This is a genomic window from Eubacterium sp. Marseille-QA0814, assembly GCF_965119675.1.
Lineage (GTDB): Bacteria > Bacillota > Clostridia > Lachnospirales > Lachnospiraceae > Eubacterium_G.
Genome location: NZ_CBCPMG010000001.1, coordinates 273,185 through 330,855, shown reverse-complemented (window position 1 = coordinate 330,855; position 57,671 = coordinate 273,185). Strand labels below are relative to the sequence as shown.

The following is a 57,671-nucleotide window of genomic DNA, read 5'->3' as shown; positions in this document are numbered from 1 at the left end:
CTCTTCAAATCCTATAATATTATCTGTTACAGGGCAAAAGTACTTATATCAGGGAGATCTTCTATGAAAATTAACGACGTGATCAAAAAATGTATCAAAATACCAGGTATATCCATAAAACAGGCTGAATATAGTATGGAGCTTATATTAAATACGAAGGAAGGTAAAGGTTCGATGACCTTTTTTTCACTTTTTCCCGGTCTGTCTCTGGCATATATTTTTATAAATTCTCCAACCTGGACGGCTCCCGACCTTCGATCAGACAGCTCCATTACAAAAGGTCCATTGCTTCTTAACTATTGTGTGACAGGTCGTTGTGAAATGATCCTGAACAACCAAAATTTTGTCTACATCAAAGACAGAGAACTTTCTCTCACAGAATGCTTCGCCCAAAAAGAATATGTTTATCCAAAGCGCATCTATGAGGGGCTTGAATTCTTTATTGATATAGATACATTTACTTTAGAAAATACATGGGTACAAAATGAATTTAGCATTGATTTCAGAAAAATCTCAGAGATGTTTTGTCCTCATGGAAGCACTTATATATCGACAGCGACCCACGAAACTGAGGAAATTCTCAAAAAACTATGGGAATTATATGATTTTCCGGCCTCTTTTGCAGTCATTCAAATGAAAATATATACGCTCGCTTTATTCTCAGTACTACAAAATTTGGAGGCTATCCCTAATTCTCAGGCCTGCACTTTCTTTACTGAATCTCAGGTTAATATTGCTAAAAAGGTCGAAAATATCATCACCTCAGACCTAAGGCAGCATCATCCTGCGTGGGAATTGGCTGAATATTTTTCTATCAGCGAAACCAGTCTAAAAAATTATTTTCGCGGTGTTTACGGACAGAATATTTCTGTCTATCTGCGTGAAATGCGTATGAATAAAGCAGGCGAACTGCTTGCCTCAACACGACTGTCTGTAGCTGAGATTGCAGCACAGGTCGGATATCTGAATCAGAGCAAATTCGCCTCTGTGTTTAAAAAGCATTTTGGTGTATCACCTTTGGAATATCGCCGCACCAGACATTTAGACTCCTAAACTCTCCATTTTGTTGCCTCTCTTCTTTCAACAATAAAATGACGATAAATCCCATCCTGTCTCACAAGTTCTTCATGTATTCCCTGCTGTACGGTTTTCCATTCTCCAGAGCGAAAATCCGTTCAGCTTTCTGTACTGTTTTTAGGCGGTGTGCAATCATAATAACAGCTTTATCATTTGTCAGGTACCACCCACTGGTCATTAAAATAACAAATTACATATAATCAAACTTCTTCCGAAGATATATTCTGAGTAGCATGATACCCATATTAATGAGTATAAATAGCAAAATCAAATTCACCGGCAGATATTTTCTAGTTACATCCCCAAGCACTGCTATCCCTGAAAGGCTTCCAATCAAAAACATTTGTGAAATTTCGTTCCACATTTTTTTGTATTGTTTTATTGTTTCCATAATTATCACCATTATGATTCCCATTATGAAAAGCACAGCTACGATTGCCAGAATCCTGATAACCCATACTTCCCCACCTGTATATGCTATTTTCTGGTTAAATCCATTATCATAAGTTGGATATACCAGCCATTTACAAAATCGAACATACCACATGAATGGAGCCATAAAAAAATCTATGAAATCATGTTGAAAAGCACCATTCTGTAGAATTGCAAACAGGACTACCGTAATGTATCCCATTCCCCAGAAATATTCTATAGACTTCATGCTTTCCGTTCTGTCCTTTACTTCTTTTTTCGCTTTACGAATTTCCAGCTCAGCACGTTTCTTTTCGTTACGGGCTTTGGATTCTGCCTGCTCTATCTTTTTCTCTGCTTCTTTTTGTTTCTTCTGTGCTTCATCTACTGCTTCAACAGATGATTTATTAACCTGTATCTGCAATTTAGAGTTCTGGTCCCGAACGTCTTTTATTTCTTCTTCGAGCTGCTCTTGCTCGCTCCTGCTCTTCAAGCCGTTTCTGTTCCTCAAATCGTCGTTGTTCTTCTGAAGCGATTGATTCAGCTTCTGCGTTTCGGACAGTTCGGTTGTCAAACGATGAATTTCGTCGTTTAATTTCCGAATTTCGTCTTGCATTTCGTGATTCTCGAAGAATAGCTTCTGTTTTTCCATTTTCAGCTTGTGTGTCCTTTCCTGAAATTTCTGGATAAACTCGTTCATCTTCTGATTTCTCACCTGTAACTCGTCTCTCTCTTCCGTCACTAGCTCCAGTGACGCCGCCTGCTCCTTCGCAAGCTGCTTCCACTTGTCGGTAGTATCCGGCAAGTTCTTCATCTGATCTGCTGTCTCTGTTGGCTGAATCTCTGGCTTTTTTCCTATTTCCATTAAATTCATTCTCTAGTCCCTCCTTGCTGATATCCAAATGAAATGTTTTGAACAGATTACTGTCACGTACTTTCTTTCCCTCTTGGTTCTGAAAAGTAATGTGCTTCCGTTTCTCTGTCCAGTTTACGTTCCATCCGAACTGCTTCATTTTTTCTATAAACTTTTCTTTGCTGATACAATTTTCCAGTGCTTTTAACACTGCCATTGCACAGTCCGCTACAAAGCTATCCTTTACCTGCTGACGGAACAGATTATATTTGTCTTTGCTCCATGCAATGACTTCCCCTTTTTCAATCTGACTTCCATCAAAATGCTTTCCTTTTTCGGCAACGGTCAGTCCTCGTTCCCGGCACATCTGATTGGTAAGCTGTTTCATACGTTCCAGATCTTTTCTGGTGTTATGCAGCTTTCTCCCATCTTCATAACTCACTGAATTAGTAACCAAATGGCAGTGGATATGGTCTTTATCCTTATGCACAGCCACTAAGGTCTGGAATCCACTGAACCAATTTTCTGCAAACTCTTTTCCAAATTCAAATGCCTGCTCCGGGGTGATCTGCTCATCCTTATGCCAGGAAATAATGTTGTGGGCATACATTCTCCCTGTATCTTTATTCCACATCTTCTTTTCTTCCAAAAAGGTTCTGTACACCAGATCATAATTAATTTCATTGTGACAGTACGGGCCTGTTATATAAGTAAGCAGCTCACTTGTCTTGTCCTGTCGTAAAACATATTCAATACAATTTCTCATTGCTCCATGTGTATTTGTCCGCTTATTAATCGTCTTATTAACTGCCATATCCTTTCACTCTCCTTCCGATACTTGAGAATATTTTTATTGAGGAAATACAACATACTGTCGTTTGGGATTTCTCCATCTGTATGCAGTTTTCTTGCAATCTGGTTGATATTTGTCGTAGCTCCCCGGAGCTGACAAAGGATATCCGCAAACATCTGGTTCAGTCTTTTCAGTTCTTCTATTTCCTCTGCCGTTGCTATCTTCAAGTCTGCGATTGCTTTTATCACAACTTCCTGCTGTGTTCTTCCGGATTCTTTAACCTTGCTCTGAAACAAATCGTATTCCTCTTTATTCATCCGTATGGTTACTGTATGATTTCGTTTTCTCATAGGCTTTTGTCTCCTTTCATTGCTTGATTTTCATTCTTTGTTAACAGCCACAGCGTTCTGGCGGCATATTGGTAGGAGATTTATAAGAGAGTGCAACGCTCTCTTATACAGGTGCAGGACAGCGTCCTAGTCAATCAGTAAGTGTTCCGTAGGAATGTCCGGTGGACATTTCGCAGGAATACTTACGCCATTGACGTGCCGGGGTTCCAAGGGGCGGAGCCCTCTGGCAAGTTTAGGAACAGCCCAAAGGCTGGCTCCGGTGCATAGTGGCTTGCCACTTTGCGAAACTTGCCTGTCATCTCCCCACCACTGAATCGACACCCGCCAGGCAATATTTTCCACCCTACATTATCAAATCCAAATGGAGATGACGGTGGGTTTGTGGTGCAGGAGCCGACTGCGGAAGAAAAAGAAAAGCTCCACCTTTCATAGATTTTCCCTTTCTGAAACAGGCTGGTCATGCACCACTCCGATGCGAAGTATCGGACAATCATGTGCCGTATCCGGCACCCTATATCTTTTCTTTGCCTGTTTGTACACCCCTCTCATCTGCAAACACCTTTCTGCCATATTTCCCTGTTATTTCTGTCTTTCTTTTTCTGAACTGCTTTCTATTTCTGCTGAAAGGCATAAAAATAGCAGTCATGAACATTTCTCCAACTCATAATGTCTGAAATGCTATCACTGCTATTGTCTTTTTCTGCTATTCTGTTTTCGTAAAACTATTCTTTACTGTCAGTCCTTTTTCCTGTTACTGCTATTTTATTTTGTCGCAAATTTCAAGCAGGTCATGTAATAAATTCTCCAGTTTCATAAGTCTGCGATGCTGATACCAGATCAATCCTGGCAATCCCGCTGCAAGAAAGAACGAAGCACACAAAATCTTTATTGCCTGTCCTCTGCTGCTTATCCCTCCATATCCAAATCCACATACCAGATTCACGAATAAAACATAGAAATATCCACAAAATAAGACAAACTCAAAAATCCACACCAGCACCTTTTTCACTTTCTCTTTCACTCTGTACTTCTCCCTCCTACATTTTTAAATTCAGTGTAGCGAATTTCCCGCTATATTTCAATAGTGAATATCTCGCTAAGTTATTATTATGCTAGAGGTGAAACACATGTATCAGAGAATACGGGATCTGCGTGAAGATCGTGACCTTACGCAGAAGAATATGGGTGAAATCCTAAATTGCAGTCAGCGTATTTACAGTAATTATGAATGTGGTGATGTCGATATCCCTACTCACATTCTGATTAAACTGGCTGAATTTCATAATACCAGCGTTGATTATCTGCTAAACCTGACAGATGATAAACGTCCTTACCCAAGAAAAAAGAATAGCTCCACTTAAAGCAGTCTGATTTATTTTATGTAAGCCAGACTGCTTTTCTTTTATAATCAGCTAAAAACTGTCTGCAAAATCCAGTGCTGCATCCATATCAGCTTCTTTCTCCCAGTCCAGATTATCTTCTGCGATCTCTTCATCCGTTTTCTCCATTGTTAGTGTTCTGTCCGGCAAATTAATTTCTCCCACCGATTCTTTTACAAACGGTACAAGCATTTCCATCAGATTCTTCGCTATAGCCATCGGGACAGATTCTTTCACCCCATCCCGGACAGCTGTTTCCACTCTTTCCAGAAATGCATCTTCCTTTTCTCTGGTTTCCAGATACGGATCTGCTTCATTCCTGTACTCTCTGGAAAAATAATCGTTTAAAGCAACTACAACTGCTCTGGTGTACGATTTATATTTTTTCCTGTCCATCGTCTGCAAATATTCCCATGCCTGCCTGTCCTGTTCATCACAAAGGTTCAAACGGATATTTGTATTGATGATTTTCCGTTCTTTTCTCATACAAGCATCCCTCCGTTTCTCTGGATTTTCCTTACGGTCATTGCTTCATAACCTTTCGCTGTGGCACAGATGTCCCGTACAATTGTCACCCGGCTCTTGTCATATTCTCCAAAATTCTGGATCATACAACCGCCACCGCCGACCACATACAGACGCATCAGTTCTGGATTATATTCCCGTTCTCTCAGCTTATGAAAGATTTCTTTCGTATAATCTCCGGCAGCTTTACGAATGACTGTCAGATATTTCCCACCAATATCTGCTGTCCCGGTACGGATCACCTGCTCAATCACCAGATCATCCACCACTGTTCCCAGTTCTTTCAACAAAGATTCCCTGACTGCAAGCACACACTGGTGCGTTCCATATTTCTCTGTAAAGCATTTCTTCTCTAATGGACGGGAATTATTGATATACATGATGTTCATAGTCCCGTTTCCAATATCCACAAGCATGTTGATTCCTTTGAAATCCTGTAAGCGGTAAAAAGCTGCTGCAAATCCCTGTGGGTAAATATCAGCTCCTGCAAACTCCACATGATATTCTTTATTACGGAATGTAAAATCCACACATTCATTCTGGAGAAGATATTTCTGGAAATCTTCTTTCTGTGTAGCTACCCAGGTAAGTGGAAGTCCGGCTGCAATGTGTACCTTTGCCCGGTTCATACCTTTCCCATCCAGTTCCCTTGCGATAGCCGCCAGTGTCAGCACATAATAGTCCTCGTCCTGCGTTTTCTCTGCACAGAACTCCTTGTGTTCCTCTCCGATCTGGTAATACATGCCATTGTAAACAAGAAGATTATTCTGGAAGATTGGCTCCTTGTCATATCTGGCTACACCGGATGGAAAGCATCTGGTGGCTGTTTTCATGTTTCCATACCCATGATCAATCCCGATCACCATAACTGTCTCATTATTGTTGTTTTTCATCATTCTCATAATCATACCTCATACTTTCTTAATATTTATTTTTGACTTTCTCCCAAATTCGGGAAAAACCTATATTTGTATCAGCTAAAATGTTGATACATAAAAAGGGCAGTCAGTGTAAAAAAAGCAAAATTTTATGTACTTTGGCAGCTATCTTTGTTATTTCTCCTGCTCCGGTAACATTTCTTTTTGCTTATTTTGCCCTAAATGCCCTTAATTCCCTGATTCATATTTAACTGTAACTGTTTATAATCTGTATCTGTTTCTTCAAAAGGTATTCTTTCTTCTGGATCTACAGGACAAAAATCTTCTTCCTTAACTGCAATATCCTGATAATAAAACTCACCATTGTACTGCTTCAGAAGGAAACCTTTATCTGTCATATTCCTAAAAAAGTTGGATTTACCATGCCCCTGTCTGCCATTCTCTTTGCAGTATTCCTCATACATATGGAACACTTCACTTCGTTTCAGACGTTTTCCTTTGGCACGCACCAATGACTCATCAATAAAAGCACAGATACTATCTGACGTCCGTTGCACTTCTCTTACACATTCTTTGCTGTGTTCGCTCTCCGTGAACTTTCCTTGTTCGTACAGATTTTTCAATGCAATCATCGCCATATGAATTGCATAATCGGATTCTGCCTGTACCTTTTCCTTTAAGTGCAGATCTTTTTCACCACTTTTTACTACCCGGTTCATATCGAGAATCAGTAGTCTACGGTAAAAAGCATCTGACTTATCCTCAAGATTCTGCGGCATTTCATTGGTAGAAAAAAGCAGCTTCGCATAAGAGTGGAAATGAATTGCATCCTGTCCTTTTTTCTCATAAATCAGTGTGTCCTCACCGACTGCTTTCTTTAATACATCTGTATTCTCCATTGCCTTGCATGGAATATCCGCACAGGCATTTAACAGCTTTCCATACATTCCAGTCGCATAGAATCGTTTGTTCAAATCCTGTAAAGAAATGCTGGACATATTGGTGATTCCAACTACATGCTGGATCAGTGATACTGCCACAGACTTTCCGGTTCCACCATTTCCTTTCAATGTAAGGAATTTCTGAAACTGCGTATCCTGTGTCATGCAGTATCCAAAATACTCCCAGAATGTCTGCTGTTCTTCTTTATTTGGAAGAGACGATGCCAGATACTTTTTGATATTTTCTCCACCTTGTAACACCTGCTCACAATCCTCTGGATAATAGGGAAATGGAATCTGATTGATTGTCAGATAATCCGGATTGTGTTCCAGCATTTCACCCGTAACCGGATCATAATATCCATTTTTGAAGTTGATCCACCTCACAGGTTGTTTATTTAGTTCATATGCCTCTCGGTGAACTTTTGGCTGTGCGATCAGCAGATTATAGATTCTTTTGATCACTCCACTCTGTACCTGGTCACGATAGATCAGCTTCTGGATACGGTATTTCATTCTTACCCCATCATGGTCTTCCAGGAAAACACCATGCTCATAATAATACGGTGTGATTCCTACCACAAAAAACTGAACATTCTCCACCAGATAATCTACCATCTCCATATCCCGGACGCCTTTCACATTTCCTTTTGCATCAAATAAGTGAAAACGACTCAGTTCCGGTTCTTCTCTCGGATCTCGTTCAAAACGCAGAATATACTGTTCCAGTAATTTCTCAACTTCTTTCTGATTATCCAGTTTGCCAAGATACTCTTTCTCTTTGAACAACTGCCAGCCTGCTTTTCCGTCGAGACCAGCGTCTTTGAAAAATGTCTGTAACTTATCATTCATCCACTTCACTGTACAGGCAGCCACATAATGATAGGCACTCTGACAGCTTCCAGTAAACTGAATAGACCTCATTTCCTCTATAAAAGAATCTGCACTGAAATAATATCCGTCATCTTCCTGCACCAGACAGATTGCCTGATATCCTGACATTACAATATTCAACGCTATATCCTGATTGTCCACCAGAAAGATATAGGTTTGTGCTGTCCCTTCTGGATTGGTTTCCATATAATGCTTCAAAAACTTCTTGTTCAAACTTATCACTTCCTTTCAGGCAAAGAAAAAGACGCAAGCCATATTTTATGACTCACGCCTTACTTCGCTCACAATATTCTATTTTTATCAGTTACCTGCCAGATTGGTTACTGGCAATCCTTATGCATAAATCAATTCTTTCAAGATAATCTCCTCTGCAATCGCTCTGTGCTGATTAGCGGCTCTTACCCATGCCATCTGATCTTTCTCCTTATCTGGCAGTGGTTCTTTTTCTTCCAACTGCTCCAAGATTACTTCTTCCCGTTCTCTTGCTGCCTTGTCCACTTCCAGAAGATGCTCGCCAATCGTATCCTGTAAAAGCATCACCTGATACGTTGAGTTTCGATGGTTCTTCAGATAATCTCTGCGAAGAAATCCATATTTGCCAAGTTGCTCCATCTGCTCACCGGATTTATAGGTGAGATTCGGAATCAGGTATCCATTTACATTTGTATAAGTCAGTTTCATATCCCTATGACCTCTCTTTCGTTTAAACTGTTGTCTGTAACAGAACCAACTGTTCATGTTACGTCATTGCTACAAATCTTTCTTTCCATATCATTTTGAATCCAACCCGGGCAGATTTTCTTCAAAATCATGGTAAAAGTGCTTCGTTTCTGTGTTGGGAAAATGAACGGAAACACTTGATTTTACTGACTTTCTTCAATGTAACCTTATTATAACGTCCTCCCCATAGCCTGCCAGTGGATTTGGTTGTTCCTCTCTACTGCTTAAAGGTCTTGCTCCTCTAATTAAATATGCCTTAACCTTTTCACCATATAAAAATCTGTCATTTCCATTTACAATGCCCCATTCCATTAGCAACGCTGCTGCTCCTGTAACAAAAGGTGCAGCCATTGAAGTTCCACTTTTTACTGTTATTCCTCCATTATTGGATGCTGACACAATATTTACAGCCGGTGCAACAATGTCAGGTTTCACCATATTGTACTCTCTTGTATATCCTCTTCCTGAAAAAGTAGCAATGCTGTCATCTCTTCCGTTATAGCCCCCTACAGATATTACCTTATTAGTTGCAGAAGGAATTGTAAGCGTTGTATATGGATCAGGTCTTAAAAATTTTGTATTCGTATTAATTTTCTCCTGGCCTGGAAGCCACATGTCATATCGTCCAGTTACAATTCTATTAGGAAATAATTTTATTTTCCAAATTCCTGCATCAATGTAATTATTTTGTGGAATTAAACTAATATATATTTCCTGAAAAATACTATAAGGTTTTGACGTTCCATATAAAACGTTTATATTTGTGTTTTCCAAATGTTGCTTATAAATGTATCCTTCCCTGCTAAATATTGATGTACTTTCGCCTGATGGAGATATTAGACTAACCTCGTATTTATCAACATAATTTTTCCAAATTTGTATGCCAAATGCTCTCTCATAATTTGATATTTGAAGTTCCACTTCTACAGGTTCCTGCTCCAAATACCCTCCGCTATGGCCTGAACTTCCCCCTTCGTTACCTGTTCCAACAACAATAACTGCCCTATTACTGTCTACAACATTATCCAAATATGTTGAAAGCAAAGAGGTTCCATCATGTGAACCGTATGTGTTTCCAAAACTAATATTTATTACAACCGGTCTCTCCAGAATGTTCGCTTCTTTTATAATAAAGTCAACGCCTTCCATTAACTGATTAGTTTTTGGAAATGAATTTTCATTATCCACAGACATTTTTACCACTATTAAATCACTTCTTGTTGCAATTCCTAAATTATTGTTTTTGTCTGTGGCAAAATTACCTGTTGCTATACCTGCAACATGTGTTCCATGACCTGATACATCTCTTGAATTAACTATCCCATAAGGATTATTGCTTTCCAAGGCTCTATTAATGTCTTCACTTGTATATACCCTGTTCGTTTGCTGGTCCCACAACCTTAATATTCTTGTATTACCATTTTCATCTATAAAGGCATTGTTTGTAAAATCAATTCCACTGTCAATTATGCCAACAAGAACACCTCTGCCGAATAACGGTGTCTTATTATTAAAAAAGAATTCTTCATCTATTCCTATTTGACGTCTGATATTTGACTGTGTTTCATTATTTGGCTGTACTTCGTTACCTGGCTCTGTTTCATTATCCAGCTGAAAATAATCATTTTGAACTTCATTTATGCAGGATTGTCTTTTTCCGTTTAAAACAGCAAATTCCAGATTCTTTGGTTTTTCCACAAATATTACGTTTGGAAGATTTGCTATTTCATCTACAAAAATTCTGTTTGCATTAGCAGTTGCATAGCCACCTGATAAAGGTTTTATTCTATTAACTAAAGGTTCAATTGTGCCTATGTCTCCGAAATATTTGATAATTAAATCCCAGGAATCATTTTCCACATTATAACCTGCTGATAATTCTCGGGATTTTTCCAATTGCTCCAATGGAGTCTCCAAAGCTATATTAAGTTGGTTATCCTGTTTTTCATTCATTTAAAACTCGAAAATATCTTTTTTTAAATATATTCAAGAATTCCCTTTCCATTACTACTGATTATTTTTGCCTTAGCTCCTTCTATGATTGGGAACTGTGGGCCTTTGTGTCCAATATCACTGTTAAATATAATTGGTACATCTAAGTCACCTAAAACTGACATCACTGCATCTTCATAAGTTCTGTTGCTCCAAGAGTTGTACATTAACGGTCTGCCAAAAATAAATCCATTAGCATATTTAAAATACCCCTTTTCTTTCATTTGCCAAAGGTGAGTAATAATCGTGGTGTCCTCCATATTGAAACTTTCAAGATTCCAGATTATACCATCAGAATTGTACTTATTTATAAATTCTTCCGTACCATCATAGCTTGTTCCTAACAGAAAAACAATTACGTCTAAACAGCCACCTATCAATCTTCCTGTCATACTAATTTCATCTTCCATACGACCGTTTACCCACCTAACTTCTTTGTCTGCACAATAGCCCTCATAGCCACTTACATACTCATGTCTCTCATCTTCAAAATTATCGTAGGAATTAAGCTTCTTTGTTGTCCCTTCAATAACACCTAAAGCATCCTCTACAGGTTTCTGCCATGGTTTCATCCCAAAATCTCCGACATGACATCCATAGACTGCTGCTGTATCATACTTAGTAACTAAAGGATAAACTATGCATGTATTATCAGAAAACCCTTGAAACCATTTTGGATCCTTACTTAAATACTCAAAATCAATGTATTCAAGCATTTCCATACAATAATCTCCACCTGCAGCAGACATAATGCTTCTAACATTAGGATTATGTATTAATTCATTTATTTCTTTTCCTCTTTCAGCTCCTGTACCACTACAGCCTCTTGCATCACTTTTGAAAAGATTATCTGTAGCAATTACATTGTAACCCCTGTCAGATAATTGTCTCATTGCATTCTCTACTCTTTTTTTCTTTAATTCATTTACAATACCGTCAGATGTTGCAGTAACCCCAATGGTATCTCCTTTTTGCAAATATTTTGGTATGTTCATATATTATCGTATAATTCCGGTAATGCTTAGAATTACACCTGCCTCCTTTAAACTTTATATTTTGCTTGTATCTAATTATTTATATTCTTTACCTATTAGTCTACATATTCTTTTATGTAGTCTCTTCTTAGTTTTACAAAATAATTCTTTATATAGCCATTTCTTCTCCCAATTTTACAGAATAAATTATCATTTCAGAAACTTTTTTTCCTGTGATTTTTTCAAGGGCTAATTTGTAACATTCTAACTGTTTCCTATATCTATGCTTTAATTCATCCATTGAGTCAACATTGTCTGTCTTATAATCTAAAATCACATACCTGTCATCCTCTATAAAGCATACGTCAATAATACCCTGAATAATCATTAACTCATCTGAGTTTGAGTGTTCCTTAATTTCCTTTGCCTGTACTCCTAAAAGAAACTGTCGTTCTCTATATAACTGATTACTTTCCTTTGCCTTAGCCATTCTTTCAAAAACCTTTGTTTTTGTGAAATTTAAAATATCATAAGGATTAACAGCCTCTCCCTGAATCTTAGTTAATAATTTGCTGTCAATTTGAGCCTGTATCATATTAGTAATTATATCTTTTGAATATTCTTTGTTTTCTATATCCATTAATTCAAAAACTCTATGATATGCTGTGCCTCGCTCTGCTCCATATATTCTATCCGAAGACTCCTTGTCCTCTTTCATAAACTGTGGAACAATTTCCGTCTCTTTATGAACAGAAGTTTTTTGAAAGATTTTGTCTAAAGAATCTTCTGCTTCTTCATCTGCCATACTTTCTTTTTTTAGTTCAGTTACACTAGCTTTTGAACAAAGGTTAATATCTTCAATATAAGGATATTCAAAATTAAAATCTTTAATAAGTCTGTCGTAAACATCCTTTGGTACTTCCGCATTATTCCATGTTTCAAGTAACATCTTTTTTAATTCAGATTTTACCATTTGATCTACTTCATTTTCCGATATTTCATCTTCAGTTACAAAACTGTTATTAACTAAAACCTGATTCTTTAAATATACAAATCGCATCCATTTAAAGAAAGAGCTGTTGTTCATTATCTGATTATAAGTTAGTGGAGCATCTTCTGAATTAATGATTTCCTCACATTCCTTTTCATACTTGCTTCCAACACGTCCTGTTATAATCAGCTTTTCCTTGGCTCTTGTTAATGCAACATACAAAAGACGTAAATACTCCATACGACTTTCCTGTTTGTTTAAATCCTTTACATACTTTCTATATGTAGGTGTAACGGTTAGTTTGACATCTGGAAAAATGGCATCTACTGCTGCATAGCCATTGTCACTTATATCTACAGTTCCTGCATCTGCAACGAAGTTACTTGAAGTGTCACAAATGAAAACAATAGGGAACTGCAAACCTTTACTTTTATGAATTGAAAGTATTCTTACAATGTTATCATTTTCATTAACTGTTGATGCTTCCCCCTGGTCACTGTCTAACTCCTTAATCTTCTCAATATATCTTACAAAGTTAAAAAGTCCTCTGTAACTTGTTTTTTCATAGTTTGCAGCCTTCTCCTTTAAGCTTTCAATATTTAAATATCTTCTCTTTCCGTTGCTTAAGGCTGATACATAATATTGGAATCCTGTTCTTTCTAATATTTCATTTATAATTTCATATACAGAATTCTTATAATCCAGTTTTCTGTAATAATTAAGTTCCTTAAAGAAATCATAAATTTTCTTAACAAGATTTGAATCATCTCCTGTTTCCTGATAAGTCAATAAGGAATCAAGAAATGAAATCTTCCGGCTGTCTCCCTTAATTACTGCAAGTTCGTCATCTGTAAAATTGAACATAGCGCTTGTAAGTACAGATACTAATGGTATATCCTGTCTTGGATTATCAATTATGGTAAGCATATTCATAATTGTTTCCACTTCCATTGAATCAAAAAATCCGCTCTTAGAATCTGCGTATGCAGGAATTCCCATATTCATAAGCTGCTCAACATATATGCCTGCATTGCTTTTTACACTACGCATTAAAATAACTATATCCTTGTACTGGGCAGGTCGCATTTTTCCATCTTTTCCCTGAACCATAAAGCCATTTTGCGGGTCCGTTAATTCCCTGATTTTAGATGCTACAAATGTAGCCTCTTTTTCTTTTGAGCCGGTTTGTATACCGATAAATTCTGTTCTATTATCCTGTCTTTCAGGAATCTTCTCATACTGTGCTCCCAAAGAAAGTCTGTGTCCTTTTTGATAATCAATGTCACCGAAATTAGGAGTCATTATTCTGTCAAATAAGAAATTTACACTGTCTATTATTTCCTTTCTACTTCTAAAGTTCTGATCTAGCGTAATCAGACAATTATCTGCCTGCAAGTCTTCTTCATAAGAATAAAACTTCTCAAGGAACAACTGAGGTTTTGCATTTCTAAAACGATAGATGCTCTGCTTAACATCCCCAACCATAAACATATTATTAATGCCATAGCCTTTTGAAACACTTGTTAAAATTGCTTCCTGAACATAGTTGCTGTCCTGATACTCGTCAATCATAATTTCTTTATAGTTTTTGGACATATCCTTTGCCACTTTTGTTGGCTGTAACTTTCCATTGCCATCTATGTCATTTAAAATATTAAGTGCCATGTGAGCAATATCGTCAAAGTCTGCAATTCTCTTTTCTCTTTTCTCCGCTGTAAATCTTTCAATAAGTTTTATTGTAATCTCGCATAATATATCTATTGTTTCTCTGCAATTAACCAAGTCTTCATAAATCTCGTCAATCGGTTCTGTAAAGTACAAATCCTTAAGATTTTCGACGGTTGCTTTTACTGAAGAATTTATTGTTTTTACCTTTAACTTTAATTCAGGATTACCTTTTCTTACTGTCGATAATCTTGGTAACGTAAGTTTCTCGTAATATTTAGCTAAAGATTTAAAATCTTTTTGCTCCAATAAATGATCAATTTCTACCAACATATCTTTTGAATTTTGTCCAAAACTCTTTAAGTCATCATCCATTTCAGAAATCTCTATTGCTTTTTGTAAATCTTCCCTGCATTTGTTTAACTGGTCTACTGTTGACTTAAAAACATACCCATATACTTCTCCGTTTAATATGTCATCTAAATTGTTAAACTTATATTTGTTTTTTAGATTGTTAACCCAAAGAATCGGATTAATTTCCCCTTTAGCCTTTTTATAAATTGTATCTACAATGTTAAATATTCTGTCGTTTACCTTCCCAACTGAATATTTTCTTGCCAACTCTAAAAATTCTTCCGAACCTTCTTCATAGTATTCTTCCAAAATATTGTTGAGAATATCGTTTTTCATTAATTCTACTTCTATTTCTTCAGCAATTCTATAATTAGGATCTAAATCAATTTTATCAAAATTTTCTTTGACTACTTTTCCACAAAAACTGTCAATTGTAGTTATTGTTGCATTATTTAGCAAAGTTAATTGTTTTACAATATTGTCATTATTATTACTTTCCTGTAATTCTTCAAGTCTCTCTCTCAATCGCTCTTTCATTTCTGAAGCTGCTGCCCTTGTAAATGTAAGAACAAGTAACTGGTCTACATCAACGTTTTCACTCTCATCTGTAATAAGGCTTACAATTCTCTCAACCAATACTGCTGTTTTTCCGGAACCTGCTGCCGCAGAAACAAGAATATTACGATTTCTGGTATTTATAATATCTAACTGCTTATCTGTCCACTTCATTTAATAACTCTCCTATATTTCCAAAAGAAACACTTTCTAATTGTCTGTATTTATCTCCCAATGCCTGATCAAATCTGCATATTCCCTTATAGCTACAATATCTGCACTGTTCCTCTATTGGGTTGATTGAAATCTTACCGCTAAGCAAATCATTCTTTAACTCATCTGCTTTGTTTGATACATGCTTGATTAGTTTCGAATATGTTTGTTCATCTAAAATCTGACTTGTTTTCTTTGGATTGCCTGATTTGTCATAAGATACTTTTACAATCTTTGATTCATTGTTTTTCTCTACATCTTCATCTACAGCATCTATAACTTCCTTACTGTCACATACAATTCCTGTCATTTGGAATTTTGGTAATTGCTGTTTGAAAACTATTTCCTTTAAAATTTCTTCATCAGTTCTTGTATCCTCTTTATTAACATCCCTATGCATATTAATTAAGTCATTTGTTCCACTTATATTCATATATGGATCTCTAATATTAAAATAAAGTCCTGCTGCCGGTAAAATTTCTTTGGATGTTTTCTTCTTTTCGTAATTTATTGCATCATTAATATATACTAATAACTGCATTTGAATTCCATTATAAGCTTTTGTAATGTCAAAAACCATTTCTGATGACTTATAGTCAATAACCTTTACATATAACTTATCATCGGTTTCATAAGTGTCAATTCTATCTACAATTCCATGCTCTAATGGTATTTCATATTCTGCCGGTTTGAATTTTCCATGATTAATATGATTTATTAACACCTTAACAGTTTTCTCAGCTATTTCTTTTACCTGATTAGTTATAAAAGCATTTCTTGCTGAACCTTCAAGGGCTTCATTATCATATTTTTCAAAAGTGTATTTCACTGCTTTTTTAATTAACTCACTGCTTTTCTCATCATTAATTTCCTTCCACTGAAGCTGCTTGCTATTCACCATTTCAAAAAACTTCTGTATAGTTATATGATAAAGATTTCCAATATCATAAGCCTCTATTGAAAATTTTTCTCTTTCCTTTAATTTCAAACCATAAGAAAGGAACTGTGAATAAGCACATTTAGCATAATTTTCCAGTCTTGTTATACCAATATTACCAGGAATACCATATAATTTTTTTGCATATTCTTTCATTAAGTCATTCCTGTTATTATTATAAAATCCACCTTCTAATATTAAATTCATTATTTTTGCAGTTGACTTATCCGACAATAAAATCTTACTTAAATAATTAAATCTCGGATTGTCTTCGCCATTTCTATATGCATTAATGTTTTCAGCAACATACTGTAAGGCAACTTTTTTGTTAGTAATGTGGCTTACCGGAATTTCTATTTCCTCAAAATGCTTTTCTTTCATATTAGGAAACATTTTTTCCAGTATTCCAATTATATATGATTTTCTTAAAGTTGAACCATCACTGTCTGACTTGCTGTAACATAAAACAATCTGTTCTAATGGTTTGGCAAATAATGAATATAAATATATTCTCTGTTTAAAAATATTTTCCCTTGTAGTTGGTGCTAATTTGTAATCCTTAGACTTTAATATGTCTCTCTCACTATCAGTTATAATACCCCCAGGAGTGCTGTTTTTAGGAACAATACCATCATTCATACCAAGGAAAAATAATATTTTTTTGGTGTCCTTTAATCTGGTTCTCTCAATATTACCCACCATAATTGTATCGATTCCCGGTGGAATAATTCCTATTTTTACCTGAGAAAGTCCTGCTTCTAAAATATCGTTATATTCTTCTGTAGTTACAATCTCATCACCCATTAAGGCAACTAATCTATCAAAAACATTAATTACTGATTCATATATTTGGCTATATTCTTTTTCCAGTGCAACAACCTTCTTCTCCCTAAATTCTTCTGCTTTTTTCTGTATTTTGTCCTGTATGTTATGTTTTACAGTAAACAAATATACTGCTTTGGTTCTTTCAAAAACTGTTGCGTCTTTTTTGATAAACTCATCCCTAAGTTCCTGTAATCCTTCTACTATCTGTTCTCTAATTGTATTAACAATTTCTATATGTCCTTCTTCCATAAATGGATATACTTTCTCCCAGTTCTTAACGTAACTTCTATATCCTCTTCTATTAGATTTCAAAATATAGTTTTCAAATATGTCGCACATATTTTCATCTAATTCCATAAATTTTAATCTAACAAATCGCATAACTGTCTGATGAGAAAAATCCTTATTAATTACATCTAATACGGCAAGAATCCCGTCAACATATTTGTTTGCAAGAATGTCCTCCTTGTGGTCAATAAAACATGGCAAATCATATTTTTCAAATGCCTGCTCTATATACTTATGGTAACTTTCTATATCCCCTGCAATAACAGCTATGTCATTATATCTGTAATCACCGCTTTTAATTAATTTAGATATTTCACCTGCAACATATTCTGCCTCTCCTTTCGGATTATTTAAGGCATAAATTCTTATATTGTCATTGCTTTCCTTATATTGAGTTTTCTTTGTGTTTCTAAATATATTTTCTTCCACAAAAGCTAATGGCTTTGCCAGATTGCCTAATCTTGAATTTTCTTTTTGAGCCTGATTACGCTCTAAGTCAATTACAATATTAGGTTCAATTTCAACAGAATTCTTAATAGCCAGTTCTCTAATCTTTACAATTGTTTCCTTACTTAAGCTAAAAAGTTCCATTGGGTCATAACCTTTAAAATCAACCTGTTCTTCAGGCAAAGTTACTGCCAAGGAAACATGAGGGCTGTATTTTAATAACTGTTCTATGACTTTGTACTGGATTGGTGTAAAGCCTGTAAAACTGTCAAAATAAAAGTATGTATTCTTTACATATTCTGACTTAGGAATGTATTCACAAAGAAGACTTAACAAATCTTCGTTTGTTATTGCCCTATTTTCTATAAACTTATTAAATTCATTATTTATAATTTCCAAATCCTTTATTTTTAATTTAAGTGTAGGGTAATCTTCTATTTTTCCTTCAATGTCATTAAGGCTCTCCTGATTAATGCTATACTGTCTAAACTCAGATATAAGCGTTTTCACCTTGTCGGTAAAGCCCATCATTTTTACTTTGTTTTTGTAAACATAAAGATTATCTTTGCAATCTTCTAAAACCTTTCTAATTACAAGAGTCTTACCCAAATCATCCATAACATTTAAGTCATTAACTCCCAGTTCTTCAAATATTGCGTAAGCAAGTCTCGTTAAACTTGTAACTTCTATGTTGAAGCACCCATGATTAGGATGTAATGTTAATATTTCTTTTTGAGTTTCCATTGAATATTGTTCAGGTACAACTGCCACAAAATTCTTATCTTCCATCTTCATTGAAAGGCTTATAATTTTCTGAATTAAAGTATAAGATTTTCCTGAACCTGCTCGTCCCAAAATTAATTGTAATGCCATACATATACCTCTTATTTAATCATCTTTTATAATTTTTACATTTTTATAATAACTTTATCTTTTTTATTTTTGTGATGCTATCCTTAAATATTATTGTACAATGATATACTGCCATAATCTTTTAATAAGCAAATTTCTTGCACTATTATAGTATACCAAATTACAGCGTACTTTAATGTATCTTTTTTTAATTTATAAGCTATTTATTTTAATAATATTGTTTTTTCATGTATACTTTCTCATTCCTTTTAATAAACTTAAATATAAAATATTTTTTAAGGAGTCATTATGGGAAAAAGTCCAAAATTTATGGTATTTCATTTAAAGGAGCTTATTTATACCCTTGTGTTTGTACTCCTTGGTATTGTACTGATAATATCTTTGATATTTATGTTTTGTAATAAAAACCAAGGAGAAAAAGAAACCAAAACTACCAATAGCCAATATGAAGCTGGAGTTTACACTTCCCAAGTTACATTAAATGGTAATCCTATGGAAATATCCGTTACCCTTGATAACAATCACATAAATGCCATTACCGTCACTAACGTAAGCGATACAATCTCCACAATGTATCCACTGGTACAGCCAGCCTTTGATGATATTGCAAATCAGATTGTTGACAGTCAGTCAGTTAAAAACGTAAAATTCTCTAAAGACAGCAAGTATACATATACCATGTTGTATGATGCAATTGTGGACACTATAAACAAAGGAAAAAAATAACCCTCCTATGTTTGATTTATTATAGTTTATTTATAATTTCCTATTTTTCTTATTTGTTACCTCTTTTTTACCAAAAAGGATGAGACAAAAATGCCTCATCCTTTTATTTCTTTTAAAATATTTATAATTATATTCTTCTTGTGATTATATTAATAAATCTGCTATTCCAATTCTTCTAACCATTGTCTTACGCAGGCATCACTTGGCATTCGCAAATCCCCTCTAGGTGATACTGCAACTGAACCAACTTTTGGACCATCAGGCAAACAACTTCTCTTAAACTGCTGTGAAAAGAATCTTCTATAAAATGTTTTAAGCCACTTTAATATTGTTTCCTTATCATATATGCCCTTAAAAGCTTCATTGGCTAAGAACAATACTTTCTTTGGATTATAGCCATATCTTAAAACATAATATAAGAAGAAATCGTGTAACTCGTATGGTCCTACCAAATCCTCAGTTTTCTGTGAAATCTTGCCATCTTTTGGTGGTAAAAGTTCAGGACTGACAGGTGTGTCAAGTACATCAAATAATACTTTTGCAAGTTCCTTTTCTTCTGTTGTATCTGCAAAGTATTTAACTAAATGTCTAACCAATGTTTTTGGAACTCCTGCATTGACACCATACATTGACATATGATCACCATTATAAGTAGCCCAGCCTAATGCCAACTCTGACATATCGCCTGTACCGATAACCATGCCATTATATTCATTGGCAAAATCCATTAACAAATATGTTCTCTGTCTTGCCTGAGCATTTTCATAAGTTACATCATGTATATTTATATCATGTCCAATTTGTTTTAAGTGTAACTTCACAGCTTCAGCAATATTTACTTCCTTAAGAGTGCAACCTAATTTTTCTATCATTTTTAAGGCATTGTTGTAAGTTCTGTCAGTTGTTCCAAAGCCTGGCATTGTCACAGCAATAATTCCTTTTCTATCAATATTTAAACTATCAAAAGCTCTTACCGTAACAAGAAGGGCAAGTGTTGAATCCAAGCCACCTGAAATTCCAACAACTGCATTTTTGCAATTAGTATGCTCTAATCGTTTCTTTAAGCCCATTGTCTGAATGGAAAGAATTTCCTCACAACGCTTGTCCCTTTCACTTTCGTTTGATGGAACAAACGGTGCATTGTCTATTACTCTACTGAAATCAAATTTTTCTTCCTCTAAATATATTTCAATTTCTTCATATTCGCTGTCAATATCCTGACCTGACACAAATGTTGTCATTCTTGCTCTTTCAGCAGCAATCTTGTCCAAATCAATTTCACCATAAGTAATGCCATTGGTAAATTTATCTGACTGGGCAATAATTGCTCCATTCTCTGCAATAATGTTATGACCTGCAAAAACCAAATCAGTAGTTGATTCTCCTTCTCCTGCATCAGCATATATGTACGCTGATAAAGTTCTTGCGGACTGACCTGTTACAAGACCTGTTCTGTAAGTATCTTTTCCAACTGTTTCATCACTGGCTGATAAATTAGCAATTACTGTAGCCCCTGCTATTGCATGATTTGTACTTGGTGGATTTGGAACCCACAAATCCTCACATATTTCTATTGAAAATGTAAAATTATCAAAATTAACACACTTAAATAAAAGATTCGTTCCAACAGAAACTGTATCCTCTGTCTCATCAAACTCCTCATCGTACTCGTCATCATATTCATCGTCATATTCTTCCTGTGACTCTAACTTAAAGTTTTTTAAAATATAAGAACCTGAGATAAATGAATCATCATTAATATTTCTGTATGTTATATCTTTTAAGCCTTCAACACCTTTACCTGACGAAAAATGTCTTCCCTCATAAAATTCTGAATAGTTTGGAATATATGTTTTAGGTACAAAGCCCATTATTTCACCATCATATACAACTGCAGCCATATTATATAATTTACTCTTAAAAATCATTGGTAAACCAACTATTGCAATAATTTCCTTGTCCTCTGTATATGGAACAATAGTTTCAATAAGTGCCTTCATTGCATTATCTAAAAGTGCCTTTTGCCAAAACAAATCCCCAGCTGTATATCCTGTAATACATAATTCAGGAAAAACAATTAACTGTGTTTTATTTCTATAAGCTTCTCTTATTAATGAACATATTTCCACTGCGTTGTGTTTACAGTCGCCAACTTTTATTTTTGGTGTAGCGGCAGCTACCTTTATAAATCCGTTATTCATTTTAAATATAATCCACTCTTTTTAAATGGACTATTCTCCTTTCTACCCAATTTGTTTCTTTATGGAATAGGAAATTTCTTTAGTATTTCCTATTAGGATTTGGGTGCCAAAACACCCAAATCCTGATTACTGCTTTGTACATTGTAATTTACAATCCATATTTTTATCTAAACATTACTGTGCTAATTGTAACATTATATTATTTTAATATCAACGACCCATTTATTTGAACATTCCAATTCTATAACCCATTTGTTATAATGCCCTAATACCATAAATTGTTCATTTGAACGATTTCATTATAACATTCTAATTCAAATATACATTTATTATATTGTTCTTACGAATGTATTGTACCCTAAAGCTCTTAGTCGCTGTTCAGTTGCAACAGCATTATCTAAATTTCTATAATTGCCAACTGTCACTTTTATAAGTCCCCGTTCAACTATCAAATTAACAGGAAAGCCCTGCATTTTAAGTTCATTTGCCTGTCTGTTTGCCAACAAAGGATTTCTAAACGCCCCTACCTGAACAGTATATCTTGACATTTGAGAGGCTGTTATTCCATTTGAATTTAGGGTGTCAATTATACCATCCGCTATTGCCTGAGCTATTTCATTAAACTTTTCATCAAATAACTGATTATCTTTATCTGAATTAATAAAACCTAGTTCTAAAAGAACAGCCGGCATTTTAGTCCTTTTCAAAACTACCAAATTTGGTCGTTCCACAACGCCCTTGTCTTCAAAACCAAGCGCCACAAGATTTTCATTAATATTTCTTGCCAAAGTTCCCTTAAAACCTGAATCATTATACACTAAAGCCTGAACTCCACCATATGTGTTAGGCGTTGGGGAGGAATTTCTATGAAATGAAACAAACAAATCCCCGCCTGCTTCATTTCCAATTGTTGCTTTTTCAAAGGGCGTATTATAAACGTCTGTTGTTCTTGTATAAACTATATCAAAGCCTGCATTTTTTAGTAAATCCCCTACAGCCATTGCCATTCTAAGGGCATCATCTTTTTCCTGTCTGCCATTATAAGTTGCACCCGAATCACTTCCACCATGTCCCGGATCAATTATTATTTTATATGCCATATTATTCCTAAAAATATTTTTTCATAATATTATATGTTTTATATTAGGAAATATTGCAAAAAACCAACTTCTTGAATTTAATTCTGTTATATTTTTCAATATAATAAGATTAAACTTTTCGAAGTTGGTTTTTAATTAATATTATTTACACTATTTAGTTGTATTATTTTTGTTTGTATTTTTCTTTGTTGTATTATTCTTTGTGTTGTTTGTATTATTCTTTTTGTTTGACTGTGTTGTGTCGTTATCATTACCATCAATGTCGTCAACAATATCATCTACACCATCTTCAATGTCATCGCCAATATCATCAATAACGCCATTATTATCGTTACCATTATTGTTATTTCCATTGTTATCTGTGTTATTATTCATGTTATTTGTTGTACTCTGATTATTGTCAGTTGTATTTGACTCAACTGTAGTTGTTTCATTGTCATTGTTGCCACATCCAACAAATGTAAATACTGACAACATAAGTGTTAATACTAATAAGTAATTTCGTAAATATTTCATTTCTAACCTCCATAATTTACACTGTTTTCTAACAGTTTCTTTATGAAGTTATTATTTTCATTTTATTTAATTTTATACAACAAAAATTAATCAATTACATCTGCCATGTTGTACATGCCCGCTTCTTTTCCTGCAAGGAATTTTGCAGCATCAATTGCCCCCTTGGCAAATATAGCTTTTGAGTAAGCTGTATGTTTAATTTCGATTACTTCATCAGTTCCGGCAAAAATAACTTCGTGTTCACCTACAATTGTACCACCTCTAACTGCTGAAATTCCAATTTCGTTCTTCTTTCTCTTTTCACGAACATTACTTCTATCGTATGTGTAATCATATTCGTTATTTAATTCCTGATTGATGCAATCTGCTAACGCAAGTGCTGTTCCGCTTGGTGCATCAACCTTCTGATTATGATGTTTTTCTACGATTTCAATATCAAATCCTCTATCAGCTAAAACATCTGTAGCGATTTTTAATACTTTCATTAATGTATTAATTCCTAAAGACATGTTTGCTGAACGAAGGACTGCTACACTTTTGCTAGCCTCATTAACCTTGTCTAACTGCTGTGCAGACAAACCTGTTGTACATACAACAACAGGTGTCTTTGTTTCAACTGCATAATCTAATAGATCATCAATAGCTGCTGTTACCGCAAAATCAATTATTGCGTCAGCCTTAACATCACATTCCTTTATTGACTTAAACACAGGATAATCATTTGCAATACCTGTATAAGCATCAATTCCAGCTACAATCTGTACATCTTCATCTTTACTAATTAAGTCTGTAATAACTCTACCCATCTTGCCATTACAGCCATGCATTATTACATTTACCATTTTCTCCTCCATTACCTATAATCCCTTTGCATTTGCAAAAAGAATTATTTTTTTGGCAATATATCCTTTGTATATTTGCCATATTATCCTGCTATTTATAATACACCATAGTCTTTTAATGCTTTCTTTAATACTTCCTTATGAGCATCTGTTAATTCTGTAAGTGGTGCTCTAACTGTTCCTGCCTTATAACCAAGCATGTTCATTGCTGCCTTTACAGGAATTGGATTTACTTCACAGAACAAAGCGCCGATAACATCGATTGCTTCTAACTGTAACTTCTGAGCTGTTTCAATGTCTCCATCTAAAAATGCATAAACCATGTCATGTACTTTCTTTGGTGCAACATGTGACCAAACTGAAATTACACCTTTTCCACCAAGTGAAAGAATTGGTAATACCTGATCATCATTTCCTGAATAAATATCAATACAGCCATTAGCAAGTGATGCTAATTTAGCTACTGCTGAAATATTTCCTGAAGCTTCCTTAATAGCAACTACATTCTTAACTTCCTTTGCAATTCTAACTGCTGTTTCAGGCTGGATTGTTGTACCTGTTCTGCTTGGTACATTGTACATAATAATTGGAATATTAACTGCATCTGAAATAGCCTTGTAATATTCATATAAGCCGTCCTGAGTACATTTGTTGTAATATGGTGTTACACAAAGAAGTCCGTCTGCTCCAACTTCTTCTGCCTTCTTTGACATATTAACTGCTTCTCTTGTACAGTTTGAACCTGTACCTGCAATAACAGGAACTCTTCCTGCAACCTTATCTACACAATATTTTATAACTGAAACGTGTTCTTCGTCAGGCATTGTTGATGATTCACCTGTTGTACCACATACAATAATTGCATCTGTACTATTAGCAATCTGATCATCAATAATTCTTCCGAATTCTTCATAATTAACAGTATCATCCTCATTAAACGGTGTAATAATTGCTACACCTGCACCTGTAAAAATAGCCATTTTACATTTCCTCCTAAAAAATATGTATTATTTTGTTAAGCATAGTAAAAGGAGCTTAAATCTAAGCTCCTTATAAGAATTCAATATAATACTTATAAGTAGCCCTCCATCAATTAGCTCTTCATCAATTGATGACAGTCATATGACTATTAACCATATGCCCAGAGTAAATATTCCGGATATCCACCCTTCGGCACCACTTCCTTTTGTACACAATCTTCTGTCTCCGGGACATCCTATGTACTACTAATAACCGGTGCAACCTCTACTATATTAACTGTATTAATAATATCACTGTGACCCTATAGTGTCAACCCAACACTATGGTATTTGAATTATAAAATTTTGTTTTCTATTCTTCATTATTCTAAATAAATATACCTATACAAACTGTATATATAAATATTATATTCAGCTTTTCTGATTTATTTAATAAATATTAAAATATATTTCTATTTAGATTATGGCATCAAAACATCTTTTTCCACCTGTATTTGTGCAATGTCATTTTGCACACTGGGCTGGAAAAACTTTGAATTCTGTATTAACATTCTACTATTTAATAATATCGTCGTTAGGGTTCTTTTCCTGTAAAACCTGACCTTTTTTACCATAGCCCTCAGGCACTCCCAATTTCTGATATTCGTAGCCTAACTGTGTTATTTTTCCCTTATATGAATTAATTAATGAAGAACCACCGTTTTTATAATCTGTCGGTTCAAATGAAAACCATGCGTATCTCTCCACATAATCTCTCTTGTCCAATTCAGGCAAAACAATTTTCATATAATCAATTGCAGACTGTCTTGTCTGTTTAGTCCATGCAGGCACACCGCTCAGAGCAAACTCTGTAATCCAAATTGGCTTTTTGTACATTTCCCAGGTTTCATCTATTATTTTCAAAAAGGCTTCTGCTCCCTCTTTTGTATGCCAATTCCAGTAGTGATGCAATGCTAAAAACGCCATGTCATCATCCATTTTTTCCTGTTTCATTTTTTTCATAAAAGGCTGAAACCATTCTTCTGAAGCTGAAGGCCAAACTGATGCGGCAGGGCTACCTACGATTAAGCCCTGATTCAATATGGATTTCATCCCATTAACAGCATCATCTACACTCATGTTTGACTGATCTGCTCTATCTGGTTCATTAAATGCCAAAACATACTTATATCCACGCAATTTCAATACTTCAGCCTGATCTTTATCAGTAGGCGCAGTTGTCCAAAACATTGGCACATATTGTAATTTTTGAAATGACGTATAATTATGTTTTGACAAAGCCCAATTGTAATACCAGGAAACGTTCCAGTGATCAGCATTTACATGTTCTGCCATATCCTTGTTCATACAAAAGCCTTTTTTATTAACATAAAATCCAAAAACATCAGAATTAACTTCATTTCCGTGGTCTAATATTGCTTTAATATATACTTTGTGAATTGATACTTTTGTAGTGTAATATTCAAAAGTTGTCTTATTGCCTGAAACTTCTCCCTGCTTCTTATCATCTACATATATCTGATACTTATGTACACGTCCCATTTTATCTGCAGACTTCCAGTTTATTGTAATATAACCTGCCGGTTGTAAACTTCCTTTTTCAGGTGAAATAACCGCCTCAGTTTTCCATTTACTTTTATTTTTGTTTATTTTATTTTTTCTATTCTTTGTGGCAATGCTTGTTCCAGCAATGGCACCTACCAATACTACTAAAAGTATTAAAATAATTCCAATTATAACGTTTCTTTTCCTGTTGTTCATATTAAGTCCTCTTCATTTTATTTTGTAATTTTTTCAAAAAAGAAAAGGGCTAATATAACCCTTTTCTAAAAATCTTATTACATTTTAAAATGTTTTATGAAATTTTACAAGGTATAAAAATTTGTTTTAAGTCTTATTTTTGTATTTTCCTTAGTAATTTCATTATTTTTTAACTTTAACCTTCTTTGTGTTGCTCCAAGCTCCGTAAATCTTTGTGCTCCCCTTCTTTGTGTAAGCTCTGGCTTTAAAGTAATAAGTTGTTTTCTTATCCATTTTCTTAAATGTATAAGTTCTCTTTGTTATGTTCTTTGTCCAGTAGCCTGAAAACTTTTTGTTATCACAAATCTTAATCTGATAACCTTTAGCATTCTTTGTTTTGCTTAAAGTAAGTTTAATCTTTCTTGTTTTAATGTTTTTTACAGATTTTATTTTTGCCTTAGCTGGTTTTACAACGCTAGGAGTTGTTGTATTTGAGCCGATATAAATCTTTCTGTTTTGATTTACAGCATTTCCTGCAACATATTCAGTTGTTGGATTACCATAATTACAATAAGCCTTTCCTGCCTCTGTAAAAGCTCCTGTTGAATGATACCATAGCGCACAATTCATAGTGCTCTTGTTTGTTCCTGCACCATCAAATGAGAATGCTGAATACCTTTCAACATAGTCCATCTTATCTAAACCTTCAAGTGCTGTTTTAATAAACTCTGCCTCTCCTGACTTTGTTACATACTGTCCCTGTGGAGAAAATTCTGTTATCCAAATTGGCTTGTGATACTTATTCCAACAAGCTTCAACAACATTTGTTAAGAACCAGTTTGCACCGTCTTTTCCCGCATAATTTTCAGGATAACAATGTATTGTTATAAAATCAACATCTAAACTTGAATTGCTGTCTATCTGGCTCATAAAATTCTGGAACCATGTATTTATTGTTGGCCATGTTCCTGTAGCCGGTGAGCCAACTCTCATTCCCTGATTCATAAATGCAGGCCAACAACTAATTGCTGTTGCAACAGTCATATTTGCCTGAACCTTAAAATCAGGTTCGTTAAAACCTAATATAGTTTTATAACCATTATTTTTTGCTGTCTGAACCTTGCTTAATGTGTTTGAATAAGAATTTGATGACCACACCATTGGCACATATTCAATTTTCTTAAACTGATTTGCAAAATTTACACCAATTTCATTCTTATCCTGCCGTGTTGTACATTCAGATAACTGTTTAAATTCACGAGTTCCCCAGTTATAATACCATGATGCCTGGACATCATCCGGCTCCAACTCAATTGCCATTGCCTTGCTGGCAGCAATACCTTTCTTTGATACTTTAAACTTAACTGTAGCAGTATCCATGTATTTGCCATTTGTCATTTGAGCTGTTACCCAAACTGAATGAATGTTTACTTTTGTTGTATAAAAATCATAAGATGTAGATGTTGTAGTTGTTTCCTTCTTGCCATCCACGTAAACTGTATAGTTTTTTACTGTTCCATAACTATTCCCGTTAGACCATGTAATTGTTACGTGTCCGGCAGGCACCAACTTATTTGCTGTTGGAGATGTAACCTGAAATGGAACTACATTAGCAGCTTTAACGGTATTTTTCATAACTACAGTGTTAAAAGACAACACCACAGCTACTGCTAATACCAAAGATATAACTTTTTTTAAACCCTTCATCATTTCTTGCCTCTTTAATTATTTCTTTTTGCTAGTTTTTTTTGACTTTTTAGTTTTCTTTGCTTTTTTTACTTTTACTTTTTTTGTTTTTGCTGTAACAACAGAACTCCACTTGCAGTAATATTTCTTGCCATTTATTACTTTGTAAGCTCTTGCTCTTGCATAGTATCTCTTGTTATTCTGAAGCTTAGTAACACTACCTGAAATAGTTGTTGTGTATGCTGTACTGTATGTCTTTGCATTATAACCGGCAGGATTACCAATATTTGCGTAAATTTCATCTATTGCATGTAAATACTGTAAAGCTGTTTCTTTATTATTGTAATAATGCTGATATGCATGTACCGCAATAAAAGTCATATTGCTCTTATCAGAAGCTGATAAACCATTCCAAAATGGTGTCCACCACTTATCTGAATTAATCTGGAATGTTTCAGTTGCAGGTGAACCTAATCTTAAGCTACCCTTATAACTGATTGTTTCTCTCCATCTGTTTATCATAGCTGTAGGTGTCTGATTTGATTCCCATGTTAAATCCGGTTCATTGTATGATAATAAATATTTATACTCTTTCTTGTTAGCATATGTACATCTTCAACACTTTTCCATAACATTTCAATTCTAAAAAAAGGGCAGTAAAGCTATTTATATATATAACCTTCCGCCCTTTCGTTTAAAATTTTAATTAATTCCTGATTATTTGACCTTTACAGTTTTCTTAAGAACTCTACTGCTGTATACCTTCTGTCCAGCTGAGTCATAGTTATAACCCTTAACCTGAATGTATACTTTCTTCTTTGACTTTAACTTCTTAATTGTATATGTCTTAGCAGTTGTAGTCTTTGTCTTAGCTTTCTTCATCTTCTTATTGTTAGCATACTTAATTTCGTATCCTACACAATTCTTAATCTTTGTTAAAGCTAATTTAACCTTCTTCTTCTGTGCTGTAAATTTAACCTTTGCCTTTGCTGGCTTTGGAGTATTTACATATACACAGTTTAATACAGTGTTTCCTGTAATAGGTGTTGAAAGACTAAATGTGCTTCCGTTCTTTGTGAATTTTGAAAATGTCTTGCCCTTTACAGGGAATACATATGAAGATGTCTTTGCTCCTGCATTAACATATTTTGTATATGATTTTGAACCATATGTATATTTAACAGAATACTGTGTTCCTGCAGCAATCTTAAAGTCAGATACAGAGAAGTTTCCTGTCATAGCTAATTCATCAGGATATGAAACAACATATGAACCTAAAGCGAACTGAACTTTAACCTGTGAACCTGCATAATTTGAAGGAACAGTGAATTTAACTGTTACAGTCTGTGGATCTGTTACTTGTGAATCTGCAACAAAGAAACCTGCTGATGTACAGCCACTTGTTGTTGAAAATTCTAATCCATTATTGTTAGCCGGATTAATTACACTAACATTAATATGTTTTTTATAATTATTCTCCTGAATCTCGTTTCCCTTTTCATCTTTTTTAGGAATCTTATCTCCGTTAGAATCTAATACATATTTACCATTTGCATCTGTTTCGTAGATAGTCTTCTTTCCCTTTAAAGTGCTTGTGTATTTAAATGATAAAGTATATGAACGTCCTTTTTCTACATTCATTGCTGATGTAAACATTCTAAGTCCCCACTGGTTATCTCCAACTAATGAGCCATCACGTCCATTGTACTGACCATCCCAGCCTGTATTCTTTGCATAAAATCTTGCTGATGATGGTGTGCTTTCAGCTACCCAGCCTTCAGTTGCAAAGTCTGTTCCTGCGACCTGTCCATTTGGATATTTATCAGTATTAATATGTGTTAATGCATGATACCAGCAATATGGATGCTTTCTTGAACCATCTTCTCCTGCTACATGTCCACTATGTGAATCTAAGTTGCCATTAGCATCATAACTAATTACTGAAAAATAATCCCAACTAATATTTGAAGCAATGTTTGCTCCATTTGCAGCATGTCCAGCTGCCGGTACTACACCAGTCATCCCAACTATCATAGTTAATGAAAGTACTGCTGCAGAAATCTTCTTAAAAATATTTCTTCTCACGTCTAGTCCTCCCGACCTTTCTATTAAGTCTAGTTATAATTAGACAGTTACCCAATGCCTTAGCATTGGGTACTGTATTATACATCTAATTTAATTGTAACAATTATTTTTTAATTTTAACTTTCTTTGAAGCCCAAGCTGAAGCTTTGTACTTAGCCTTTGGTCCCTGAGCTGAAATCTTAATTGTTACTTTCTTTCCTTTTTTAAGCTTCTTAACTGTTAAAGATGTTTTCTTTGCTGTGTATGTTTTCTTTCCAACTTTTACCTTGTATGATGTAGCACCAGTTACTTTCTTCCAAGTAATCTTTAATGTGCCTTTCTTCTTGTTAACAGCCTTAATACCTTTAACCTTAGCAAGTTTCTTAACAGTAACCTTTGCTGTTGGTTTAACTGTTGGCTTCTGTGTTGGTTTAGCTGTTGGCTGTGTTGGGTTAACTGATGGCTGTGTTGGATTAACTGATGGCTGTGTTGGCTTTGTTTCAGGTTCTGTGAACTCTGGATTTACGCCCTTATCTGTAATTGTAAAATCACTTACTTCAACTGTACCATTCCAGTTAACTTCTTTTTCTGTGATGATATCTTTAACATCATTTCCTGCATAATCATACTGAGCATTGAAAGAACCTAACATAATAGCTGTTGTAATTTCTTTTGCTGATACCCAGTTTGTAAATGTAAATGTATATGTCTTATCTGTTGCTCCTAATGTTATAATCTGGTTTGTTGCATCGTCTGACATTTCAACTGGTGCCTTATCATATGGTAATAAACCTTCTGTTTCTGTATTAAATGCTACATATGCATATTTCTTCTTTGAAGCTTTTGCTTTGAAAGATACTGTGTAAATATGACCAGCTTTAGCTTCAATAGTGTTTGATGCTTCTACAGCCCATGGATTAATATCAACAGGATTATTACCCCATCCTGCGTCCCAACCAGTATTTTTAATATTCATTGTGAAACCAGTTGTTGCTTTGCTTGCTGACTGAATCTGCTTGTTATTCTTGTTTCTTTCCCAGTTAGAAAATTCTTCATCTCCTACCTTAACTGACTCGATATAACCTGTGTTATCTGGTTCTGCTGGGTTATACTGTCCTCCCTGAGTAAATGACCACTTTGTGTCTAATGTTGTTGCATCATCTGCCTTTACTGAACTTGCAAAGTTAACTCCCAATGCAAGTGTTGCGATTAAAGCTACAGATGTTGCACCTGCTACTACCTTATTGAAAACTTTTCTCATTTCCAATTCCTCCTTTAATAAATTTTAATTTAAATTTTCGCTTGAAATTTTTCAACCTCATTTCAATTAACGTCATTATATCATAAACGTTTTTATTTCTCAACACTTAATGTTAAATTTAACGAATAAAACTGTTTTTATCTATTAAATAATATGTAATATTGCATAACGCTTTTGGAGCTGAAACGTTTTTTATCATTTTTTTGGATAATTTTATCTTATTTTTAATTTTTATCAAAGTATTTTTAACCAATTAGAAAATATTATTTATATATTCTGCTTATTTATATCGAATTCATATAACATTATCATCAAAAAGAGCCAATCTCATTTCTAAGATCAGCTCTTTCCTAACTTTATTTTTTTATAACAACTTTCTTCGCCTTTGACCATTTACCATATACTTTACCGGCACATGCTCTTACTCTAAAGTAATATTTTTTCTTCTTCTTTAATTTTTTAACAGTGTATGTTAATTTCTTGGTATTTTTAATTTTTACTTTTTTAGTAAACTTACTATTCATTGCATATTGAACCTGATATGATTTTGCCTTTGAAACTTTTTTCCAAGTCAACTTGACAGATTTTTTCTTAACATTTTTGGCTGCTTTGATTTTAACCTGCTGTGGTGTGACTTTTTTTGTTGTTGTAGTTTTCTGTGTTGTAGGCTTCTGTGTTGTAGGTTTAACAGTTGTTGTTTCTTCAGTTGTTGTTTCAGGTACATATACAAACATCTCATCATCTGATATTGTTTGTGCATTATAACCTTCAGGATTTCCCTTTGAAGAATACATTCTACCAAGTTCTGTATAAGCACCGGATTCATAATCAAACATAGCTGTTCCACCTGATCCATTAAACGCATCTATATCATTTGTACTATCGATATCATATGGGAACCAACAGTATCTTTCCACATGTGGATTATTATCTAAAGCATCCATTGCATCTTCAAGATATTTCTGTATTTCTGCCCTTTTTTCAGGAAGCTCATAACTAAAGTCATAATCCGTTCCCTTCATTCCAAACAAAGACATCTCAGTTATCCAAATAGGTTTATGGTATGAATTCCAAAGTGTTTCCACTGCATCAATTAGTCCCTGCAAATTAATTGTGTTTCTATAATAATGTAAAACTACCGCATCAACACTGTCAGCTTCTCCACCTACCCAGGTTTTTGTAGCGTCATCTTCATAATCGTAATATAATCCCCAACTTCCGTCCCAAGGATTTTTGCAAATGTAATCACCATTCATAAATCTTCTAAGCCATACAGAATCTCCCCCCGGAGCTGCAGGTGCCGGTGAAACATTTCTCATATTAAGCGGTTTAATATAATCATTCCAAACACTTGAAGCTTCAAAGAATTCCATGTTTGCCTGACTTCCAATATCAGGTTCATTAAATCCTAAAATATAATTTGATGTTGTATTTAACTTCTTCATTGCTTCTTTGTTATCATCACCGCTTCCCCACATCATAGGAATGTGCTGAACGCCCTCATCTAATGATGTATTAAAAGCATCAGTTGACCAATTGTAATACCATGAGCAGTTAAGTTTACTTAGCTTAATCTTGTCACTCATATCGCCACCTAATGCGAGACCTTTTTTTGAAACATAAAATGTTCTCACTGATGTTAATTCAACATCGTCTTTTTTTGCCTTAACAGTAATTTCATGTTTGCTTACTGTTGTTGTATAAACTTCTGTCTTTCCTTCATCACTTGATGTAAAAGTTTTAGTTACAGAAGAATCTGTTTTCTGTTCGCCTAGTTCTTCTCTCACAATATTGTTACCGTTCCAGTAAACAGGATTTCCATCAAGATACACAGTGTATGTATAGCCTTCCATTGAATTATCAAATTCTACATCAATGTAACCGGCTCCTACAAGTTGTCCCTCACTTGGTACTTTAACTGCATTAGTTTTCCAAGAATCTTCTTTTTCATCAGCTTTTGTTTCTGTAGTATATGTAATACCACTAATCGCCAACGCTATTACAAGAACTAATGAAATTATGTTTCTAATTCTCTTTTTCATAATTCCTCCTTATTTGAATTAAAATCTTTTTATACAATTTTACTTCATGCATGTATAAAAGTCAAAACGTTTTTATCTATTATTCACAAAATGCACAAAATCAATGTATCTATATTTAACAACTATTCTATTTTTTCACCAGTATACTATACGGCATTTCGTTTTATACAATTTTCCTATCACGCAAAAAGCTGTTCTCAGAATCAAATCTAAGAACAGCTTTTTATTACTGGTCAATATATTCTAGTTTACTAACAGAAACTTCGTACGCAATATGCTTTTCACTTTCCTCTTCGTTAATTTTCTTAACGTACTCTCTACTTTGAACCCGTCCCCATATTTGAATGTGACCGCCCACTTCAAATGTAGAAGCATATCTTGCATTTCTCCCCCAGGCAATACATGGAATATAATCTGATTTTCCGTATGGCCGATTAACTGCAATTAATAAATCTGCAATTTCTCTTCCAAGTGGTGTTTTTCTGTAAATTGGTTCTTTACAGATATAACCATCTAAAAATATTTGATTAGTTTTTCCAGCTTCCAGGTTTTCTTCGACCTCTTCCCATTCTCTAACAAAAATTGATAACACTAACTTATTCTTAGTTCCTTCGTGACGATTATAAGATCTAAACTGTCCTGACACCTCAACTAATCTTCCTTTGTAGTCTTCGTTTACATCAACTAACCTTTCAGATACCATAAGTGGAATAATATCAGTTAATTCGCTTAATCTGTCAACCGATACATCTACTATGTAGAATCCTTCTCCAAAAACTTCGTGACTAAATCTGAAATCAGAAACAATCTCTCCTATAATACTCACTCTGTTGTTTTCAATTACTTTGTCAATCATTGTATTTCCCCCTTCACCATACTTTGGTTTATTAAATTTTTATCAATATAATTATATGCTATTTTTTCCTAAATATGTAAAAAATCGTTCGACTTCTATCGACCATTTACACACTACTGATTCCATATGCCATTTAATAACGTTTATTTGCCGTTATGCGCAATAAAAACTTTTATGTGGTTGTGCACAATAAATCCCATTTAATATTTATATGAGTTGTTAACATTATGACTTATGTCATTAAATTTAAAACAGATGTCAGAATCAAATCTGACATCTGCTTAATATGTATTATTCAGTTAAAAATTATTTAACCTTTACTTTCTTCTTAGCGCTGTATGCACCAGTTACTCCTGATGTCTTAGCTACTGCTGCTACCTGTACAGTTACTTTCTTCTTTGATTTAGCCTTAACTGTTACAGATGTCTTCTTTGTTTTTGTAACTTTGCTTCCAACCTTAACTTTGTAAGATTTTGCTCCGTTAATCTTTGCAAACTTAACTGTAACTTTGCCCTTCTTTGATGACTTAGCTGACTTAATCTTTGGTGTTTCAATTAAAGTAAACTTAGAAACCTTGATGTTTGTAGCTGCTGTGTAGTCACCGTTAGCATCGTTCTGTAATCCTATTTCTGCTGCCTGCTTGAAGTTTTTCTTGAATACATTGTATCTTGTTACAGCATCCGCATCAGTTGATACATCTCTTCTATCACCGACATCTCCGCCTAATCCAAAGTAAACTGAATTAGCATTTCCTGCTGCCTTGAAAGTCTTCTTAACCTTAACAGTCTTGTTAGCTGGCATCTTAACCCATGTTGAGTAAGCTAATTTTTCACCAGTTGAAACCTTAACATAAGCAAACTTTGTAAGGTTTGAAGCGCTTATGTCAAATGAAAGTGTGTAAGATTTTCCTTTTGTAACCTTAACATTCTTTGCATTGTCATTCCTAGAGCCATCGATATATACCTGTGCTCCCCAAACTCCGCCCCAGCCTACAGAATCAATTGATGCTGTAAATCCTGCTGCTGTGTTTGCTGTTAATTTTCCTTCTGCTCCTTCATACCAATCTGCGCTAGCTCCAAAGTAACTTCCCCAGTTTGCAGCGAAACATGTTGTTGCCATAGCTGCTGTCATTGTAAGAGCCATAGCTGTTGCTGCAACTTTCTTTGCCAATCTTCTCATGATTGTTCCTCCTTAAATATAATTAAATTGTTCATACAATTACGAGCTAATTCCGCGCCCGCATATTATTGTACTAGATATGTGTTTAAACCTAACACCCCTCTTGTGCTCTATTCTATAACATTTATAGGGGTTCCTGCAACCCATTTTTGCAAATTTTTCGAAACGATTTTAATAAGGCGCTCTCTAGTCTCTAAAGGAGCCCATGCTGCATGAGGTGTAATCACAAGATTTTTTGTTTCAATAAGCTTACAATCTTCTGGCATTGGTTCTTTTTCAATAACATCTAATGCCGCATATTGTATAACATTATTGTTTAACGCCCACATTAAATCTTCCTGATTTACAACTCCTCCACGTGATGTGTTTATAAAAAGACTATCTTTTTTCATCTTAGTAAAGAATTCTTTATTGCACATTTTTTCCGAATCATTATTTAACGGACAATGAATTGTTACAATATCTGACTTTTCCAAGATTTCATCAACTGTAGCATAAGTCACTTTATCAGACTGTCTGTTTTCTTTTAATGCACTTCTACTGTATGCCAGAACATTCATCCCAAAAGCATTTGCAATTACTGCTACTTTTTGTCCAATGGAACCATAGCCTATAATACCTATAGTTTTGCCGAAAAGTTCTTTCATTTCCATAAAAGGGGAAAATTTGTTAGTGTTTATCCATCCCTTGTTCTTTACAAATTCATCATACCTTGAGATTGTGTTGTAATAATGAAGTATAAATGCAAAAACATGCTGAGCCACTGCCTCTGTTGAATAGCTTCCGGCATTACAAACTGTAATCCCTTTTTTTCTTGTATATTCCAAATCAACGTTGTTATATCCTGTAGCAAACAAACCTACATATTTAAGGTTCTTTGCTCCGGATAAATTCTTCTCAGACATTGAAGATTTATTACATAAAATAACATCTGCATCTTTAATTCGTTCAGGTATTTCTTCATCTTTTGTAAAATCATAAATTTTTACTTCACCAAACCTGTCAAATATAGAAAAATCAATATCGTTATTTATTGTAAGTGTCGCAGCATCTAAAATTACTATTTTCATAAACTATCTCCTATTAATAAAAATGTTGCTTGCCACATTTTACACACCGGGTGCGTGTTGTTGCGCAACTGTTTTCTTTTTGCACTAGGTTGTATCCATAGTGGAACATTTTCCTTTCACACCAGGGTGCATCTATAGTGGAACATCTTTTATGTATGTAATAGAAATTCCGCTGGAATTTCTTATTACATAAAAAAGGACCACAGAAAATATTTCCGCAGTCCTAATTTATATAATTCAAAATTATACTCTCTTTGAATATTCACCTGTTCTTGTATCAATTACAATTGTTTCGCCCTGTTCAACGAATAAAGGAACATATACTGTAGCTCCTGTTTCAACAGTAGCTGGCTTTGTAGCATTTGTAGCTGTGTTTCCTTTGAATCCAGGTTCTGTTTCTGTAATCTGAAGTTCAACTGTGATAGGTGGTTCAATTGCAAAGACATCACCCTTACATGAACAAATCTTAACTGTTTCATTTTCCTTAACAAACTTAAGTGAATCTCCAACCTTGTCTGCACCTACAGCAATCTGGTCATAAGTTTCACCATCCATGAAGTAGTAAAGATCTCCATCATTGTATAAATACTGCATATCCTTTCTGTCGATATGAGCATTTTCAAATTTCTCTGTTGGTCTGAATGTTGTTTCTACAACACCACCACTCTTGATATCTTTTAATTTTGTTCTAACGAACGCTGCGCCTTTTCCTGGTTTTACATGCTGGAATTCGATGATCTGACAAATCTTTCCATCATATTCAATAGTAATACCATTTTTGAAATCGCCTGCTGTTACCATAATCTTTCCTCCTAAAAGTTCATCTGTGATAAATCACGCTTCTACCATTATAAAAGATTCTATAAATATTTTCAACCTTTATCTAATTATTAATTTCAATTTCAATATAGCCTTCTTTTTCTAAATAGTTAATTATATTATAGCATGTAAGAATTCTGTCATTAGAGTCCACATTTACCTTAACATTGGCTACTGACTGGTATCTTGGTTCTCTTTGTTCCATTAACTCTTTTACATGTCTTAAACTCATGTCGTTATTTAATATTGGTCTGTGAGTGTGGTCTTTTACTCTATCAAATATTGTTTCAGGAGTAGCTGTTAACAAAACAATAACTCCGTTTTTCTTTAGTATGTCTACGTTCTCATCTTTTAATACAGCACCACCGCCACAGGAAATAATCTGTCCCTGCTTACTTGAAATTGTCTGTAACGCATTTGTTTCAAGTGTTCTGAAATATGCTTCTCCCCTATCCTTAAATATGTCCCTTATGGCTTTTCCTTCATTTTCAACTATGTAGGCATCTACATCAATTTCCTTAAAAGATGTAATTTTTGACAATGCCTTTGATACAGTTGTCTTTCCTGTTCCCATAAAACCGATTAAAGAAATATTTCCTTTTAAACTACAACCTTCATTTACTTTTAGTAATTTTCTTAAAATATCTGCCTTAACCTGCCCAGGTGCTGATGCATCAACACCTGCTGCAAACGATACACTTGAAGCTGTAATATTTGTGCATATTCTTGAAACTGCCCCAAGTTCTCCCATAGACATTGTTATTATAGGAACATTTAATATATCTTTAAGCTGCGAAGATACATCCATAAATCTTTCTACGTCTTCTTTTGCTTCAGGCATAACTGCAATTTTGCAAATGTCTGCTCCCTGTTCTTCCATTTTTTTCATTATGTCTATTATTTCACCATTAGAAGGTGTGTTATCAAAATGATGATTTGACCCAATAACTTTTGCACCATTTTTCTTAATTCCTGCAATTAAGTTTTTAGCGATTTTCATGTGTCCCATTATTTCCACATCTACATAATCGCAATTTTCTGCTGCCTTACAGCAAATCTCTAAATACTTCTCATCACTTATACTCTGCTTACCACCTTCATCAGCAGTTCTAAATGTAAAAACAAGTTTGACATTTCCAATAATATTTTTTAACTTCGCAGTTATGTTTTCAATTACATCCGTATCTAATTTTTCAATATAATCTGCTCTCCATTCAATCAAGTCAGGTTGCATTTGTAAAACCTTCTCAGCCTGATTTAACACTTCTTTTTCGTCCTGTCCCATAATAGGAATACAAATTTTTGTTTTCATTAGTGCCTCCACTTTTGCAATAATTAAAGTATAGTTTAGCTGTTATTTTAAGTCAATGCGAAGGTTTACTTTTTTTATAAAAACTCTTATACTTTAATAAGCTAAACTACTTTACTTTGGAGGATTATTATGGGATGTATAAATGAAATCAACGGACATACAAAGCTTACAGGTCTTCTTGGAAGCCCTGTTGCACACAGCAAGTCACCTTTAATGCACAACGAAGCATTTAAGGAATTAGGACTTAACTACGTTTATTTGTGCTTTGATGTTCCTGAAAATAATTTAAAAGTTGCCTACGAAGGTTTAAAGAAATTAAACGTTGCCGGTTTTAACTGTACAATGCCTGACAAAACACTTATTTGCGAATTGTTAGATGAATTGTCACCTGCCGCATCAATGATTGGTGCCGTAAATACAGTTGTAAATAAAGATGGCAAATTCATCGGCCATAACACTGACGGAATCGGCTATATGCAGTCTGTTAAGGACGCAGGTTTTGACATAATCGGCGATACAATGACTTTACTTGGTGCCGGTGGGGCCGCTTCTTCTATTTTTGTTCAGGCAGCTCTTGATGGCGTTAAGAACATTAATGTTTTTAGTATAAAAGACCGTTTCTGGGAAAAAGCCGAAAAGATGGTTGACGCTGTTAATAGCAAAACAGATTGCAATGCTAAATTAATTGAACTTGGCAATGATGATGTTTTAGGCGAGTCAATTGAAAAAAGTCAGATTTTAACTAACGCTACTTCTGTTGGCATGGCACCAAATGTGGACGGTTGCATTATTCCTGACAAGAAAATGTTAAGAGAAGATTTAATAGTTTCTGATGTTATTTATAATCCAATGGAAACAAAACTTCTTAGAATGGCTAAGGAACAGGGCTGCCAGACTTTTAACGGTTTGTATATGCTTTTATACCAGGGAGCTGAAGCTTTCAAAATCTGGACAGGAAAAGATATGCCTGTAGAACATATTAAAGAACTTTATTTTACAGTTTAAAATATTTTATGAAAAAGAAATTTGGGTGGAATTTCTTTTTGCAGATTCTTTTCGCACAAGGATTCATCCCTAGAGTAACGTTTTTATATAATATGAAATTCCGAATAAATTTCTTACATAAAGAAGCTGTTTGTAATTTTTCGTTTAATTACAAACAGCTTTTTCTGTTGCGCTATTTTAGCATGTATTTTCTACTATTTCACAGAAAATTATTTTGACTTTTTGTTTTTTCTTTTCCAATTACATAATATGAATTTTTCAGGAATTCTTTTTAAAACAATTTGTATCTCTTCTTTTGGATTAATTTTTTCAACCATAATTGATTTAATACCAACTCTGTTTGCCCCCCACACATCAGTAAAAATCTGGTCTCCTAAGAACAATGTTGTTTCTTCGTTGGTTCCCATTATTTCCATTGCTTTAATGTAGTTTTTTTTACTTGGTTTATGAGCATCAAATATGTATTTTGAATTCACCGCATCTGCAAATGGCTTTACTCTTGGTTCCTTGTTATTTGATATAAGGCAGGTTTCTATTCCTAATTGATGTATTTTTTCAAACACATTAATTATATGTTCATCTGCCGGTGCTCCATGTGGAACAAGAGTATTATCAATATCAGATATAATACCTCTGATACCCTGCTTATAGTATTCTTCAAAATCTATTTCATCTACAGATTTCAAATATTTATCTGGATATAAACTTTCTAACATTCTTTTCTCCCGGTATTTTGTATTTTGTAAGTTTCTTAACACTTCTAAAAATACATACTTTTATTTTAACAATTTCTTTAACTCATCCATAAATGTATTAACATCTTTGAATTCTCTGTAAACTGAAGCAAATCTTACATAGGCAACCTGGTCTAATTCTTTTAATCTTTCCATTACAATCTCACCTATTACTCTGCTGGATATTTCCTTTTTTTCCATATTGAATATTTTATTTTCTACATCTTCCACAGCACTTACTATCTGTTCATAAGAAACAGGTCGTTTGTGACATGATCTTACTATTCCTGCTTCAATTTTTCCTCTGTCATAAGGCTCTCTTATATCATCTTTTTTTATAACAATAAGAGGAATGTTTTCTACTTTCTCGTAAGTTGTAAATCTTTTTTTGCACTTAAGACACTGACGTCTTCTTCTTATGGCGTTGTTTTCTTCCGCAGGTCTTGAGTCTATTACTTTTGTATTTTCTTCACCGCAATATGGGCACTTCATGTTTCTTCCTCCTAGTATACTCCATCTGGTCATCAGCATTTAGTTGTAACTATTATAAAAATGAACTTAATTCATTTTTCTTCTAAGTTTGCTGTTTATTTTAGTTAATTTTACACAAAGCCATTATAAATAAAGTGTTTAGAGAGGTCAAGATATTTTAATTTTATGTTTGACCTCCTTCTCCTCCACACGAACCAAAATAATATCAGGCCCAATCTGAGTAATACAACCAAAAGGTATTATATATTCAAAATCACTGCAAACAAGCCCGCACCATTTACTTGGTCCCATAACAACAATAGATTTTATACAGCCGGTACATATATCAAATTCCAAGTCACAAACATTGCCAAGAATTTTGCAGTCACAACAATTTATAACTTGTTTTCGTTTTAATTCTTCTATTCTCATAAAAGACCTTTTTTTATATATAGTATTCTTTATTTTTGTTTTTGTTCTCTTAAAATCGTCTTTTTATTTAATATAATTTTTCATGTTTTTAATTGCATTTTTTTCCAGTCTGCTAACCTGTGCCTGGGAAATTCCTATTTCATCAGCTATTTCCATTTGAGTTTTTCCATAAAAAAACCTCATGTCTATAATTTTTCTTTCTCTTTCGTTTAGCCCGTCTAAGGCCTCCCTTAGCACAATGTCTTCAACCCAGTTTTCTTCTTTATTCTTTTTATCGCTAATCTGGTCCATTACATAAAGGGTGTCCCCTCCCTGATCATATACAGGATCATATAAGGAAACCGGACTTTGAATGGCATCTAACGCATAAGTCACCTGCTCTTCCGTTGCCCCAATATGCTCTGCAATTTCACCGATTGTAGGTTCTTTGTTAGTTGACTTAATTATGTTTTCCCTGCAATAAATTGCCTTATAGGCTGTATCCTTGATGGAGCGGCTAACTCTAATTGCCGTGTTATCTCTCAAAAATCTTTTCAGTTCTCCTGAAATCATAGGTACCGCATAAGTTGAAAACTTTACATTTAGTGTGTCATCAAAATTATCTACCGCTTTTATTAAGCCAATGCATCCTATTTGAAATAAGTCGTCAACATTTTCTCCTGTGTTAGAAAACCTCTGCAAAATACTTAATACTAATCTCAAATTGCCTCTAATGTACTTTTCTCTTGCTTCCATGTTTCCTTTTTTTATTTCCTTAAAAAGTTCTCTTTTTTCCTCTTCTGTTAATAATGGTAGTTTGGCTGTATTTACGCCACATATTTCCACTTTAAAAAGAGCCATAATATTTCCTACTTTCATATTTTTGTATTTTCACATAAATATGTTTTCCTAAATACCGGCTCTTTATTCGTAATATTTTCTTTTTGAAACTATAAACTTTATATACTGTCGAATTGTGGTTTATTATGTTTTTTATTGATACTTTACAATTTCTCTTTTCAGTCTTCTTATTATCTTTTTTTCAAGTCTTGATATGTAAGACTGGGAGATTCCAAGAGAGTCTGCCACTTCTTTCTGCGTCATTTCCTCGCCATCAATATTATTTAGTCCATAACGCATTTGTACTATTGTTTTTTCTCTGTTATTTAGCTTGTTTATCGCCTTGTACAAAAGCTTTTTCTCTACCTCATTTTCTATGTCTTTTGATATAATATCCTCATCTGTCCCTAAAATATCTGACAAAAGCAGTTCATTACCATCCCAGTCTACATTAAGTGGCTCATCAATTGACACTTCCAGTTTTGTTTTATTATTTTTTCTTAAATACATAAGAATTTCATTTTCAATACATCTGGATGCATAAGTTGCCAGTTTTATGTTTTTATTAGGGTTAAAAGTATTTATTCCTTTAATCAATCCAATGGAGCCAATGGAAATCAAATCTTCAACGCCTACTCCTGTGTTATCGAATTTCTTGGCTATGTAAACCACCAGTCTTAAATTATGTTCAATTAATTTCGACCGACTTTCCTTATCCTCACCTTCAATTATTTTCTTTATGCAGGTTGCTTCCTCTTCTGCTTCCAAAGGCGGTGGCAAAATGTCATTGCCACCAATGTAATATATTTCCCCTTCTTTTGAATAAAGTAGCCCTTTTAACAAGGCAATTTTTCCCATGTATTTTTTTCCAAAATCTAACGTTTTCACAAACTCTCCCCCTTTTATTCTAATAATTTAGGATGTAAAATCATATGATACATATTATCATTACTTAATTTACCGTTATATATACCGATAATCTGATTATTGTATCTATTTCCATTTACTTCTATGTACTCACAAAAAACTCCTTTTAACAGCCCATTTTCCTTGCCCAGCGACTTAAAAGCTATAAAAGTAAACCTCGAATTTTCATTTATAATTTTTTCTGCAGCAGTTTTTTCAATAATGGAAACCGGCTTTCCGGTCATAGGCTCAAAAAGGTTATTCCCCGTATCCACTAGTGCGGTAACATCTACTTTGCAATTTCCTTCTTTTATGGTTATTTTAAGCAGATTTTTACTTGCTCCTGCCTCTTTTAGCATAAGCTTAGCTAACAGTCTGATAATGCTATTGCATGTAACTGCAATAACAATACTCAAAAGCATACTGTTGTTTTTATTAAACAGATTCATTATGCCATTTAGTAGGAAAGTAGCCCCATACATAACAAGAAAAGCCTTCACATTTGCCCTAAAATCCATTTTTCCAAAAGCAAGAATTATCATTATTTCAGCTACTATCAGATAAGTTAAAATTATTTTAACCGGTATGTTTTCCTTCAAAAAAAGAATCAACACGCTGTATATGGCTCCTGCAAATGCTGCCAATATCATTCTGTACCACTTACTCTTTTTATTTAAAATCTCTCCGGTTGCAAATATAACTGACAAATCTATTAGAAAATTGTACCCAAAGTAAACATCTATAAATATGTATATATGTCTCACCCCTTTTCTACTATTATAATTTTTCCCATAAAAAAGTCTGTCGAAGAGACACATAAAAAAATAAGTTATAAATTACATTTCTATTAATATGTCAAAATATATACCTTCCATATTATGTGTAATTTATAACTTATTTCATTTTTTATAAATTCGCGATTTGCTTTTATTGTTAATTATTCTTAAATTCTGTCAATTCCAAACCTTCATTTCTTTCAAGTAAAAGTTTTACAGACCATTCGTTTGTAAATATAACTAAAGGATTGCCCTTCATATCCTTTACTCTCTTAGCGTCTGATGGACATTTTACGTTATTTAGATTAACTGTAGGATCCTTAATCCATCTAATGTGTCTGTATGGAAGTGGCTCTAATCTAACATCACAACCGTATTCATTTTCCATTCTGTATTTCAAAACGTCAAACTGTAGCACACCTACTACACCTACGATTATTTCTGACATTTCAAGGTTATAGTCCTGGAATATCTGAATCGCCCCTTCCTGAGCAATCTGTGTAACACCCTTCATAAACTGCTTACGCTTCATTGAATCAAGGGCAACTAATCTACAAAAATGTTCAGGTGCAAAAGTAGGTATTCCTTCGTATGCAAACTTCTTTCCAGGTGTACAAATTGTATCGCCAATTGAAAAAATTCCCGGATCAAATACACCTATAACGTCGCCTGCATAAGCTTCATTTATAACTTTTCTGTCCTGTGCCATAATCTGCTGTGGCTGAGAAAGCTTCATTTTCTTTCCACCCTGAACATGGTAAACTTCCTTACTTGCATCGAATTTTCCTGAGCAAACTCTCATAAATGCAATCCTATCATGATGCGCCTTATTCATGTTTGCCTGAATCTTAAAAACAAATCCTGAAAATGGTTCTGTTATAGGATCAATCAATCCCTGATCAGACATTCTTGGAAGCGGTGACTCTGTCATTTTTAAGAAATGTTCAAGGAAAGTTTCCACACCAAAAGTTGTCAACGCTGAACCGAAAAATACAGGTGATAATTCACCTTTATCAACTAATTCCTGATCAAATGGTTCACTGGCTCCATCTAACAATTCAGCATCATCTACTAACTGATCATATAACTCATCACCTATTTCATTTTTAAACTCTTCGTTGTCTAAATCATATATTTTTTCAGCAGCACTTTTTGCGCCACCTACTGAAACAGCCTGAAACATTGAAATTTTCTTTGTATTTCTGTCATAGACGCCTTTAAATCTCTTACCGGAACCAATTGGCCAGTTAATAGGACATGTTTTAATTCCTAATACATTTTCAATTTCTTCTAGTAATTCATAAGGATCTCTTGCCTCTAAATCCATTTTGTTAATAAATGTAAAAATCGGTATATGACGCATTACACATACCTTGAAAAGTTTAATTGTCTGTGCTTCTACACCCTTTGAAGCATCAATTACCATCACTGCCGAGTCAGCAGCCATAAGTGTTCTGTAAGTATCCTCTGAGAAATCCTGATGGCCCGGTGTATCAAGAATGTTAATGCAATAACCTTCATATTGAAACTGTAATGCTGATGATGTAACAGAAATACCTCTTTCTTTTTCTATACCCATCCAGTCAGAAACAGCATACTTTGAATTTGCTTTTCCTTTTACAGAACCTGCTGTGTTAATTGCTCCACCGTACAAAAGAAACTTTTCTGTTAAAGTTGTCTTACCTGCATCGGGATGAGAAATAATCGCAAATGTTCTTCTGTTTTCTATTTCTTTTTTTATGTTATCTTCCATGCTTCTCTCCATTTTATTTTTGAATAATGTTTTTGCAACAAAAAGACACGAACTGCATATACTCAGGTTCGTGTCTTTTTATTTATTAAGTAAACTTTGGCTTAAGCCTAATTATTTGTTTCTTAAGAAATCAGGAATGTTAAGTGGCTTGTCCTCAATGCTACTATGTGGCTGCTGAACAGGAGTTGTTTCACTCTTTGGTGCAGCAGAAGGTGTTGCATTGTATGAGAACTTCTTAGCTGTGCTTCCCATACCAAAAGGTGTTGCCTTTGGTGCTGGTGTTGAATCGCCAATACCTGTTGCCATTACTGTAATTGAACATTCATCAGGGTATGAATCATCATATCTTACACCGAAGATAATGTTTGCATCATCACCTGCAAGTTCCTGTACATAGCTTGCAGCTTCATTAGCTTCAAATAAGCTAACATCACCAGTAATGTTGATAATAACATTCTTTGCTCCATCGATTTTTGTTTCAAGAAGTGGAGATGTAACAGCCTGCTGAACTGCATCTGAAGCCTTCTCATCACCGCTTGCTTCACCGATACCAATATGAGCAATACCTGCATCTCTCATAACTGTCTGAACGTCAGCAAAGTCAAGGTTAATTAATGCAGGTACATTAATTAAGTCTGTAATACCCTGAACTGACTGCTGTAATACTTCATCAGCCTTCTTTAATGCTTCAGGCATTGTTGTTCTCTTATCTACGATTTCTAATAATTTATCATTTGGAATTACAATAAGTGTGTCTACGTTTGGCTTTAATCTTTCAATACCTGCTAAAGCATTGTTCATACGTGCCTTTGATTCAAATCTGAAAGGCTTTGTAACTACACCTACTGTAAGAGCTCCCTGCTCTCTTGCTACACGTGCTACAACAGGTGCTGCTCCTGTACCTGTTCCACCACCCATACCACATGTTACGAATACCATATCGGCACCCTTTAATAACTGTGCTAATTCTTCTACGTTCTCTTCTGCAGCTGCTTCACCAACTTCAGGCTTAGCTCCTGCTCCAAGACCTTTTGTTATCTTCTCACCAATCTGTAAAGTTGTTGGTGCCTTACTTCTTTTAAGTACCTGTGCATCAGAATTAATTGCAATAAATTCAACTCCTCCGATGTTTTCATCTATCATTCTATTTACGGCATTGTTTCCTGCTCCACCAACGCCTACAACTATAATCTTTGCTACTGCTTCGCTTTCGTTTGTAGTAATTTCTAACAAGAGTACATCCTCCTTTGTCTCACTTAAAATTTAGTTTGCCTCTTAAAATAGAGACATAATATTAGCCATATACATTATATAATATAATTTTTTTCTAAAAATAGCAATACCTTTATTTCTTTTTTTCTTCACTTTTTTTCAAAGTGTAACTTCCATCTTCACTGGCATGTTTCATGTTTAAAGTTCCTTTGTACTTTATAACATTTTTGTACATGTCATTAAAATCCTTTAATTTCTTGTCCAGATTTGTTTTTTTGCCAAGCTGAACTTTCACATTTTTTATGTTCATTGTCACTTCATTGTTTTTGTTTATGGAATACTGTTTTACTTTGTAATTGTAAGCTTCCACTGATGAAGTAACTGTCAAAATTGTTTCTAAAGACTTTTCATCTTTTACTTTTATTTTTTTGAAAAGCTTTAATTCTGTAGCTTCCAATCCCTTAACCGGAACAATATCTTTTATTTTTTCATCAGATATTTTAAGAATTGTACCATTCTCATCAAAGTAATAATATAATTTATCCTTTTTGATGTATCCCTGTAACTTCTTTTCATATCCTGTTATTTTCACTTTTGATGGCGATAAAAGTTTTACTTTATATTCCTCATACAACTCAAGGGGTGTATTTTCCCCAATTAAACTTTTAAACCAAAAGACCAATGTGTTATCAATCTTTTGTTCACTCATGTAAGCATTCACTTCCTGATCTGTAAACTGGCCCAAATCAGAAGTACATGTAACGCTTTGCAACTTAAATCCAAATATACCAATTAAGATTAAGGCAACAATAATTACAATTACCAAAAAAGAAACTTTAACCCATTTTTTTAATTTTCTGCGTCTGTGTTTTTTTCTTCCTCTTCTTTTCTCCTGACTCATAATGACTCCTTACATTTAACGAATCCTCTTTATTCTTCTTGAAACTGATAAAACCATTGCCATTTCTATCATCAAAAACATTAACGACGTTCCACCATAACTTATAAATGGTAAGGATACACCTGTATTTGGTATAAAGTTAGTAACAACGGCTATATTAAGAACAACCTGTATTGAAATATGTGCAAGCACACCAACTACCACCATTGAGCCAAACAAATCTGATGCATTACTTGCAATATATCTCATCCTTCTAATTAAGAAAATAAACAATGCAATAATACACAAAGCTCCAAAAATACCAAGTTCCTCACATATAATGGAAAAAATCATATCGTTAGAGGCTTCAGGAACGTACCCTAATTTCTGAGCACTGTTTCCTAATCCTTTACCAAATAAGCCACCGGAACCAATTGCATATAGCCCCTGCATTACCTGATAACCACCTTTATCCATGTACGCTTCCGGATTTCTCCAAACAGCAATTCTGCTAAATCTAAATCCTAAGTCAGAGAATTCTCCGAGAAAAAACAGCGATACAACACCAACACCTATTCCGGCTGCGATTATCCCTGTAAAAAATTTGCAGGCACCTGCAACAATTAGCATTACAGCTCCTATTCCTAAAACAATAATTGCGGAACTTAAGTTAGATGTAACAACAAACAACACTGCCGCCCCAAAAATACTTATGCTGTAAATCTGCCAACAAATCTTACCATGTTTTAAAGCATCCCTACCACATTTAGATAGCAAAAACGCCGTTAAAAGAATAACTGATATTTTAACCAACTCAGCAGGCTGAAAAGATACAATTTTCAAGTCCACCCATCTTCTTGCACCGTTTGCCTCGATTCCCATTGGTGTTAAAACGAGAAAAACACTTACTATGGATGCCCCGTAGATGATTTTGCTGAACTTCTTTAAAATTCTATAGTCAAAAAATATCATTGGTATCATTACAACTAATCCCATAGCTGTGGCAATTAGCTGATTTTTCAAAAAATATATTGAGCTATTATATTTATTTAATGCTGTATAAGAACTTGCACTGTACAAAAGCACGTAGCCTAAAAGCATTATAAAAATCCATACAAATAGCAAACTATAGTCGAAATAACCACTTCTTCTTTTTCTATTTAATTGTTGTTCATCTGATTTGGAAACCTGATTATTTTCTTTATTCAATATACTTACCCCAAGTTCTATTTTAATTTCTTAACATAATCCTTGAACATATCACCACGCTGCTCATAACTGTCAAACATATCCCAGCTTGCACATGCAGGTGACAATAAAACTGCATCTCCCTGCTGTGCATTTTTCTTACATTCATCTATTGCTTCTTCTAAAGATTTTGTAAAAATAATATTTTCAAAACCATATTTTTTTGCTGTGTCAGCAATCTGGTTAGAAGTTTCACCAAGTAAAACCAAGCATTTAACTTTGCCTTCTAATTCTTTTGCCCATTCGTCAAAAGTAACTTTCTTGTCATAGCCGCCTGCTATTAAAACAGTTGGACGTGTCATTGCCTGAATTGCTTTTATGGATGCATCTGTATTTGTTCCCTTAGAATCATTATAGTAAATAACATCATCAATTGTATCTACATATTCTATTCTGTGAGCTACTGCTTTAAACTTTTTGATTGCTTCTTTAATCACAGCATCAGGAACTCCCATATTAACTGAAATTCCAATTGCTGCCATAATATTTTCAACATTATGAATACCTACAAGTGTTGTGTCCTCTGTTGTTGTAATAACACGTTTTTCTCCATTTTCAGCGTACATAATATTTTTTCCGTCTAAATAAACGCCTTCTTCTAATTTGTTTTTGCTGCTAAACCAAACAATTTTATTTTTAAGTTTTGGCGCATATTCTCTTAATATTTCATCTTCATAATTAAGAATAATCGGCTGATTTTCGTCCTGATTCATTGCAATACTCATTTTTACATTTGTATAACATTCCATTGTATAATGACGGTTCAAATGGTCCGGAGTAATATTTAATACAGCACTTACATCCGGTTTAAATGTATGTATTGTCTCTAACTGGAAACTGCTTATTTCTGCAACTGTCACTGTATCTTCTGTAGAATCAAAAGCTGTTAATGTATACGGTGTTCCAATGTTACCAACTACATTTACATCCTTATAATATGCTGCTAAAATTTCTCCAACCAAAGCTGTTGTTGTAGTTTTTCCGTTAGTTCCTGTAATCGCTGCAAGTCTTCCTTTTCCTACAACGTAGGCAAGTTCAACTTCGCCCCAAATTGGTACATTATTATCTCTTACATCATTTACAAAAGGAGCATCAATAGCAATACCCGGACTTAATATCATAAGGTCAAATTGCTTTATAACATCTTCTTTTAATTCTCCAAGAATTACATCAACATTTTCTTTATTATCTAATTTTGCCAAAATATCTTCTTTGTTTAGTTTTACATTTCCATCATAAATTGTAACAACTGCGCCTACCTTTTTTAAAAGGTTTGCAGCACCTATACCGCTTTTTCCTGAACCTGCAACTAATACTTTTTTGTTCTTAAGTTCCATAACATTACTCCTCATCTGCTAAATTATCACCATTTATATTCTATTATTTTATAATGCTAAATATCCAATTAAACATAACATTGCTGTAGCAATTGCAAAAGCTGCCACAACCTGAGTTTCTGCATAACCGCTTTCCTGAAAATGATGATGAATCGGTGCCATTTTAAACACTCTTCTTCCTTCACCATATTTTTTCTTTGTGTACTTAAACCAGCTTACCTGAATTATGTCTGACAATGATTCAAGTAAATATATACATGCCACAATTACTATAAAAATTGGCATTTTAAGCATAAATGCCATAGATGAAACAAAACCACCTAAAGCAAGTGAACCTGTATCACCCATAAATACTCTTGCAGGATATACGTTGTATAAGAAAAATCCAAGTAACGCTCCAACAAAAGCTGCTGAAATTGGCTCTAAACCTGATTTTGTTCCTGCAGCTACTGCTGTAAAGAACACTGCAATTATAACAGTAACACTTGTTGCTAAACCATCAAGACCATCTGTTAAGTTTGCTCCATTTACAGTTCCTAAAACAGCTATAAATAAAAATGGAATAAATAACCACATTGGCATTGTCACTTCCATTCCGTTTGTAAAAGGAATAATTGTAGCTGTTCCAAGACCTGAATATTTAACTATATAGAAACAGAAAATTGCTGTTACAACAATCTGTGCAACTAGTTTCTGAATTTCTGTTAAACCTAAATTACGTTTTTTTACAACTTTTATATAATCATCTAAAAAGCCTATAATACCGAAACCTATAACCATAAACAAAACCGGTACTATTCTTGTGTTCTTGCAAACGAACATAAAAATAAGAGATGTGACAATAACACTTGCAAGAATAATCATGCCACCCATAGTTGGTGTACCTGACTTACTTTGATGTGATTTTGGTCCTTCCTCTCTTATGTACTGTCCAAATTTTAATTTTTTAAGCATGGGTATTACTATAGGACATAAAATAACACTTACTGCAAAAGAAATAATAATTGCTGCGATGATAGTTGTACTTGTACTCATTTTACTCTCCTTGTTTCTTTTCTTCCAACCAATATGGAAGAATATTTTTGTATAACTCACTTATTACCGGAGCAGCAACCTGCCCACCATAATATATCCCCTTTGGTTCATCAATAATTGCCATTGCTATTATTTGTGGATTATCTGCCGGAGCAAAACCCATAAAAGATGCTATGTATTTTCCTGAACCTCTTGGCAGTTTCTGCGAAGTTGCAGTTTTCCCTCCAACCTTGTATCCTTCCACTTTTCCTTTGCTTCCGGTTCCTTCTGAAACTACTTTTTCTAGGATAAATTTCATTGTATCTGATGTTTTTTTAGATACAACGTTGTTCTTATTTTTGTACTTAAATTGTTTTACAACTTTTCCATTGCTGTTTATGGCTTTAACACCAAAATGAGGTGTGACAATTTTTCCACCATTAACCACTGCACTTGCTGCAACAAGATACTGCATAGGTGTAATCTGAAACGACTGTCCAAAAGACATTGTTGCCAGTTCAACGTTACCAACATTTTTCAGCTTATGAATAATTGTTGAGGCTTCCCCCGGCAAGTCAATTCCCGTTTTGTTCATTAGCCCTAATTTTCTCATTTGCTCATAAAACTTTTCCTTGCCTACCTTTAATCCTACGTCTATAAAAACCGGATTGCAGGAATTCATAACTCCCTGTAGGAAATTTTCACTTCCATGACCTGTTGTTTTATGACACCTTATTCTTCTATCGTCCACAATCCTAAAGCCCGGACAGCTAAATCTTGTGTCCATTGTCACCTGATTATTTTCCAAAGCTGCTGTGGAAGTTATTACTTTAAATGTAGAACCCGGTTCATAAGTATCATTAATACATTGATTTCGCCACATTCTATTAAGTAAATCCTGTTTTTCTTTAGAAGAAAATTTTTCATTAGTTGTATAATTTAAGTTGTATGGTTTATTTAAATCAAACTCAGGTGCATTGACCATAGCCAATATTTCACCGTTGTTCGGATTCATTGCAATAATTGAAACATAATTTGCTTTTTTCACTTCTAAGGTTTTGTAGGCAATCTGTTCAGCATACTGCTGGATATTCAAGTCAATGGATGTTACCAGACTATTACCTGTTACAGGTTCCCTTCTTTGTTCAAGAGCATTTTTCATTTCAATGCCTCTTGAATCTGTTGGTGTTAAAATAGTCCCATCTTTTCCTTTCAGATACTTTTCATATTGAATCTCCAAGCCAATAATCCCCTGATTATCAGAACCTGTAAACCCTAAAACTTTTGAACCTAAACCTCCATAAGGATAATACCTTTTATAATCTTCGTCAACCTTTACCCCTGACAAATTATATTTTCTGATTTTATCACCTACCCTTTTAGGTACATTAGATTTTATTTTTTCTCTTACACTTATTTTGTTTACTTTTTTAGAGACTTCGCTTTTGGAAAGCTCTAATTCTTTTGTTAGTATTTCTATGATTTTTTCAGGTTCTTTAATTTGGTTATATATAACAGAAACGGTACACACTGTCTTATTACTTGCAATGACCTTACCGTTTCTATCTAAAATTTCCCCTCGTGGAGCCTTTATTCTTCTTTCTCTTTCCTGAACCTCAACGGCTCTTTTCGTATAATATTGGGATTTAAAGACCATTAAATATACTAATTTTCCTGTTACCAAAACTAAAAATAAAATTATTCCCCAAACATAAATCAGTAATAATTTTCGGTTAATTGTTTTAACTTTATTCAAATTACCGCTTCCAGAATGTTTTTTATAATTCTATTCTTTTTCTGTTTTTTCTATTCCCATATATGGCAATACCTGTTTCATAATGTATGTCCAAAATTCTGTGTTGTACGCTGTTGCTTCTGTATTATCCTTTGGGCTATCCATAATTGTATAACATACAACCTGTGGATTTTCACAAGGAACACAACCTATAAATGAAAGAATATACTGATTTTTAATTCTTCCTTTTACCTTACCTGATGTGTATACTTTCTCGGCTGTACCTGTTTTTCCACCAACAGTATATCCCGGTATGGCTGCTGTTTTACCTGTACCTGTTAATACTACTTCTCTTAAACATTTCTTTATAAATTCAGAAGTATCTCTTGTTACAGTTTCTTTTATTAATGTTTTTGAATAGTTTTTAACTAAATCACCATTTTCTGTTACCACCTGTTTTACCACATGTGGTTCATAATAATAACCTCCATTAATTAATGAAGAAAATCCTGACACCATCTGTATCATGTTTACTGTAAAGTTCTGACCAAATGAGTTTGTTGCAAGGTCCACAGCATTCATGCCACTTTTCTTATCATAAACAATACCTCTTGTTTCACCTGGTAAATCAATTCCGGTTTTCATGCCAAAACCAAATCTTTCCTGATACTGCTGGAATAATGATGTGCCTAACTTTCTACCAATAAACATCATGTAATCGTTACATGACTGTGCTACCGCTGTCTTAACATCAATTAATCCATGACCACTTTTATCGTGACAGTCAATTGTGTATATGTCTACTTTTTCATGACCATCACATGTGAATTTTGTTTTCTGATTAATTGAATTTTCCTCAATTCCCGCAGCCACTGTAAATGGTTTAGCTGTAGAACCTGGTTCAAATGAATCTGTAATACAGAAGTTATTCCAAATTTCATTTAAGGCTTCTGACTTTTTCTTTCTTGAAAACTTGTCCCACTGTGCCTTTGTATAACCTGCAGGCCTTTTCGTAGGATTATTCAAATTAAAAGTAGTGTCATCACCCATTGCCAATATTTCACCTGTATTTGGATCTGCAATAACAACTGCCAGTCTTTTAGGATTGTATTTCTTCATATATTTTTTCATGGCATTTTGAACAATTCTTTGTATGTTCATATCTATAGAAGAAATAACGTTGTTTCCATTAGTAGCGTCTTTAACTACTGTTTCCATATTATTTTCAGCATCCATATAGCCATATTCACGCCCTGCAGTTCCGTTAAGCTGTTCTCCGTAACTGCTTTCAATTCCCATTGATGCCTCATTATTCAGGTTGGAATATCCAAGAACACTACATGCTAATGTATTATACGGATACATACGCTTGTAGTTCTTTTCGAACCAGACACCTTTCACATTACTTGCTGTTTCCTTTTCTTCTTTTGTTTTAGCAAGTTTTCCTGCAACATAATCCTGAAACTCTTCTATTTCCTCATATTTTAATTCTTTTTTTGCCACCCAATAACTGCTGTTTTTTCGCTCCTTAATACTTGTTATCAAGTCTTCCTTATTAAAATCAAAATATTTAGTTAAAGCTTCCACTGTTGGCTCTAAATATTTATTGTCTTCACTATTCATGATTAATTTTGAGTCAATTACAAGATTATAAACCATAACGCTTGTTGCAAGCACATTACCGTTTCTGTCTTTTATATCACCACGTTTAAAGGGTATAACCCTGCTGGTAAAGCTCTGCTGTTGTAACACCTGAATTGAATAAGTATTACCTTTTGCCACATTTATATATGCAATTTTTCCGCATAATACAAGTAAAAATCCGACAATTATTACATAAATAATTCCCAGATTTCTACCCATTCTCTTATTAAATCTTAATCTTGGTTTTTTCCTTCTTACTTGTCTTCTCTCACTCATAATTACTTTCTTGGTATATCTCCATACTGTAATGTATATCCACTGTCACTTGCCTTGTAAGTAGATATCTGTTTGTCAGTTGCCTGTTTCATACCTAACTTAGTTGTTGCCACTTTGTAAACATGGTCAACATTAACATAGCTGTTAATTGAATAATTTAACGCATTATTCTGTGACTGCACTGTGCTAATCTGACTTTTTAACTGTGAGATACTGTCTCTTGTTGCTGTAATGTTTGACTGCATGTGTAAATAACTTACACTCATAACCAAACACACCATTGTTACAATTGCAAAAAAAACAACTAAAGGTGCACTCATTGCTAGTCCTTTAATTTCTTCCTGTTCAACTGTATGTCTTTTGTGTTTTCTCTGTACCTCAATCTGTTCTCTACTTGGTACAGACTGAGTTGCTATATTACCATAAACAAATTCACTTGTATAACTGCTTCTTACCCCGTTCATATTTAACACCTTTCAAATATCCTTAGCTTTGAGCTTTTTGCCCGCTTATTTTCTTCTATCTCATCTTCTGATGGAATAATTGGTTTTCTTGTTATAACTTTTCCTTTTGACTTTTTCCCACAAACGCACACTGGGAAATTTGGTGGACAAGTACATGGATTTTCATTTTCCCTGAACTTTGTCTTAACAATTCTGTCCTCTAGTGAATGAAAAGTTATAATACAAATTCTTCCATTTGGTTTTAACAAATCAATCATCTTATCAATAGATTCTTTTAATACTGTTAATTCCTGATTAACTTCAATTCTAATAGCCTGAAATGTTTTCTTGGCAGGATGTCCACCCTTTGCCTGAACCTTCATTGGAATAGCTCTTTTAATCACTTCACTTAATTCCTTTGTAGTTTCTAAAGGCTTTTCCTTTCTGGCTAAAACAATATGTTTTGCAATGTTCTTTGCAAATTTATCTTCTCCGTAGTCTTTTATTATTTTAAATAATTCATTTTCGCTGTAAGTATTTACAACATCTGCTGCTGTAAGTTCCTGTCTTGTGTCCATTCTCATATCAAGAGGTGCATCTGATTTATAAGAAAAACCTCTTTCTAAATTATCTAACTGATATGAGGAAACTCCTATATCTAAAAGTATGCCGTCTACTTTTTCTACATTTAATTCTTTTAGTACCTTATCAATTTCACAATAATTACTTCTTACTAATGTAATTTGATTTTCAAATTCTTTTAAACGCTCTCCTGCTGCTTTTAAAGCCTCTCCATCCTGATCTATACCAATCAGTCTTCCCTTCGGTGACAGTCTCTTTAATATTTCGTATGAATGACCACCACCACCTAATGTTCCATCAACATATATTCCGTCAGGTTTTATATCTAAGCCATCAATGGTTTCATCCAAAAGAACTGATATGTGTTTGAAATCCATATTGACCTTCTTTCCATTACTTAATTTTTATACTCCAAGACCTGCCATGTAATCTGCCAAATCTTCAATCTTCTCTTCTGCGTCTTCACTTAACAGATATTCATCCATCTGTTCATTCCACTTATCTATATCCCAAATTTCAATGTGATCACCTACGCCAACCCAGACAACCTGGCTTGTTAAAGATGCGTAGTCCCTTAATGTTGAAGGTACAAGCACACGTCCCTGCTTGTCCGCATCAAGGGCTTCCGCACCACCGAGGAAAAATCGATTGAAACTTCTTACCTTTTTGTCGGTAAATGGTAAACTACTAAGCTTTTCCTGTAAAGCTTTCCATGTGGTTTCAGGGTATGCAAAAAGACACTTGTCAATACCTCTTGTAACAACAAGTCTTTCGGCAAGATTATCTCTTATCTTTGAAGGGATAACTGTTCTGCCTTTAGTATCCATTTTTTGAGTTTGTTCACCTGTAAACATATAACTCACCTACTCTTGTCTTCTGCTTAATTCTTAATATTTTCACCACTTTTTACCACTTTATGGGTAAAATTCACCACTCATAGGTAAATTCTATACCATTTCCATCACTATTGCAACCATTTTTTTATTTTTTATGAAATTAATTTTGTGGTATTTTCTCCCACAAATAGGGCTGTTTTTCTATTTTTCACATGATAATTTACGCCTGGTGGGGAAAT

49 protein-coding genes, 1 pseudogene and 1 riboswitch are annotated in these 57,671 nt (G+C 34.2%); of the genes and pseudogenes, 4 read left to right on the top strand and 46 right to left on the bottom strand.

Features of this window, described 5'->3' with window-relative positions:
* The first annotated feature begins 63 nt into the window (after nt 1-63).
* Entirely contained in the window at nt 64-1,053 is a 990-nt protein-coding gene (locus ACQY63_RS01520; RefSeq protein ID WP_055146812.1) for a helix-turn-helix domain-containing protein, read from the top strand.
* Nucleotides 1,054-1,267: 214 nt separating this feature from the next.
* Here the strand turns inward: ACQY63_RS01520 and ACQY63_RS01515 are convergent, their stop codons facing one another.
* From ACQY63_RS01515 to ACQY63_RS01495, 5 genes are all read right to left on the bottom strand, one after another.
* Nucleotides 1,268-1,912 (bottom strand): DUF6040 family protein, encoded by a 645-nt coding sequence (locus ACQY63_RS01515; RefSeq protein ID WP_005333770.1) that lies wholly within the window; start codon nt 1,910-1,912, stop codon nt 1,268-1,270.
* A 1-nt stretch (nt 1,913) separates the two neighbouring features.
* Entirely contained in the window at nt 1,914-3,155 is a 1,242-nt protein-coding gene (locus tag ACQY63_RS01510) for a relaxase/mobilization nuclease domain-containing protein (RefSeq protein ID WP_227189164.1), read from the bottom strand.
* Nucleotides 3,104-3,484: a plasmid mobilization protein gene (locus tag ACQY63_RS01505; RefSeq protein WP_172675350.1), complete on the bottom strand. Its 381-nt coding sequence runs from the start codon at nt 3,482-3,484 to the stop codon at nt 3,104-3,106. Before ACQY63_RS01505 ends, ACQY63_RS01510 begins: the two co-directional genes overlap by 52 nt.
* A gap of 511 nt (nt 3,485-3,995) precedes the next feature.
* Nucleotides 3,996-4,130: a hypothetical protein gene (locus ACQY63_RS01500; protein ID WP_015540887.1), complete on the bottom strand. Its 135-nt coding sequence runs from the start codon at nt 4,128-4,130 to the stop codon at nt 3,996-3,998.
* Between the two features lie 111 nt (nt 4,131-4,241).
* Nucleotides 4,242-4,505, bottom strand: a complete 264-nt coding sequence (locus ACQY63_RS01495; protein ID WP_005333764.1) for a hypothetical protein — start codon at nt 4,503-4,505, stop codon at nt 4,242-4,244.
* Nucleotides 4,506-4,611: 106 nt separating this feature from the next.
* On the opposite strand from ACQY63_RS01495, the gene ACQY63_RS01490 reads away from it, so the two are divergent.
* Nucleotides 4,612-4,845 (top strand): helix-turn-helix domain-containing protein, encoded by a 234-nt coding sequence (locus tag ACQY63_RS01490; RefSeq protein WP_015540886.1) that lies wholly within the window; start codon nt 4,612-4,614, stop codon nt 4,843-4,845.
* Nucleotides 4,846-4,896: 51 nt separating this feature from the next.
* Here the strand turns inward: ACQY63_RS01490 and ACQY63_RS01485 are convergent, their stop codons facing one another.
* From ACQY63_RS01485 to ACQY63_RS01450, 8 genes are all read right to left on the bottom strand, one after another.
* Entirely contained in the window at nt 4,897-5,349 is a 453-nt protein-coding gene (locus ACQY63_RS01485; RefSeq protein WP_055146809.1) for a hypothetical protein, read from the bottom strand.
* Nucleotides 5,346-6,290, bottom strand: a complete 945-nt coding sequence (locus tag ACQY63_RS01480; RefSeq protein ID WP_055146806.1) for a ParM/StbA family protein — start codon at nt 6,288-6,290, stop codon at nt 5,346-5,348. Before ACQY63_RS01480 ends, ACQY63_RS01485 begins: the two co-directional genes overlap by 4 nt.
* A 194-nt stretch (nt 6,291-6,484) precedes the next feature.
* Complete coding sequence (locus ACQY63_RS01475; protein WP_252206497.1) at nt 6,485-8,314, bottom strand: DNA primase family protein; 1,830 nt, start codon at nt 8,312-8,314, stop codon at nt 6,485-6,487.
* A 120-nt stretch (nt 8,315-8,434) separates the two neighbouring features.
* Complete coding sequence (locus tag ACQY63_RS01470; protein ID WP_055058176.1) at nt 8,435-8,839, bottom strand: TnpV protein; 405 nt, start codon at nt 8,837-8,839, stop codon at nt 8,435-8,437.
* A 138-nt stretch (nt 8,840-8,977) separates the two neighbouring features.
* Complete coding sequence (locus ACQY63_RS01465) at nt 8,978-10,774, bottom strand: S8 family peptidase (RefSeq protein WP_428244612.1); 1,797 nt, start codon at nt 10,772-10,774, stop codon at nt 8,978-8,980.
* A gap of 23 nt (nt 10,775-10,797) precedes the next feature.
* Entirely contained in the window at nt 10,798-11,808 is a 1,011-nt protein-coding gene (locus ACQY63_RS01460; RefSeq protein ID WP_428244611.1) for a S66 family peptidase, read from the bottom strand.
* 148 nt (nt 11,809-11,956) lie between these two features.
* The gene (gene addA, locus ACQY63_RS01455; protein ID WP_428244610.1) at nt 11,957-15,526 is read right to left on the bottom strand and encodes a helicase-exonuclease AddAB subunit AddA; all 3,570 of its coding nucleotides are present in this window, start codon (nt 15,524-15,526) and stop codon (nt 11,957-11,959) included.
* On the bottom strand, nt 15,510-18,935 hold the full coding sequence (locus tag ACQY63_RS01450; RefSeq protein ID WP_428244609.1) for a PD-(D/E)XK nuclease family protein: 3,426 nt from the start codon (nt 18,933-18,935) through the stop codon (nt 15,510-15,512). The genes addA and ACQY63_RS01450 overlap by 17 nt, the downstream gene beginning before the upstream one ends.
* A 288-nt stretch (nt 18,936-19,223) precedes the next feature.
* Here ACQY63_RS01450 and ACQY63_RS01445 point away from each other — a divergent pair, with 288 nt between their 5' ends.
* The gene (locus ACQY63_RS01445; protein ID WP_022166222.1) at nt 19,224-19,661 is read left to right on the top strand and encodes an FMN-binding protein; all 438 of its coding nucleotides are present in this window, start codon (nt 19,224-19,226) and stop codon (nt 19,659-19,661) included.
* 161 nt (nt 19,662-19,822) lie between these two features.
* On the opposite strand, the gene ACQY63_RS01440 is transcribed toward ACQY63_RS01445, so the two are convergent.
* From ACQY63_RS01440 to aroD, 16 genes and pseudogenes are all read right to left on the bottom strand, one after another.
* A complete protein-coding gene (locus ACQY63_RS01440; RefSeq protein WP_428244608.1) occupies nt 19,823-21,862 on the bottom strand; it encodes an NAD(+) synthase in 2,040 nt (679 codons plus the stop codon).
* A 329-nt stretch (nt 21,863-22,191) separates the two neighbouring features.
* Nucleotides 22,192-22,962: an N-acetylmuramoyl-L-alanine amidase gene (locus ACQY63_RS01435; RefSeq protein ID WP_428244607.1), complete on the bottom strand. Its 771-nt coding sequence runs from the start codon at nt 22,960-22,962 to the stop codon at nt 22,192-22,194.
* A 150-nt stretch (nt 22,963-23,112) separates the two neighbouring features.
* Nucleotides 23,113-23,478 carry a hypothetical protein gene (locus tag ACQY63_RS01430; protein WP_022166225.1) on the bottom strand — a complete coding sequence of 122 codons (366 nt, stop codon included), beginning with the start codon at nt 23,476-23,478 and terminating at the stop codon, nt 23,113-23,115.
* An 86-nt stretch (nt 23,479-23,564) separates the two neighbouring features.
* Nucleotides 23,565-24,320 carry a 4-hydroxy-tetrahydrodipicolinate reductase gene (gene dapB / locus ACQY63_RS01425; RefSeq protein WP_290987911.1) on the bottom strand — a complete coding sequence of 252 codons (756 nt, stop codon included), beginning with the start codon at nt 24,318-24,320 and terminating at the stop codon, nt 23,565-23,567.
* Nucleotides 24,321-24,415: 95 nt separating this feature from the next.
* Nucleotides 24,416-25,300: a 4-hydroxy-tetrahydrodipicolinate synthase gene (gene dapA / locus ACQY63_RS01420; protein WP_302689190.1), complete on the bottom strand. Its 885-nt coding sequence runs from the start codon at nt 25,298-25,300 to the stop codon at nt 24,416-24,418.
* A 91-nt stretch (nt 25,301-25,391) separates the two neighbouring features.
* Nucleotides 25,392-25,576: riboswitch (Lysine riboswitch) on the bottom strand.
* A 279-nt stretch (nt 25,577-25,855) separates the two neighbouring features.
* Nucleotides 25,856-27,061 carry a glycosyl hydrolase gene (locus ACQY63_RS01415; RefSeq protein ID WP_428244606.1) on the bottom strand — a complete coding sequence of 402 codons (1,206 nt, stop codon included), beginning with the start codon at nt 27,059-27,061 and terminating at the stop codon, nt 25,856-25,858.
* Nucleotides 27,062-27,223: 162 nt separating this feature from the next.
* Entirely contained in the window at nt 27,224-28,750 is a 1,527-nt protein-coding gene (locus ACQY63_RS01410; protein WP_022166229.1) for a glycosyl hydrolase, read from the bottom strand.
* Nucleotides 28,751-28,765: 15 nt separating this feature from the next.
* Nucleotides 28,766-29,317, bottom strand: a pseudogene (locus tag ACQY63_RS01405) (glycosyl hydrolase); the annotation flags it as partial.
* Between the two features lie 126 nt (nt 29,318-29,443).
* Nucleotides 29,444-30,811 carry a hypothetical protein gene (locus ACQY63_RS01400; protein WP_302689193.1) on the bottom strand — a complete coding sequence of 456 codons (1,368 nt, stop codon included), beginning with the start codon at nt 30,809-30,811 and terminating at the stop codon, nt 29,444-29,446.
* Nucleotides 30,812-30,914: 103 nt separating this feature from the next.
* Nucleotides 30,915-32,051 carry a fibronectin type III domain protein gene (locus tag ACQY63_RS01395; RefSeq protein WP_022166232.1) on the bottom strand — a complete coding sequence of 379 codons (1,137 nt, stop codon included), beginning with the start codon at nt 32,049-32,051 and terminating at the stop codon, nt 30,915-30,917.
* A 356-nt stretch (nt 32,052-32,407) separates the two neighbouring features.
* Nucleotides 32,408-34,093, bottom strand: a complete 1,686-nt coding sequence (locus ACQY63_RS01390; RefSeq protein WP_412335076.1) for a glycosyl hydrolase — start codon at nt 34,091-34,093, stop codon at nt 32,408-32,410.
* A gap of 226 nt (nt 34,094-34,319) precedes the next feature.
* Entirely contained in the window at nt 34,320-34,949 is a 630-nt protein-coding gene (locus ACQY63_RS01385; protein WP_022166233.1) for a single-stranded DNA-binding protein, read from the bottom strand.
* Between the two features lie 306 nt (nt 34,950-35,255).
* On the bottom strand, nt 35,256-36,128 hold the full coding sequence (locus ACQY63_RS01380) for a hypothetical protein (RefSeq protein ID WP_022166234.1): 873 nt from the start codon (nt 36,126-36,128) through the stop codon (nt 35,256-35,258).
* A gap of 110 nt (nt 36,129-36,238) precedes the next feature.
* On the bottom strand, nt 36,239-37,198 hold the full coding sequence (locus tag ACQY63_RS01375) for an NAD(P)-dependent oxidoreductase (protein ID WP_302689196.1): 960 nt from the start codon (nt 37,196-37,198) through the stop codon (nt 36,239-36,241).
* Between the two features lie 243 nt (nt 37,199-37,441).
* Entirely contained in the window at nt 37,442-37,999 is a 558-nt protein-coding gene (gene efp / locus ACQY63_RS01370) for an elongation factor P (protein WP_022166236.1), read from the bottom strand.
* A gap of 82 nt (nt 38,000-38,081) precedes the next feature.
* Nucleotides 38,082-39,329 (bottom strand): type I 3-dehydroquinate dehydratase, encoded by a 1,248-nt coding sequence (aroD, locus tag ACQY63_RS01365; RefSeq protein WP_412621943.1) that lies wholly within the window; start codon nt 39,327-39,329, stop codon nt 38,082-38,084.
* Between the two features lie 129 nt (nt 39,330-39,458).
* Between aroD and ACQY63_RS01360 the strand changes: the two genes are divergently transcribed.
* A complete protein-coding gene (locus ACQY63_RS01360; protein ID WP_022166237.1) occupies nt 39,459-40,334 on the top strand; it encodes a shikimate dehydrogenase in 876 nt (291 codons plus the stop codon).
* A 209-nt stretch (nt 40,335-40,543) separates the two neighbouring features.
* Here ACQY63_RS01360 and ACQY63_RS01355 read toward each other — a convergent pair whose 3' ends face one another.
* The 17 genes from ACQY63_RS01355 to mraZ form a co-directional block, all read right to left on the bottom strand.
* Entirely contained in the window at nt 40,544-41,050 is a 507-nt protein-coding gene (locus tag ACQY63_RS01355; RefSeq protein ID WP_022166238.1) for a YqeG family HAD IIIA-type phosphatase, read from the bottom strand.
* 60 nt (nt 41,051-41,110) lie between these two features.
* Nucleotides 41,111-41,560 (bottom strand): transcriptional regulator NrdR, encoded by a 450-nt coding sequence (gene nrdR, locus ACQY63_RS01350; RefSeq protein WP_022166239.1) that lies wholly within the window; start codon nt 41,558-41,560, stop codon nt 41,111-41,113.
* A gap of 147 nt (nt 41,561-41,707) precedes the next feature.
* Nucleotides 41,708-41,971 (bottom strand): PRC-barrel domain-containing protein, encoded by a 264-nt coding sequence (locus tag ACQY63_RS01345; protein ID WP_022166240.1) that lies wholly within the window; start codon nt 41,969-41,971, stop codon nt 41,708-41,710.
* 63 nt (nt 41,972-42,034) lie between these two features.
* Complete coding sequence (gene sigG / locus ACQY63_RS01340) at nt 42,035-42,811, bottom strand: RNA polymerase sporulation sigma factor SigG (protein WP_022166241.1); 777 nt, start codon at nt 42,809-42,811, stop codon at nt 42,035-42,037.
* A 132-nt stretch (nt 42,812-42,943) separates the two neighbouring features.
* Entirely contained in the window at nt 42,944-43,648 is a 705-nt protein-coding gene (sigE, locus tag ACQY63_RS01335; RefSeq protein ID WP_117999216.1) for an RNA polymerase sporulation sigma factor SigE, read from the bottom strand.
* A gap of 44 nt (nt 43,649-43,692) precedes the next feature.
* Nucleotides 43,693-44,460 (bottom strand): sigma-E processing peptidase SpoIIGA, encoded by a 768-nt coding sequence (locus tag ACQY63_RS01330; protein WP_412621939.1) that lies wholly within the window; start codon nt 44,458-44,460, stop codon nt 43,693-43,695.
* Between the two features lie 169 nt (nt 44,461-44,629).
* Nucleotides 44,630-46,225: a peptide chain release factor 3 gene (locus tag ACQY63_RS01325; protein WP_022166244.1), complete on the bottom strand. Its 1,596-nt coding sequence runs from the start codon at nt 46,223-46,225 to the stop codon at nt 44,630-44,632.
* 111 nt (nt 46,226-46,336) lie between these two features.
* Nucleotides 46,337-47,458 carry a cell division protein FtsZ gene (gene ftsZ / locus ACQY63_RS01320; protein ID WP_022166245.1) on the bottom strand — a complete coding sequence of 374 codons (1,122 nt, stop codon included), beginning with the start codon at nt 47,456-47,458 and terminating at the stop codon, nt 46,337-46,339.
* 112 nt (nt 47,459-47,570) lie between these two features.
* Nucleotides 47,571-48,338, bottom strand: a complete 768-nt coding sequence (locus ACQY63_RS01315) for a cell division protein FtsQ/DivIB (protein WP_022166246.1) — start codon at nt 48,336-48,338, stop codon at nt 47,571-47,573.
* 15 nt (nt 48,339-48,353) lie between these two features.
* Entirely contained in the window at nt 48,354-49,526 is a 1,173-nt protein-coding gene (locus ACQY63_RS01310) for an FtsW/RodA/SpoVE family cell cycle protein (protein WP_022166247.1), read from the bottom strand.
* Between the two features lie 17 nt (nt 49,527-49,543).
* Nucleotides 49,544-50,902, bottom strand: a complete 1,359-nt coding sequence (murD, locus tag ACQY63_RS01305) for a UDP-N-acetylmuramoyl-L-alanine--D-glutamate ligase (RefSeq protein WP_118436870.1) — start codon at nt 50,900-50,902, stop codon at nt 49,544-49,546.
* A gap of 48 nt (nt 50,903-50,950) precedes the next feature.
* The gene (mraY, locus tag ACQY63_RS01300; RefSeq protein WP_022166249.1) at nt 50,951-51,937 is read right to left on the bottom strand and encodes a phospho-N-acetylmuramoyl-pentapeptide-transferase; all 987 of its coding nucleotides are present in this window, start codon (nt 51,935-51,937) and stop codon (nt 50,951-50,953) included.
* Between the two features lies 1 nt (nt 51,938).
* Nucleotides 51,939-53,672, bottom strand: coding sequence for a peptidoglycan D,D-transpeptidase FtsI family protein (locus ACQY63_RS01295; RefSeq protein WP_428244605.1), 1,734 nt, complete (start codon nt 53,670-53,672; stop codon nt 51,939-51,941).
* A gap of 30 nt (nt 53,673-53,702) precedes the next feature.
* A complete protein-coding gene (locus ACQY63_RS01290; protein WP_022166252.1) occupies nt 53,703-55,571 on the bottom strand; it encodes a peptidoglycan D,D-transpeptidase FtsI family protein in 1,869 nt (622 codons plus the stop codon).
* Between the two features lie 2 nt (nt 55,572-55,573).
* Nucleotides 55,574-56,035, bottom strand: a complete 462-nt coding sequence (locus ACQY63_RS01285) for a hypothetical protein (RefSeq protein ID WP_302689204.1) — start codon at nt 56,033-56,035, stop codon at nt 55,574-55,576.
* Between the two features lie 2 nt (nt 56,036-56,037).
* Nucleotides 56,038-56,973 carry a 16S rRNA (cytosine(1402)-N(4))-methyltransferase RsmH gene (gene rsmH, locus ACQY63_RS01280; protein ID WP_302689205.1) on the bottom strand — a complete coding sequence of 312 codons (936 nt, stop codon included), beginning with the start codon at nt 56,971-56,973 and terminating at the stop codon, nt 56,038-56,040.
* Nucleotides 56,974-57,000: 27 nt separating this feature from the next.
* A complete protein-coding gene (gene mraZ, locus ACQY63_RS01275) occupies nt 57,001-57,450 on the bottom strand; it encodes a division/cell wall cluster transcriptional repressor MraZ (RefSeq protein WP_117999107.1) in 450 nt (149 codons plus the stop codon).
* Nucleotides 57,451-57,671: the final 221 nt, after the last annotated feature.

What these genes read in the sequence shown, in the direction of transcription:
- ACQY63_RS01440 (WP_428244608.1), bottom strand. Translation starts at nt 21,862, where the DNA reads ATGAATAACGGATTTATAAAGGTAGCTGCCGCTACACCAAAAATAAAA.
- ACQY63_RS01510 (WP_227189164.1), bottom strand. Translation starts at nt 3,155, where the DNA reads ATGGCAGTTAATAAGACGATTAATAAGCGGACAAATACACATGGAGCA.
- ACQY63_RS01415 (WP_428244606.1), bottom strand. Translation starts at nt 27,061, where the DNA reads ATGAACAACAGGAAAAGAAACGTTATAATTGGAATTATTTTAATACTT.
- ACQY63_RS01470 (WP_055058176.1), bottom strand. Translation starts at nt 8,839, where the DNA reads ATGAACAGTTGGTTCTGTTACAGACAACAGTTTAAACGAAAGAGAGGT.
- ACQY63_RS01380 (WP_022166234.1), bottom strand. Translation starts at nt 36,128, where the DNA reads ATGAGAAGATTGGCAAAGAAAGTTGCAGCAACAGCTATGGCTCTTACA.
- ACQY63_RS01345 (WP_022166240.1), bottom strand. Translation starts at nt 41,971, where the DNA reads ATGAGAATAGAAGAATTAAAACGAAAACAAGTTATAAATTGTTGTGAC.
- aroD (WP_412621943.1), bottom strand. Translation starts at nt 39,329, where the DNA reads ATGAAAACAAAAATTTGTATTCCTATTATGGGACAGGACGAAAAAGAA.
- ACQY63_RS01290 (WP_022166252.1), bottom strand. Translation starts at nt 55,571, where the DNA reads ATGAGTGAGAGAAGACAAGTAAGAAGGAAAAAACCAAGATTAAGATTT.
- ACQY63_RS01395 (WP_022166232.1), bottom strand. Translation starts at nt 32,051, where the DNA reads ATGAGAAAAGTTTTCAATAAGGTAGTAGCAGGTGCAACATCTGTAGCT.
- mraY (WP_022166249.1), bottom strand. Translation starts at nt 51,937, where the DNA reads ATGAGTACAAGTACAACTATCATCGCAGCAATTATTATTTCTTTTGCA.
- ACQY63_RS01315 (WP_022166246.1), bottom strand. Translation starts at nt 48,338, where the DNA reads ATGAGTCAGGAGAAAAGAAGAGGAAGAAAAAAACACAGACGCAGAAAA.
- murD (WP_118436870.1), bottom strand. Translation starts at nt 50,902, where the DNA reads ATGGAACTTAAGAACAAAAAAGTATTAGTTGCAGGTTCAGGAAAAAGC.
- mraZ (WP_117999107.1), bottom strand. Translation starts at nt 57,450, where the DNA reads ATGTTTACAGGTGAACAAACTCAAAAAATGGATACTAAAGGCAGAACA.
- ACQY63_RS01490 (WP_015540886.1), top strand. Translation starts at nt 4,612, where the DNA reads ATGTATCAGAGAATACGGGATCTGCGTGAAGATCGTGACCTTACGCAG.
- ACQY63_RS01500 (WP_015540887.1), bottom strand. Translation starts at nt 4,130, where the DNA reads ATGACTGCTATTTTTATGCCTTTCAGCAGAAATAGAAAGCAGTTCAGA.
- ACQY63_RS01430 (WP_022166225.1), bottom strand. Translation starts at nt 23,478, where the DNA reads ATGAAATATTTACGAAATTACTTATTAGTATTAACACTTATGTTGTCA.
- ACQY63_RS01445 (WP_022166222.1), top strand. Translation starts at nt 19,224, where the DNA reads ATGGGAAAAAGTCCAAAATTTATGGTATTTCATTTAAAGGAGCTTATT.
- sigE (WP_117999216.1), bottom strand. Translation starts at nt 43,648, where the DNA reads ATGGGAAAAATTGCCTTGTTAAAAGGGCTACTTTATTCAAAAGAAGGG.
- ACQY63_RS01285 (WP_302689204.1), bottom strand. Translation starts at nt 56,035, where the DNA reads ATGAACGGGGTAAGAAGCAGTTATACAAGTGAATTTGTTTATGGTAAT.
- sigG (WP_022166241.1), bottom strand. Translation starts at nt 42,811, where the DNA reads ATGGCTCTTTTTAAAGTGGAAATATGTGGCGTAAATACAGCCAAACTA.
- nrdR (WP_022166239.1), bottom strand. Translation starts at nt 41,560, where the DNA reads ATGAAGTGCCCATATTGCGGTGAAGAAAATACAAAAGTAATAGACTCA.
- ACQY63_RS01390 (WP_412335076.1), bottom strand. Translation starts at nt 34,093, where the DNA reads ATGAAAAAGAGAATTAGAAACATAATTTCATTAGTTCTTGTAATAGCG.
- ACQY63_RS01360 (WP_022166237.1), top strand. Translation starts at nt 39,459, where the DNA reads ATGGGATGTATAAATGAAATCAACGGACATACAAAGCTTACAGGTCTT.
- ACQY63_RS01410 (WP_022166229.1), bottom strand. Translation starts at nt 28,750, where the DNA reads ATGATGAAGGGTTTAAAAAAAGTTATATCTTTGGTATTAGCAGTAGCT.
- ACQY63_RS01385 (WP_022166233.1), bottom strand. Translation starts at nt 34,949, where the DNA reads ATGATTGACAAAGTAATTGAAAACAACAGAGTGAGTATTATAGGAGAG.
- ACQY63_RS01355 (WP_022166238.1), bottom strand. Translation starts at nt 41,050, where the DNA reads ATGTTAGAAAGTTTATATCCAGATAAATATTTGAAATCTGTAGATGAA.
- ACQY63_RS01460 (WP_428244611.1), bottom strand. Translation starts at nt 11,808, where the DNA reads ATGAACATACCAAAATATTTGCAAAAAGGAGATACCATTGGGGTTACT.
- ACQY63_RS01485 (WP_055146809.1), bottom strand. Translation starts at nt 5,349, where the DNA reads ATGAGAAAAGAACGGAAAATCATCAATACAAATATCCGTTTGAACCTT.
- dapB (WP_290987911.1), bottom strand. Translation starts at nt 24,320, where the DNA reads ATGGTAAATGTAATAATGCATGGCTGTAATGGCAAGATGGGTAGAGTT.
- ACQY63_RS01375 (WP_302689196.1), bottom strand. Translation starts at nt 37,198, where the DNA reads ATGAAAATAGTAATTTTAGATGCTGCGACACTTACAATAAATAACGAT.
- ACQY63_RS01450 (WP_428244609.1), bottom strand. Translation starts at nt 18,935, where the DNA reads ATGGCATTACAATTAATTTTGGGACGAGCAGGTTCAGGAAAATCTTAT.
- ACQY63_RS01520 (WP_055146812.1), top strand. Translation starts at nt 64, where the DNA reads ATGAAAATTAACGACGTGATCAAAAAATGTATCAAAATACCAGGTATA.
- ACQY63_RS01325 (WP_022166244.1), bottom strand. Translation starts at nt 46,225, where the DNA reads ATGGAAGATAACATAAAAAAAGAAATAGAAAACAGAAGAACATTTGCG.
- efp (WP_022166236.1), bottom strand. Translation starts at nt 37,999, where the DNA reads ATGGTAACAGCAGGCGATTTCAAAAATGGTATTACTATTGAATATGAT.
- addA (WP_428244610.1), bottom strand. Translation starts at nt 15,526, where the DNA reads ATGAAGTGGACAGATAAGCAGTTAGATATTATAAATACCAGAAATCGT.
- dapA (WP_302689190.1), bottom strand. Translation starts at nt 25,300, where the DNA reads ATGGCTATTTTTACAGGTGCAGGTGTAGCAATTATTACACCGTTTAAT.
- ACQY63_RS01505 (WP_172675350.1), bottom strand. Translation starts at nt 3,484, where the DNA reads ATGAGAAAACGAAATCATACAGTAACCATACGGATGAATAAAGAGGAA.
- ACQY63_RS01480 (WP_055146806.1), bottom strand. Translation starts at nt 6,290, where the DNA reads ATGAGAATGATGAAAAACAACAATAATGAGACAGTTATGGTGATCGGG.
- ACQY63_RS01435 (WP_428244607.1), bottom strand. Translation starts at nt 22,962, where the DNA reads ATGGCATATAAAATAATAATTGATCCGGGACATGGTGGAAGTGATTCG.
- rsmH (WP_302689205.1), bottom strand. Translation starts at nt 56,973, where the DNA reads ATGGATTTCAAACACATATCAGTTCTTTTGGATGAAACCATTGATGGC.
- ACQY63_RS01465 (WP_428244612.1), bottom strand. Translation starts at nt 10,774, where the DNA reads ATGAATGAAAAACAGGATAACCAACTTAATATAGCTTTGGAGACTCCA.